Annotated in this window: 43 protein-coding genes (2 of these 43 running past the window's edge); 24 read left to right on the forward strand and 19 right to left on the reverse strand. The window is 71.6% G+C overall.

The features are described from left to right. From ACZ4MH_RS21255 to ACZ4MH_RS21280, 6 genes are all read right to left on the reverse strand, one after another. Positions 1 to 428 carry the beginning of an ABC transporter ATP-binding protein gene (locus ACZ4MH_RS21255; RefSeq protein ID WP_351600004.1) on the reverse strand. Its footprint begins 520 nt before the window's first position, so the window shows 428 of its 948 coding nt (coding positions 1–428); it begins with the start codon at positions 426 to 428; its stop codon lies off the left edge, out of view. Positions 429 to 435: 7 nt separating this feature from the next. Continuing rightward, the gene (locus ACZ4MH_RS21260) at positions 436 to 2,259 is read right to left on the reverse strand and encodes a branched-chain amino acid ABC transporter permease (RefSeq protein ID WP_351600006.1); all 1,824 of its coding nucleotides are present in this window, start codon (positions 2,257 to 2,259) and stop codon (positions 436 to 438) included. A gap of 5 nt (positions 2,260 to 2,264) precedes the next feature. Further along, positions 2,265 to 3,194, reverse strand: a complete 930-nt coding sequence (locus ACZ4MH_RS21265) for a branched-chain amino acid ABC transporter permease (RefSeq protein WP_351600008.1) — start codon at positions 3,192 to 3,194, stop codon at positions 2,265 to 2,267. A 130-nt stretch (positions 3,195 to 3,324) separates the two neighbouring features. Then, the gene (locus ACZ4MH_RS21270; RefSeq protein ID WP_351600010.1) at positions 3,325 to 4,545 is read right to left on the reverse strand and encodes a branched-chain amino acid ABC transporter substrate-binding protein; all 1,221 of its coding nucleotides are present in this window, start codon (positions 4,543 to 4,545) and stop codon (positions 3,325 to 3,327) included. Between the two features lie 659 nt (positions 4,546 to 5,204). Beyond that, positions 5,205 to 5,678 (reverse strand): PaaI family thioesterase, encoded by a 474-nt coding sequence (locus ACZ4MH_RS21275; protein WP_031066587.1) that lies wholly within the window; start codon positions 5,676 to 5,678, stop codon positions 5,205 to 5,207. Between the two features lie 363 nt (positions 5,679 to 6,041). Continuing rightward, positions 6,042 to 8,324, reverse strand: coding sequence for an FdhF/YdeP family oxidoreductase (locus ACZ4MH_RS21280; protein WP_351600808.1), 2,283 nt, complete (start codon positions 8,322 to 8,324; stop codon positions 6,042 to 6,044). 347 nt (positions 8,325 to 8,671) lie between these two features. Here ACZ4MH_RS21280 and polA point away from each other — a divergent pair, with 347 nt between their 5' ends. Continuing rightward, positions 8,672 to 11,329: a DNA polymerase I gene (gene polA, locus ACZ4MH_RS21285; RefSeq protein ID WP_467754641.1), complete on the forward strand. Its 2,658-nt coding sequence runs from the start codon at positions 8,672 to 8,674 to the stop codon at positions 11,327 to 11,329. Positions 11,330 to 11,367: 38 nt separating this feature from the next. Here the strand turns inward: polA and ACZ4MH_RS21290 are convergent, their stop codons facing one another. After that, on the reverse strand, positions 11,368 to 12,219 hold the full coding sequence (locus tag ACZ4MH_RS21290) for a DUF4184 family protein (protein WP_351600803.1): 852 nt from the start codon (positions 12,217 to 12,219) through the stop codon (positions 11,368 to 11,370). Positions 12,220 to 12,426: 207 nt separating this feature from the next. On the opposite strand from ACZ4MH_RS21290, the gene ACZ4MH_RS21295 reads away from it, so the two are divergent. The 3 genes from ACZ4MH_RS21295 (at position 12,427) to pgfA (ending at position 15,586) form a co-directional block, all read left to right on the forward strand. After that, positions 12,427 to 14,280 (forward strand): lytic transglycosylase domain-containing protein, encoded by a 1,854-nt coding sequence (locus ACZ4MH_RS21295; RefSeq protein WP_351600800.1) that lies wholly within the window; start codon positions 12,427 to 12,429, stop codon positions 14,278 to 14,280. A gap of 191 nt (positions 14,281 to 14,471) precedes the next feature. Continuing rightward, positions 14,472 to 14,606 (forward strand): SPW_0924 family protein, encoded by a 135-nt coding sequence (locus tag ACZ4MH_RS21300; protein ID WP_351600797.1) that lies wholly within the window; start codon positions 14,472 to 14,474, stop codon positions 14,604 to 14,606. Between the two features lie 14 nt (positions 14,607 to 14,620). Continuing rightward, positions 14,621 to 15,586, forward strand: coding sequence for a cell envelope lipid trafficking protein PgfA (gene pgfA, locus ACZ4MH_RS21305; protein ID WP_351600794.1), 966 nt, complete (start codon positions 14,621 to 14,623; stop codon positions 15,584 to 15,586). Between the two features lie 50 nt (positions 15,587 to 15,636). Here pgfA and hrpB read toward each other — a convergent pair whose 3' ends face one another. Then, positions 15,637 to 18,228 carry an ATP-dependent helicase HrpB gene (gene hrpB / locus ACZ4MH_RS21310; protein ID WP_467754632.1) on the reverse strand — a complete coding sequence of 864 codons (2,592 nt, stop codon included), beginning with the start codon at positions 18,226 to 18,228 and terminating at the stop codon, positions 15,637 to 15,639. A gap of 175 nt (positions 18,229 to 18,403) precedes the next feature. Beyond that, positions 18,404 to 19,330: a class I SAM-dependent methyltransferase gene (locus ACZ4MH_RS21315; RefSeq protein ID WP_351587510.1), complete on the reverse strand. Its 927-nt coding sequence runs from the start codon at positions 19,328 to 19,330 to the stop codon at positions 18,404 to 18,406. A 420-nt stretch (positions 19,331 to 19,750) separates the two neighbouring features. On the opposite strand from ACZ4MH_RS21315, the gene rpsA reads away from it, so the two are divergent. The 5 genes from rpsA (at position 19,751) to ACZ4MH_RS21340 (ending at position 24,501) form a co-directional block, all read left to right on the forward strand. Next, a complete protein-coding gene (rpsA, locus tag ACZ4MH_RS21320; protein ID WP_351587513.1) occupies positions 19,751 to 21,268 on the forward strand; it encodes a 30S ribosomal protein S1 in 1,518 nt (505 codons plus the stop codon). A 426-nt stretch (positions 21,269 to 21,694) separates the two neighbouring features. Beyond that, positions 21,695 to 22,648, forward strand: coding sequence for a PAC2 family protein (locus ACZ4MH_RS21325; RefSeq protein WP_351587516.1), 954 nt, complete (start codon positions 21,695 to 21,697; stop codon positions 22,646 to 22,648). A gap of 140 nt (positions 22,649 to 22,788) precedes the next feature. Next, positions 22,789 to 23,379, forward strand: a complete 591-nt coding sequence (coaE, locus tag ACZ4MH_RS21330; protein ID WP_351587520.1) for a dephospho-CoA kinase — start codon at positions 22,789 to 22,791, stop codon at positions 23,377 to 23,379. A 22-nt stretch (positions 23,380 to 23,401) separates the two neighbouring features. After that, the gene (locus ACZ4MH_RS21335; protein ID WP_351587523.1) at positions 23,402 to 23,773 is read left to right on the forward strand and encodes a cupin domain-containing protein; all 372 of its coding nucleotides are present in this window, start codon (positions 23,402 to 23,404) and stop codon (positions 23,771 to 23,773) included. 344 nt (positions 23,774 to 24,117) lie between these two features. Then, on the forward strand, positions 24,118 to 24,501 hold the full coding sequence (locus ACZ4MH_RS21340; RefSeq protein WP_351587526.1) for a tetratricopeptide repeat protein: 384 nt from the start codon (positions 24,118 to 24,120) through the stop codon (positions 24,499 to 24,501). 180 nt (positions 24,502 to 24,681) lie between these two features. On the opposite strand, the gene ACZ4MH_RS21345 is transcribed toward ACZ4MH_RS21340, so the two are convergent. Beyond that, complete coding sequence (locus tag ACZ4MH_RS21345; protein ID WP_351587529.1) at positions 24,682 to 25,098, reverse strand: DUF6343 family protein; 417 nt, start codon at positions 25,096 to 25,098, stop codon at positions 24,682 to 24,684. Between the two features lie 359 nt (positions 25,099 to 25,457). Next, positions 25,458 to 27,095: a UvrD-helicase domain-containing protein gene (locus ACZ4MH_RS21350; protein WP_351587532.1), complete on the reverse strand. Its 1,638-nt coding sequence runs from the start codon at positions 27,093 to 27,095 to the stop codon at positions 25,458 to 25,460. Positions 27,096 to 27,431: 336 nt separating this feature from the next. On the opposite strand from ACZ4MH_RS21350, the gene ACZ4MH_RS21355 reads away from it, so the two are divergent. From ACZ4MH_RS21355 to ACZ4MH_RS21375, 5 genes are all read left to right on the forward strand, one after another. Then, positions 27,432 to 30,416, forward strand: coding sequence for a DEAD/DEAH box helicase (locus ACZ4MH_RS21355; RefSeq protein ID WP_351587535.1), 2,985 nt, complete (start codon positions 27,432 to 27,434; stop codon positions 30,414 to 30,416). Positions 30,417 to 31,564: 1,148 nt separating this feature from the next. Next, positions 31,565 to 32,863: an SWIM zinc finger family protein gene (locus ACZ4MH_RS21360; RefSeq protein WP_351587538.1), complete on the forward strand. Its 1,299-nt coding sequence runs from the start codon at positions 31,565 to 31,567 to the stop codon at positions 32,861 to 32,863. A 79-nt stretch (positions 32,864 to 32,942) separates the two neighbouring features. Then, on the forward strand, positions 32,943 to 34,886 hold the full coding sequence (locus ACZ4MH_RS21365; protein ID WP_351587541.1) for a helicase-associated domain-containing protein: 1,944 nt from the start codon (positions 32,943 to 32,945) through the stop codon (positions 34,884 to 34,886). Positions 34,887 to 35,129: 243 nt separating this feature from the next. Then, positions 35,130 to 35,789, forward strand: coding sequence for a nucleoside/nucleotide kinase family protein (locus tag ACZ4MH_RS21370; protein WP_351587544.1), 660 nt, complete (start codon positions 35,130 to 35,132; stop codon positions 35,787 to 35,789). A 142-nt stretch (positions 35,790 to 35,931) separates the two neighbouring features. Then, entirely contained in the window at positions 35,932 to 36,387 is a 456-nt protein-coding gene (locus ACZ4MH_RS21375) for a type II toxin-antitoxin system PemK/MazF family toxin (protein WP_351587547.1), read from the forward strand. 43 nt (positions 36,388 to 36,430) lie between these two features. On the opposite strand, the gene ACZ4MH_RS21380 is transcribed toward ACZ4MH_RS21375, so the two are convergent. The 3 genes from ACZ4MH_RS21380 to ACZ4MH_RS21390 form a co-directional block, all read right to left on the reverse strand. Continuing rightward, entirely contained in the window at positions 36,431 to 36,982 is a 552-nt protein-coding gene (locus ACZ4MH_RS21380; RefSeq protein WP_351587550.1) for a DUF1697 domain-containing protein, read from the reverse strand. A 126-nt stretch (positions 36,983 to 37,108) separates the two neighbouring features. Further along, on the reverse strand, positions 37,109 to 37,615 hold the full coding sequence (locus tag ACZ4MH_RS21385) for a methylated-DNA--[protein]-cysteine S-methyltransferase (RefSeq protein ID WP_351587770.1): 507 nt from the start codon (positions 37,613 to 37,615) through the stop codon (positions 37,109 to 37,111). A gap of 291 nt (positions 37,616 to 37,906) precedes the next feature. Beyond that, positions 37,907 to 38,803 carry a glycerophosphodiester phosphodiesterase gene (locus ACZ4MH_RS21390; protein ID WP_351587553.1) on the reverse strand — a complete coding sequence of 299 codons (897 nt, stop codon included), beginning with the start codon at positions 38,801 to 38,803 and terminating at the stop codon, positions 37,907 to 37,909. A gap of 489 nt (positions 38,804 to 39,292) precedes the next feature. Between ACZ4MH_RS21390 and uvrB the strand changes: the two genes are divergently transcribed. Then, positions 39,293 to 41,449 (forward strand): excinuclease ABC subunit UvrB, encoded by a 2,157-nt coding sequence (gene uvrB / locus ACZ4MH_RS21395; protein ID WP_351587556.1) that lies wholly within the window; start codon positions 39,293 to 39,295, stop codon positions 41,447 to 41,449. Between the two features lie 360 nt (positions 41,450 to 41,809). Then, complete coding sequence (locus ACZ4MH_RS21400; protein WP_351587559.1) at positions 41,810 to 42,811, forward strand: TerC family protein; 1,002 nt, start codon at positions 41,810 to 41,812, stop codon at positions 42,809 to 42,811. 78 nt (positions 42,812 to 42,889) lie between these two features. On the opposite strand, the gene ACZ4MH_RS21405 is transcribed toward ACZ4MH_RS21400, so the two are convergent. Together ACZ4MH_RS21405 and ACZ4MH_RS21410 are read right to left on the reverse strand one after the other, a co-directional pair. Further along, a complete protein-coding gene (locus tag ACZ4MH_RS21405) occupies positions 42,890 to 43,546 on the reverse strand; it encodes an MBL fold metallo-hydrolase (RefSeq protein WP_351587562.1) in 657 nt (218 codons plus the stop codon). A gap of 75 nt (positions 43,547 to 43,621) precedes the next feature. After that, positions 43,622 to 44,350 (reverse strand): maleylpyruvate isomerase family mycothiol-dependent enzyme, encoded by a 729-nt coding sequence (locus ACZ4MH_RS21410; RefSeq protein ID WP_351587565.1) that lies wholly within the window; start codon positions 44,348 to 44,350, stop codon positions 43,622 to 43,624. A gap of 566 nt (positions 44,351 to 44,916) precedes the next feature. Between ACZ4MH_RS21410 and uvrA the strand changes: the two genes are divergently transcribed. Then, the gene (uvrA, locus tag ACZ4MH_RS21415) at positions 44,917 to 47,952 is read left to right on the forward strand and encodes an excinuclease ABC subunit UvrA (protein ID WP_351587568.1); all 3,036 of its coding nucleotides are present in this window, start codon (positions 44,917 to 44,919) and stop codon (positions 47,950 to 47,952) included. Positions 47,953 to 48,276: 324 nt separating this feature from the next. After that, positions 48,277 to 48,618: a metal-sensitive transcriptional regulator gene (locus ACZ4MH_RS21420; RefSeq protein ID WP_351587574.1), complete on the forward strand. Its 342-nt coding sequence runs from the start codon at positions 48,277 to 48,279 to the stop codon at positions 48,616 to 48,618. Between the two features lie 47 nt (positions 48,619 to 48,665). On the opposite strand, the gene ACZ4MH_RS21425 is transcribed toward ACZ4MH_RS21420, so the two are convergent. Together ACZ4MH_RS21425 and ACZ4MH_RS21430 are read right to left on the reverse strand one after the other, a co-directional pair. Next, positions 48,666 to 49,679 (reverse strand): carbohydrate kinase family protein, encoded by a 1,014-nt coding sequence (locus ACZ4MH_RS21425; RefSeq protein ID WP_351587577.1) that lies wholly within the window; start codon positions 49,677 to 49,679, stop codon positions 48,666 to 48,668. Positions 49,680 to 50,007: 328 nt separating this feature from the next. Next, a complete protein-coding gene (locus ACZ4MH_RS21430; RefSeq protein WP_351587580.1) occupies positions 50,008 to 51,012 on the reverse strand; it encodes a LacI family DNA-binding transcriptional regulator in 1,005 nt (334 codons plus the stop codon). A 228-nt stretch (positions 51,013 to 51,240) separates the two neighbouring features. Between ACZ4MH_RS21430 and ACZ4MH_RS21435 the strand changes: the two genes are divergently transcribed. The 3 genes from ACZ4MH_RS21435 to ACZ4MH_RS21445 are packed head-to-tail and all read left to right on the forward strand — an operon-like array spanning position 51,241 to position 54,142. Next, the gene (locus ACZ4MH_RS21435) at positions 51,241 to 52,245 is read left to right on the forward strand and encodes a zinc-dependent alcohol dehydrogenase family protein (RefSeq protein WP_351587583.1); all 1,005 of its coding nucleotides are present in this window, start codon (positions 51,241 to 51,243) and stop codon (positions 52,243 to 52,245) included. Between the two features lie 5 nt (positions 52,246 to 52,250). After that, positions 52,251 to 53,708 carry a sugar porter family MFS transporter gene (locus tag ACZ4MH_RS21440; RefSeq protein WP_351587586.1) on the forward strand — a complete coding sequence of 486 codons (1,458 nt, stop codon included), beginning with the start codon at positions 52,251 to 52,253 and terminating at the stop codon, positions 53,706 to 53,708. Positions 53,709 to 53,725: 17 nt separating this feature from the next. Further along, complete coding sequence (locus ACZ4MH_RS21445; protein WP_351587589.1) at positions 53,726 to 54,142, forward strand: Rieske (2Fe-2S) protein; 417 nt, start codon at positions 53,726 to 53,728, stop codon at positions 54,140 to 54,142. Between the two features lie 49 nt (positions 54,143 to 54,191). On the opposite strand, the gene ACZ4MH_RS21450 is transcribed toward ACZ4MH_RS21445, so the two are convergent. Continuing rightward, the gene (locus ACZ4MH_RS21450) at positions 54,192 to 55,130 is read right to left on the reverse strand and encodes a hypothetical protein (protein WP_351587592.1); all 939 of its coding nucleotides are present in this window, start codon (positions 55,128 to 55,130) and stop codon (positions 54,192 to 54,194) included. A 238-nt stretch (positions 55,131 to 55,368) separates the two neighbouring features. Between ACZ4MH_RS21450 and ACZ4MH_RS21455 the strand changes: the two genes are divergently transcribed. The 3 genes from ACZ4MH_RS21455 to uvrC form a co-directional block, all read left to right on the forward strand. Then, complete coding sequence (locus ACZ4MH_RS21455) at positions 55,369 to 55,986, forward strand: papain-like cysteine protease family protein (RefSeq protein WP_351587595.1); 618 nt, start codon at positions 55,369 to 55,371, stop codon at positions 55,984 to 55,986. Positions 55,987 to 55,990: 4 nt separating this feature from the next. Continuing rightward, the gene (locus ACZ4MH_RS21460; RefSeq protein WP_351587598.1) at positions 55,991 to 56,830 is read left to right on the forward strand and encodes a hypothetical protein; all 840 of its coding nucleotides are present in this window, start codon (positions 55,991 to 55,993) and stop codon (positions 56,828 to 56,830) included. 120 nt (positions 56,831 to 56,950) lie between these two features. Further along, positions 56,951 to 57,671: the beginning of an excinuclease ABC subunit UvrC gene (uvrC, locus tag ACZ4MH_RS21465; RefSeq protein WP_351587601.1), read on the forward strand. It continues 1,349 nt past the right edge of the window; 721 of the gene's 2,070 nt are visible here — the first part of the coding sequence; its start codon is at positions 56,951 to 56,953; the stop codon falls past the right edge of the window.

Below are 57,671 nucleotides of genomic sequence, written 5' to 3' on the forward strand. Positions count from 1 at the left end.
ATGGCGCGGGCCTCGCTGCCGCGTTCGGCTTTTTTGAAGCCGGGGCCGCGGAGGAGGGCGGACCAGAGGCCTTCTTTGGTGCGGGTGTGGCGGCCGACGAGGACGTTTTCCAGGACGGTCATGTTGGCGAAGAGGCGGATGTTCTGGAAGGTGCGGGCGACTCCGGTCTGGGTGACGAGGTGGGGTTTGTGGGAGAGGCGGGTGCCCTTGTAGCTGACGGTGCCTTCGGTGGGGGTGTAGAGGCCGGTGAGGCAGTTGAAGAAGGTGGTTTTGCCGGCGCCGTTGGGGCCGATGAGGCCGACGATCTCGCCGGGGGCGACGGTGAGGTCGACGCCGCGTACGGCGGTGAGTCCGCCGAAGCGCATGGTGACGCCGGCGGCTTCGAGGACGGCGCCGTTGCCGGTGGTGACGGTCGCGGGTGTGGTCATGGTGTCCTCACGCCCCTGCCTTCGTGGCGCCGGTGGTGTCGTCGCTGAGGCGCTGTTCGGGTACGTCCGGTACGTCGAGCTGGCCGGTCTCGTGGAATTCGAGCTGCTTGCGGCGGTCGGGGATGAGTCCTTCGGGGCGGTAGCGCATGAGGAGGACGAGGGCGAGGCCGAAGAGGAAGAGCTGGTAGTCCTGCAGGAAGTCCAGCTTGGCGGGGATGAGGAAGAGGAGTGCCGCGCCGACGAGGGGTCCGCTGAGGGTGCCCATGCCGCCGAGGATGACGGCGGCGAGGAGGAAGGCGGAGTTGGGCGGCTGGGGTCCGGCGAACTGGAACTGCTCGGGTGTGGCGGTCGTTACTACGTGTGCATGGACGGTTCCGGCGAGTCCCGCCAGGGCGGCGCCGAGGGCGAAGGCGAGGAGGCGCAGGCGGAAGGAGTTGATGCCCATGGCGACGGCGGCGGTCTCGTCCTCGCGGATGGCGATCCAGGCGCGGCCGATGCGGGAGGCGGCGGCCCGGCGGAAGACGAGGACGACGAAGGCCGTCACGAGGATCATGAGGAGGTAGTAGTTGCCGTAGGTGGCGATGGGGATGCCGAGGAGGGTGTGGGGTTCGCCGAAGTTGAAGCCGAAGATTTCCAGGTTGGGGATGTTGGGGATGCCCATGGCGCCGTTGGTGACGTCGGGTCCTGTGGTGCCGTTGAGGTTGAGCATGGCGATGCGGAAGATCTCACCGAAGCCGAGGGTGACGATGGCGAGGTAGTCGCCGCGCAGTCGCAGGGTGGGGGCGCCGATGAGGACGCCGAAGACGAGTGAGGCTGCGGCTCCGGTGAGGAGGGCTGCCCAGAAGGGGAGTTGGATGCCGAGGGCGGATTCGGGGGAGCCGGAGACGAGGGCCGCGGCGTAGGCGCCGACGCCGAGGAAGGCGACGTAGCCGAGGTCGAGCAGGCCGGCGAGGCCGACGACGACGTTGAGGCCCAGAGCGACGGTGGCGAAGATCAGGATGTTGGCGCCGATGATCGTGTACTCGTCGGTGTCCTGGGTGAAGGGGAAGGCGGCCGCGGCGAGGAAGGCGGCGACGAGTGCGACGCCGCGGTGCCGGTGGGTGAGTGCGGTGAGGCGGTTGATCAGGCCCGCGCGGTGGACGGCGGCGATGGCGAGTGCGACGAAGAGGAGGTAGCCGACGAAGGGGGGTCCGTCCTCGGCGTCGATGCCGTAGGTGAAGGCGTAGAGGCCGATGCCGAAGGCGACGGCGATGAGGAGGATCTCGGCCCAGGCGGGGAGCTGCTTGGCGGGCCGGGGGGTGGGGACGGCGGCGCAGCTGTTGGTGAAGCGTTGCCATGGGCCGTGCGGGGGTGTGTCGGGGGTGTGGTCGGCGGGGAGGCCGAGGGCGCCGGCGAGGGCGATCAGTGAGGCGATGCCGGCGAGGAAGCCGCCGGGTTCGAGGTTGACCAGGCCGCCGAGTTGTACGGCGATGGCGGCGAGGGTGAACCAGGTCGCGGCGAAGGTGCCGAGGGCGGCGAGGAGAGCGGGTGCGTTGCGGCCGCCGGGGGTGAGGACGGTCAGGCCGCGTACGCCGAGGCCGGCCAGGGTGAAGGCGAGGGTGAGGACGGCTCCGGTGAGGGTGATGAGCTGGAGTCCGGCGGGGGAGCCGTAGTAGGTGAGGTCGCCGGGGAATTCGCTGCTCCAGGTCCAGGACAGGGCGGTGGAGGCGGCGGTGGCCAGGGCGCCGGCGGCGGTGATGACGCGGGCGGCGCGTGCGGGGAGGGGGAGGAGTCCGGGGGTGGTTGCGGGGGTGTCGGCGGCGGCCGGGTTCGTGGTGGGTGCGGTGGTCATCGCTATCACGCCCGATCCGCGACGCGTTCGCCCAGTAGGCCCTGTGGTCGCAGGAGGAGTACGAGGATGAGGAGGACGAAGGCCCAGACGTCTTTCCAGGCTCCGCCGCCGAATTGGGTCATGCCGGGGATGTCTTCGACGTAGGCGGTGGCGAGGGCTTCGGCGATGCCGAGGACGACGCCGCCGAGCATGGCGCCGTAGATGTTGCCGATGCCGCCGAGTACGGCCGCGGTGAAGGCTTTGAGTCCCATGATGAAGCCCATGCGGAACTGGACCTCGCCGGTGCGCAGTCCGTAGGCGACGGCGGCGACGCCGGCGAAGGCGGCGCCGATGGCGAAGGCGAGGACGATGATGCGGTCGGTGTTGATGCCCATGAGCTGGGCGGTGTCGCGGTCCTGGGCGGTGGCCTGCATGGCGCGGCCGCTGCGGGTCTTGGAGACGAAGAAGCCGAGGGCGATCATGCAGACGGGGGCGGCGATGAGGACGAAGAGGTCGCCGCGCTGGACGGTGGCGCCGAGGACGTCGAAGGCGTCGCCCTTGAACTGGGGGAAGACGCGGGCTTTCTTGGCGTCGGGGTACCACTTCCAGACGGCCTGCTGGAGTGCGATGGACAGGCCGATGGCGGTGATGAGGGGGGCGAGGCGGGGTGCGCCGCGCAGGGGGCGGTAGGCGAAGCGTTCGGCGGCCACACCGACGAGCACGGAGACGGCGATGCCGCCGATGAGCATGAGGGGGAGGGCCGCCATGAGGGACATGCCGGGCGGGAGGGCGAGGTAGACGGAGAGCGCGCCGAAGCCGCCGACCATGAAGATCTCGCCGTGGGCGAAGTTGATGAGCTGGACGATGCCGTAGACCATCGTGTAGCCGATCGCGATGAGTCCGTACATCGCGCCGAGGATGAGTCCGTTGGCCAGCTGTTGCGGCAGTTCGTTCACCGCAGGGCCTCCGTGGGGTGTGGAAGGTGCCGGTGTGCCGGGCAGGCGGGGAGTGTGCCGGTGTGCCGCGGGCCGCGCCAGGTGGGGGTGGGGTGCTGGCGCGGCCGGTGTACGGGTGGGTGGTGCCGGGTCAGCTCTTGTCGAACTTCTCGAACTCGGCGCTGAAGCGTGCCTTCCACTGCTTCTTGTCGACCTGGTAGGCCGTGATCATGGTGTTGGTGGTGTCGCCGTATTTGTCGAAGGAGACCTTGCCGGTGACGCCGTCGAAGGAGACCTTGTTCATGGCGTCGACGACCTTCTTGCGGGCGTCGTCGGGGAGCTTGCCGCCGTTGTCGGCGACGACCTGCTTGACGGCCTGGACGAGGGCCCAGGTGGCGTCGTAGGTGGAGCCGCCGTACGCCTCGTAGCGGTCCTTGTAGCCGGCGGCCTTGTAGTCCGCGATGAACTTCTTGGCGGAGGGCAGCTGCTCGACGGGCTTGCCGACGGAGGAGGCGTAGTCGCCCTGTGCCTTCTTGTTCAGTTCGATGTAGTCGGCGCTGTACATGCCGTCGCCGCCCATCAGGGGGACGTTGAGGCCGCCGTCCTTGAGCTGCTGGCTGAGCGGGCCGGAGGCGGGGTATTCGCCGCCGTAGAAGACCAGGTCGGGGTTGGCGCCCTTGGCCTTGGCGGCGACGGCCTTGAAGTCACGGTCGTCGGGGCTGACGTGCTCGGTCCCGACGATCTTGCCGCCGAGCTTGGTGAACTGGTCCTTGAAGGAGGAGGCGAGGCCGACGCCGTAGGTCTTCTGGTCGTCGATGACGTAGGCGGTCTTGGCCTTCATCTTCTCGAAGGCGTACTGGCCGTCGAACGCGCCCTGGACCTCGTCGGTGGTGGCGGTGCGGAAGTAGGTGGTGAACTGCCGCTTGCGGTCGTTCTTCTTCCAGTTCTTGCCCTGGGTGAGGTCGGGCGTGGTGTTGGCCGGGGAGATGAGGGTGACGCCGTTGGACTGCGCGACCTGCTGCATGGACTGGGCGACGCCGGAGTTCAGCGGGCCGACGATGCCGAGTACTTCCTTGTCGCCGGCGAGCTTGGTGGCGTTCTGCTGGCCGGCGTTGGGCAGCGCCTTGTCGTCGAGGGGGCGCAGTTCGAAGGTGACGCCGTCGACCTCGTTCTGTTTGTTGGCGTTCTTCACGGCGAGGTCGGCGGAGTTCTTGATGCCCTGGCCCAGGGCGGAGAGTTCGCCGGTGAGCGGGGCGTCGAGGCCGATGACGACGGTGGCCTTGGAGCCGTCGCCGCTCTTGTCTTCGCCGCGGGAGCCGCACGCGGAGAGCGTGAGGGCGCCGGCGGCTGCCGCGGTGGTGAGAATCAGCAAGGAACGGTGACGCACGATCAGTCCTTTCCCCTGGCGCGGTCACGCAGTGGCGCGACCGTTCGCGCGCCGGGCTGTAAGGGGTGGTACAGGCCGTGCTGGTACAGCGCGCCCGGCGGCGCGGTGACTGGCGGTGATGGTAGAGCGGTCCAGTTCACCGGGGCATCGGCGTCGACGAGGATGTGACGCTCTTGTTATGACCTGCGATGAGCGTTTCGTACTGATGGTCCTTACCGCTGGTGCGTGTGCGCCAGGCGGAGCGCGAACTTGCACTTCTACGAGGGGATTTGCCGCGCGACGCGGTCGGGGCGTCCGGAATGCGGTGCGGGCGGCGGTACGGGAGCGGCGCCGCCGCGGCGCGGGAGGCGTGCGGCAGAGGCGCATTACGTGTGTCACGCAGCGTTAGGGCGGTGGGAGACGGCGGCTCCGGTACGGCCGCGGGCGGGCGGCAGCGAGGGCGGCGGCGTGCCCGGACAGTGCGGGGGAAAAGCGCGCGGCGGGGGAGGCCCCGTGAGCTCTCCCCGCAGGGAGACCCCCACCACCCCCCCGGGGACAAACCCCTCCCCAACCACCCACCACCCCCCCCCCCCCCCCCCCCCCCCCCCCCCCCCCCCCCCCCCCCCCCCCCCCCCCCAAGACCGCCTGGGGGCCGAACTGCCAGGTCAGGAGGGTTGGGCCGGGGATTCGGCGTCGCGCAGCAGGCAGGTCAGACGGGCGCTGCAGACGCGCTTGCCCTGCTCGTCGGTGATGGCGATCTCGTACGTCGCGGTGGAGCGGCCGCGGTGCACGGGGGTGGCGACGCCGGTGACCAGGCCGGTGCGTACGCCGCGGTGGTGGGTGCAGTTCAGGTCGACGCCGACGGCGAGCTTGCCGGGGCCGCCGTGGAGCATGGCGCCGACCGAGCCGAGGGTCTCGGCGAGGACGGCGGAGGCGCCGCCGTGCAGCAGGCCGTAGGGCTGGGTGTTGCCCTCGACGGGCATGGTGCCGACGACCCGCTCCGGGGCGGCCTCCACGACCTGGACGCTCATCCGCGTGCCGAGGTGGCCGGCGGAGAACAGGGCGGGCAGGTCCAGGCCCTGCCCGGCCCACTGGTCGAGGACTTCCTGAGGGAAGGCGGTCGTGGTCTGCTCGCCCATGGCGTACGGCTCCGTTCGCTTGCGCTGCTCGTCGTGGTCGCTGTTCGTCGGGGTGTCCGGGGGAGGTGGCCGTACGCGTACGGGGCCGGCCCGGACCGTGGGACGGTCGAGGCGGGGCGTCGTGCCGCCCTCAGGCTACTGAGCGCGCGCTCAGTTCGGGGGTGCCGGGGCTGTGCGGCTCGTCACGGGGAGGGAGCGGTGCGGGGCACGGTCGGCCGGCCGCGCGCCGCCCGGCGCCGACCCGCGTCGGGCCGCCCCGCCCCGCGTCGGGCCGGGCCGGTGCGGGCCGGTCAGGTGCGGTCCGGTGCGGGTCCGGTCCGGTGCTGGCCCGCACCGGCCCGGCGGCCGTGTATGCGAGGCGGGTCAGAGGCCGGCCGGCTCCAGCCTGACGACCACGGACTTCGAGGCGGGGGTGTTGCTGGTGTCCGCGGTGTGGTCCAGGGGGACCAGGACATTGGTCTCCGGGTAGTACGCGGCGGCGCAGCCGCGCGCCGTCGGGTAGTGCACGACTCGGAAGCCGGGGGCGCGGCGCTCGCTGCCGTCGGTCCACTCGCTGACGAGGTCGGTGTAGGCACCGTCGGCGAGCCCGAGGGCGCGGGCGTCCTCGGGATTGACCAGGACCACCCGGCGGCCGTTCTTGATGCCGCGGTAACGGTCGTCCAGGCCGTAGATCGTGGTGTTGTACTGGTCGTGCGAGCGCAGCGTCTGCAGGAGCAGCCGGCCTTCGGGGGCGGCGGGGAACTCCACCGGCGCCGCGGTGAAGTTGGCCTTGCCAGTGGCGGTGGGGAAGCGGCGGTCATCGCGCGGGGCGTGCGGCAGGGCGAAGCCGTCCGGGCTCGCGACGCGGGCGTTGAAGTCCTCGAAGCCGGGGATGACGCGTGCGATGCGGTCGCGGATCGTGGCGTAGTCCTTCTCGAACTCCTCCCACGGTATGCGGCTGTCCGTGCCGAGGACCCGGCGGGCGAGGCGGCACACGATGGCCGGCTCGGACAGCAGGTGCGGGCTCGCAGGCTCCAGGCGGCCGCGGGAGGCGTGCACCATGCCCATGGAGTCCTCGACGGTGACGAACTGCTCGCCGCCGCCCTGGAGGTCCCTCTCGGTGCGGCCGAGGGTGGGCAGGATCAGCGCGCGGGCGCCGGTGACGGCGTGCGAGCGGTTGAGCTTGGTGGAGACGTGGACGGTGAGGTTCGCCCGGCGCACGGCGGCTTCGGTGACCTCGGTGTCGGGGGTGGCGGAGACGAAGTTGCCGCCCATGGCGAAGAAGACCTTGGCCTGCCCGTCGCGCAGCGCACGAATGGCCCGTACGACGTCGTAACCGTGCTCGCGGGGCGGCGCGAAGCCGAACTCCTTCTCCAAGGCGTCCAGGAAGTCGGGCGCGGGGCGCTCGAAGATGCCCATCGTGCGGTCGCCCTGGACGTTGCTGTGGCCGCGTACGGGGCAGACGCCGGCGCCGGGGCGGCCGATGTTGCCACGCAGCAGCAGGAAGTTGACGACTTCCCGGATGGTGGGGACGGAGTGCTTGTGCTGGGTGAGGCCCATCGCCCAGCACACGATCGTCCGCTTCGAGGCGAGGACCATGCGCAGCGCTTCGTCGATCTCGGCGCGGGTCAGACCCGTGGCCCGCAGGGTCTCGTCCCAGTCCAGGCCGTCGCCCGCGGCGGCGGCGAACTCCTCGAAGCCGTGGGTGTGCTCCCGGATGAAGTCCTCGTCGAGGGCGCCGTCGGTCTGGAGGAGGAGGTGGTTGAGCGCCCGGAAGAGGGCCTGGTCGCCGCCGAGCCGGATCTGCAGGAAGAGGTCGGTGAGGGAGGTGCCGCCGCCGGCCAGGCCGCGCGGGGTCTGGGGGTTCTTGAACCGCTCCAGGCCGGCTTCGGGCAGCGGATTGACCGAAATGATCTTCGCGCCGTTGGCCTTGGCCTTCTCCAGGGCGCTGAGCTGGCGGGGGTGGTTCGTACCCGGGTTCTGACCGGCGACGATGATCAGGTCGGCCTTGTACAGATCCTTCAGGGAGACGCTGCCCTTGCCGATGCCGATGGTCTCGGTGAGGGCCGAGCCGGAGGACTCGTGGCACATGTTCGAGCAGTCGGGGAGGTTGTTCGTGCCGTACTCGCGGGCGAAGAGCTGGTACAGGAACGCGGCCTCGTTGCTCGTGCGCCCGGAGGTGTAGAAGACGGCCTCGTCGGGAGAGGAGAGGCCGGTCAGCTCCTCGGCGATGAGGTCGAAGGCGCGCTCCCACGGCACAGGGGTGTAGTGGGTGGCGCCCTCGGCGAGGTACATGGGCTGGGTGAGGCGGCCCTGCTGGCCGAGCCAGTAGCCGCTGCGGCCCGCGAGGTCGGCGACGGAGTGGGCGGCGAAGAAGTCGGGCGTGACGCGCCGCAGGGTGGCTTCCTCGGCGACGGCCTTGGCGCCGTTCTCGCAGAACTCCGCCGCGTGCCGGTGGTCCGGGTCGGGCCAGGCGCAGCCGGGGCAGTCGAAGCCTTCCTTCTGATTCACCCGCAGCAGCGTCAGCGCCGTGCGCTTCACACCCATCTGCTGTTGGGAGATCCGCAAGGCGTTGGTGATGGCGGGCAGGCCGACGGCCGAGTGCTTCGGGCCGCTGACCTCGGGCGCGTCCTGTACCGGGTCCGACTCGGGTGCTTTGCCTGCCATGGCGGTCTCCCTGGGTGCCGATTCTGCTGAGCTGCCGTGCGCGAGCAGCCGTTCTGTATATCACCATTCAGGCATCAGGATCATGCATGGAACAAGTCATGCACGCTCCTTCCGCCGTGGTCGATCCTGCCACGCGCCACCGACCGTCGGCCGGTCGTCCACAGGGTGTGATGGTGAGGGTGATGCCGTTGTCCACAGGCACGCGCCGGGAGCGGCCGGGGCGGCCGCCGCGGCAGGGATTGTCAGTGGGGCGTGGCAGGATCGGGGGCGTGGCAGCAAAGGCAGCGAAGAAGAGCGAATCGACCGGCAGCGAGACCGCGGGGGGAGGGCGTCCCCGGCTGCTCCTGATGGACGGGCACTCCATGGCGTACCGGGCGTTCTTCGCCCTGCCCGCGGAGAATTTCACCACCGCCACGGGGCAACCGACGAATGCCGTGTACGGCTTCGCCTCGATGCTCGCGAACACCCTGCGCGACGAGGCGCCCACCCACTTCGCGGTGGCCTTCGACGTCTCGCGCAAGACCTGGCGCTCGGAGGAGTTCCCCGACTACAAGGCCAATCGCTCCAAGACCCCCGACGAGTTCAAGGGGCAGGTGGAGCTGATCGGCGAGCTGCTGGACGCCATGCACGTGAAGCGGTTCGCGACGGACGGCTTCGAGGCGGACGACATCATCGCCACGCTCGCCACGCAGGCCACGGAGCAGGGCTTCGAGGTGTCCATCGTCACGGGTGACCGCGATGCCTTCCAGCTGGTCAGCGACGACGTCACGGTGCTCTACCCCACCAAGGGCGTCTCGGAGCTGACCCGCTTCACCCCGGAGAAGGTGTTCGAGAAGTACGGCCTGACCCCCGCCCAGTATCCGGACTACGCCGCGCTGCGCGGCGACCCGTCGGACAACCTGCCGGGCATCCCCGGTGTCGGCGAGAAGACCGCCGCGAAGTGGATCAACCAGTTCGGTTCGTTCCAGGAGCTGTGTGAGCGGGCCGAGGAGGTCAAGGGCAAGGCCGGGCAGAACTTCCGCGACCACCTGGACGCCGTGAAGCTCAACCGCCGGCTGACCGAGATGGTCCGTGACGTGGAGCTGCCCTGCGGCCCCGCCGAGCTGATCCGCGAGGGCTACGACCGGCAGACCCTCACGGTGTTCCTGGAGGCGCTGGAGATCCGTAACCAGGGCCTGCGCGACCGCCTGCTGGCCGTCGACCCCGGAGGGGAGGAGTCGGCCACCGTCGAGCCGCTGCCGGGCGTCGAGATCGACGGCCTCGTCGCGGGCGCCGGGCAGCTCGCCCCCTGGCTCGCCGAGCACGGCAGTGCCCTCCTCGGTGTCGCCACGGTCGACTCCTGGAAGCTGGGCAGCGGCTCGGTCGCCGAGGTCGCCCTGGCCACCGCCGCGGGACCCGCCGTCTGGTTCGACCCGACGCAGCTGGACGAGGCCGACGACCGGGCGTTCGCCGCCTGGATCGCGGACCCCGCGCGCCCGAAGGTGATGCACAACGCCAAGGGCCTGATGCGGATCTTCCCCGAGCACGGCTGGGCGATCGACGGCGTCACCATGGACACCGCCCTCGCCGCCTACCTGGTCAAGCCCGGCCGGCGCTCCTTCGCGCTGGACGCGCTCTCCGTGGAGTACCTCGGCCGCGACCTGGCGCCCGCCGCGGCCGGCGACGGCCAGCTGGCCTTCGGTGCCGACGAGCAGGCCGAGGCCGAGGCCCTGATGGCCAAGGCCCGTACGGTGCTCGACCTCGGGGCCGCCTTCGAGACGCGCCTGGAGGAGGTCGGCGCCGCCGATCTGCTGCGCGACATCGAGCTGCCCACCAGCGCGCTGCTGGCCCGCATGGAGCGCTCCGGCATCGCCGCCGACCGCGGCTGGCTGGAGCGCATCGAGCAGCAGTTCGCCGCCGCCGTCCAGCAGGCCGTCACCGAGGCGCACGCCGCCGCGGGACACGAGTTCAACCTCGGCTCGCCCAAGCAGCTCCAGGAAGTCCTCTTCAACGAACTGGGCCTGCCCAAGACCAAGAAGACCAAGACCGGCTTCACCACCGACGCGGACGCCCTCGCCTGGCTCGCGGCGCAGACCGACAACGAACTGCCCGTGATCATGCTGCGCCACCGTGAGCAGGCCAAGCTGCGCACGACGGTCGAGGGCCTGATCAAGACCATCGCCGCGGACGGCCGCATCCACACCACCTTCAACCAGACGGTGGCCGCGACCGGCCGGCTCTCCTCCACCGACCCCAACCTGCAGAACATCCCCGTCCGCACGGACGAGGGCCGCGCCATCCGCCGCGGCTTCGTGGTCGGCGAGGGCTATCAGACGCTGCTGACCGCGGACTACAGCCAGATCGAGCTGCGCGTGATGGCGCACCTCTCCGAGGACGAGGGCCTCATCGAGGCGTTCACCTCCGGTGAGGACCTGCACACCACGGTGGCCTCGCACGTCTTCTCGGTGCCCAAGACCGAGGTCGACCCCGAGATGCGCCGCAAGATCAAGGCGATGTCGTACGGGCTGGCGTACGGCCTGTCGGCGTTCGGCCTGTCCCAGCAGCTGGGCATCTCCCCGGACGAGGCCCGCAAGCTCATGGACAACTTCTTCGAGCGCTTCGGCGGCGTGCGGGACTACCTGCAGGAGGTCGTCGACCGGGCCCGCGCCACGGGCTACACCGAGACCATGCTCGGCCGCCGCCGCTATCTGCCCGACCTCAACAGCGACAACCGACAGCGCCGCGAGATGGCCGAGCGGATGGCGCTGAACGCCCCGATCCAGGGCACCGCGGCGGACATCGTCAAGATCGCGATGCTGCGCGTCGGCGAGGCACTGACCGCCGCCGGGCTCACCTCCCGGATGCTGCTCCAGGTCCACGACGAAATCGTGGTCGAGGTGGCGCCCGGCGAGCAGAAGCAGGTCGAGGAGCTGGTACGGCGCGAGATGGCCGGTGCGGTCGAGCTGCGCGCCCCGCTGGACGTCTCCGTCGGTTCGGGCGGGGACTGGGAGTCCGCCGCGCACTGACCCGTGACGAGACGGCCGGGGGCTGAGCAGGGACCTGTTCAGCCCCCGGCCGCGGTCTTTTCCGCCGGGGCGGCGACGCCCCGCGTACGGCGCCGGCGGTCGTTCAGCCGGACCGCCGCCGCCCACACCGGGAGCGCCACGCCCAGCCCGGCGCCCGCACCGAAGAGCGCCGTCGGCACGTGGTCGAACCACGTCGCCGCCCCGCCGTACACCGCATGTGCCCGCAGCACCCGGTGCCAGGCCCCCATCAGTACGCACAGCGTCAGCAGCACGCAGCACAGCAGCCGCGCACGATTGCCGAGCGCGGGCAGCCCTTCGGGGGCGGCGCCGTGCGGCGCCCGATGGAGCGCGGACCACACGAACCACCCGAGGGCCACGAGCGCCACCGCCGACGTGCCGTACTGCACGTACGCGTACACCGGCCACCCGGCGACCGGCTCCCGCAGTACGGGCAGCAGCCGCACACCCCAGCGCCCGGGGTGCGTGAACGCGTCCCACACGATGTGTGTGAGCGCGCCGAGCACCGCCGAGTACCAGAAGCGCAGCGCGAACCGCCCACGGGACAGCTCCCGCCGGTCCGGGCCGCGGACCAGCGCCCCCACCCTGCCCCGCCAGGCTGCCGGCAGCAGCGCGAGCAGCGGATCGCGCAGCAGCAGCCAGCACCCGACCAGCAGCGCTGCGCACAGTGTGTCCACGGTGAGAACACCGGCCGGCGCGTGCGTGAATTCTCCGTACGCCATCGCACCCGGCACGGCCGTGTCCGCGAAGTACGTCAGATCCGGCGCGAAGGACCCGGCGACGAGCGCGGACACCAGCAGCGGCCCGCGCGCCGTACCGTTGCGGCGTATGGCAGGCAGCACCGCCGCGGCATGACTGAGTGTGAACGGCATGGTCCCTCTTCCTGACCGGACCCGACCGTTGGACATGATCGAGTGATCGATTCGAGGCAGTATGCCGGATGTGAGCAGACAGTGATGGCGAGCCGGGAACGGTAGCTGCGGGCGGGGAGTTGTCGTAGTGTCGCGTGCGTTGGAGCGCCGAGAGCGCGACACCGTGCACCCAGCGCGGTGGGTCAACGCGGAGGGGGAGTAGGACACATGGCAGCCAAGTTCGGCCGACGGCTCCGCAAAGGAGCGGCCTCCAGTGTGGTGGTGGCGCTGGCCCTCGCCGCGCTGACCGCCTCCCAGGCGCCCGACGCCGCGGACGCCGCCGGAAGTTCCCGCGAAGCCCCTCGGGGCGACGCCCCCATCGACGGCGACTCCTCGTACTTCACCGACCTGCCCCCGCTCGTCAGCCCGCAGCCACCCGGCAAGCAGCAGGGCGGGGACGGACCCATAGCCACCGGCCCCGCGGAGTCCGGCATACCGGCGACCGTGCTCGCCGCGTACAAGGAGGCCGAGGCGTCCCTCGCCCGGACCCACCCCGGCTGCAATCTCCCCTGGCAACTGCTCGCCGCGATCGGCAAGGTCGAATCCGGACAGGCCCGCGGCGGCGCGGTGGACGAGAACGGCACGACGCTGCGGCCCATCCTCGGCCCCCAGCTCAACGGCAACGGCTTCGCCCGGATCACCGACACCGACCGCGGCCGCTTCGACAACGACACCACGCACGACCGCGCGGTCGGCCCCATGCAGTTCATCCCGTCCACCTGGGCGAGGTGGGGCACGGACGCCAACGGCGACGGCGCGAGCGATCCCAACAACGTCTACGACGCGGCCCTGTCGGCCGGCCGCTACCTGTGCGCGGCCGACCGCGACCTGTCGGTCCAGGCGGACATGAACCGCGCGATCCTCGGCTACAACCACTCCGAGGAGTACCTGCGCACGGTGCTGTCCTGGTACGAGTACTACCGCAAGGGCACGCACGAGGTGCCCGACGGCACCGGCGTCCTGCCGACCGGGCCGCGCGCCGGCGGTTCCGGCGCGGGGACCGGAGGCAGCGGCTCGGACAAGGCCGGTTCCGGGGACGCGTCGAAGGGCTCCGAGGACCGGGACGGCTCCCGGAAGGACACCGAGGCCGGAAAGGGCACCGACGGCACTTCGGGCAAGGGCGGCGGCACCTCGGGCAAGGGCGGCGACGGGACCGAGTCCGGTGGCGGCACGGGTACGGACGGCGGGACGAAGCCCGAGCCGAGCCCCGCGCCCGGTGACAACGGCGGCTCCGGAGACGGTTCGGACTCCGAGGACGGCTCGTCCCCCGGCACGACCCCGGGCGGCACCAACGAGTCGCCCACGCCGACGCCCTCGCCCACCCAGCCCGCGCCCCTCGCCTCCCTCCAGCGCGTGGGGGAGAAGGACGTGAGCGCCACCGCAGGCGACACGTTCGCCGACCGGCTCCAGGTGCGCGCGAAGAACACCGAGGACCGCACGGTCTCCGGCGTGAAGGTCCAGTACGAGATACGCGGAGACGGCGACACCCGCTTCGAGGGCGGCGCCGCCAAGGTCACCGTGGCCACGGACAAGGACGGCATCGCCACCGCACCGGCCCTGGTCGCGGGCGAGAAGGCCGGGACGTACACCGTCCGCGCGACGGCGGTGGGGCGTGCCGTGCCGGCCACCGACTTCACCGCGACCGTCAAGGCCAGGCCGCAGGCCGACGCCCTCGCCCGCACCTCCGACCAGAAGATGCAGGCCGCGGAGGGCGCCTCCTACACCGACGCCATCGAGGTGAAGGCGACCTACCAGGGCAAGGCCGCCGCCGGCGTAGCCGTCACGGCCACGATGATCGCCGGGGACGCCACTGACCCCGCGAAGGCCGAGCAGAACACCGAAGGCCCGTACTTCAAGGACGCCAAGGGCGCGCCCGTACGCACCCTCGCCGGCCTGAAGACCGACGCCGACGGCCTGCTGAAGCTGCCGGAGATCTTCACCGACAACCACCCCGGCACGTACAAGCTCCGGCTCACCACGGCCGGCGGAGCGGTGCTCCTGGTGGACCTCAAGGTCGGCTGACACCCGCACTGATACGCAGTGAAGGGGCGTGACGCGCAGGCGTCGCGCCCCTTCTGTATGCCGGCCCGTGCTTCCTCGTCGGTGCAACGTGTTCTCATCTCCGCCGCCCGTTGCTACGGTGCCCCAGCCCTGACCACCTGAAAGCACGTCAGGTGCGGCGGGGAGTTCCCCAGTCGAACGGGAGGCCCAGCATGCGTGCCCTCACAGCAGCCGCGATCGGGCTGGCCGCCGCCCTCGCCCTGATCTTCACCGTCACGGCCGTCGGCGCCCCCGAAGGGCGGACGTCCCCCGAGCCGCTGCGGACCACCGTCCCCGAGCACCCCTGAGGGAGGCCGCCGTCATGCGCCGTAAGGCCAGCCTCGTCCTGCTCGCTCTCGCCGTCTTCTGCGCGGCCCTGGCCCCGCTGATGCGGTGGTACGCCTTCCCCCGGCTCGCCAAGATCCCGCCGAGCCAGTACCAGGAGATGGTCCTGGAGGCCAAGCCCGCCACCCTCATCGACTACGGCACCATGAAGGCCAAGAAGGTCCCGAAGATCAGCATCGTGCAGACCCTGAAGGGCAACGTCGAGGCCTCCGAAAAGGTCGAACGCACGGCCGGCCGCGACGTCGTCGTCTGGGACGCGCTGTCCTACGTGGCCGGCCCCGACGGCAAGATGGTCTCCGAGATCCCCGAGCGCTACATCTTCGACGCGCACACCCAGGAACCGGTGCACGCGAAGGGCGAGGCGGTCGACGGCGAGCCGGTGCGCCGCGACGGCATCGAGTACAAGTGGCCCTTCCTCACCGAGAAGCGCGACTACAGCTACTTCGACGCCCAGACCCGCACGTCTGCGCCCATCCACTACAAGGGCACCCGCCGCTTCCACGGCCTGGACGTCTACTACTTCGAACAGACCATCCCCTGGACCAAGGTCCCGCTCCCCAAGAAGATGCCGGTCAAAGGCGTCACCCCGGAAGCCGTCGAGAAGATGGGCACCACGCGCTGGTACACCACCAAGCGGATGTTCTGGGTGGAGCCGGTCACCGGAGCGCCCGTCAACGGCGAGGAGATCCACAAGGAGGAACTGCGCGGCGGCGACCTGCTGCCCGGCGGCGGCAAGGTCACCGCGTTCGCCGGACACGTGAAGATGCGTCCCGACTACCTGGACGCCACCGTCGACCTGGTCTCCTCCCAGCGCACGCTCGTCCTGCTGCTCACCAGTTACCTGCCGTGGGACCTCCTGGCCGCGGGCGCCGCGCTCCTGGCCGTGAGCCTGTACTTGGAGGCGCGCGGACGGCGCCCGGGAGGGCGCGCCATGGCCGCCTGAGCGCCCCCAGCGCCTGCCGTCAGCCCTGCCGTCAGCCTTGTCGCGCGCCGTCAGCCCCGTTGCATCCGGGCCTTCGTATGGCGTGTCGGCTCGGCCGTCGCCGGGTCCTCGGGCCACGGGTGCTTCGGGTAGCGGCCGCGCAGCTCCGCCCGCACGGAGCGGTAGCCGTCGCGCCAGAAGGAGGCGAGGTCGGCGGTGACGGCCGCCGGGCGCCCCGCGGGCGACAGCAGATGGACCAGTACGGGCACCCGGCCGCCCGCCACCCGCGGCGACTCCCGCAGCCCGAACATCTCCTGCAGCTTCACCGCCAGCACCGGCTGATCGCCGCCGTACTCCACCCTGATCCGCGAACCACTGGGCACCTCGATGCGCTCCGGAGCCAGCTCGTCGAAGCGCGCGGACTCGCCGCTCGCCCACGGCAGCAGCCGCGACAGCGCCTGGCCCGCGTCGATCCGCGCCAGGTCGGCGCGCCGCCGCGCCCGGCCCAGCTCCGGCTCCAGCCACTCGTCCCGGCGCGCCAGCAGCGCCTCGTCCGCGACGTCCGCCCACGGCGCGCCCAGCTCCCGGTGCAGGAACGCCATGCGCTCCCGGAGCGAGCGCGCACCGTCCGACCAGCGCAGCAACCCGAGCCCTTCCCTGCGCAGCCCGTCCACCAGCGCCTCCCGTACGAGCGCCGGGTCCGCGTCCCGCAGCGGCCGGGACACCAGCTCGATCGCGCCGAGCCGCGCCACGCTCCGCGCGACCACGTCACCGTCCGCCCAGCCGACCTCCTCGGCCGAGGCGAACAACGCCCCCGCCGCCGCCCGCGCGGTCTCCTCGTCGATCACGGCCGCGAGCCGCACCCGCGCGGACGCCGCCGTCACGGGCCGGTCCGCGACCGCCACCGCCAGCCACTCGGCGCTCCGCAGCCGCGACCCGTTCCCGGTCTCGGCCCCCGTCCCCGAAGCCATCACGAAGGAGCCCTCGCCGCGCCGACGGGCCACCCGCTCGGGGAAGGCCAGCGCCGCCACGACCCCGGCCACGGCGTCGTCGCCCTCGCCGCGGGTCGCTGCAGGGGCCTCGCCGGGTGCGTGCGCACGGCTGTCGGGGGCGGTCGCGCTGCCGTCCTGAGCGCCCTTACCTGTCGCGCCGGACAGCGCCGAGGCCAGCCGCCGGGACTCCTGCCGCCACCGGCCGGCGTACGCGTCCCGCCCGCGGCGGGCCGTGCGCCAGGCGTCGGCGAGATCGTCGCCGTACTCGCGCGGCGGCTCCTCACTCAGCAGCGCGACGACCTCGGCGGCCCGCCGCGCGCCGACCTGCGCCGCGCCGTCCAGCAGGGCCCGCGCCAGCCGCGGATGCAGGCCGAGCCGGGCCATCCGTACGCCGCGCTCCGTCGCCCGCCCGGCCGCGTCCACCGCGCCCACCGCGGTCAGCACGTCCCGCGCCGCCGCCATCGCTCCGGCCGGCGGCGCGTCCAGCAGCGCAAGTCCCGCGGCACCCGGATCGCCCCAGCACGCGGCCTGCAACGCGAACGCCGTCAGGTCCGCGACCTTGATCTCCGGGGACGGGAAGCGCGGCAGCCGCCCGTCCTCACCCTCCGACCAGCAGCGGTAGACCACACCGGGCGCCTCGCGTCCCGCGCGGCCGGCCCGCTGCCGCGCCGCCGCCTGCGACGCCCGTACGGTCGTCAGTGCGCTCAGCCCCCGCGCGTGATCCATCCGCGGCTCGCGCGCCAGCCCGCAGTCGACCACCACGCGCACCCCGGGCACGGTCAGGCTCGACTCCGCCACCGACGTCGCCAAGACGATCCGCCGCCGGTCACCCGCACCGGCGAGCACCGCGTCCTGCACGGCGGCCGGCGCCCGGCCGTGCACCTGCAGCACCTCGACCCCGGCAGCGCCCTGATCCGCCAGCTGCCCCGCCACCCGCGCGATCTCGCCCACGCCCGGCAGGAAACACAGCACGTCCCCCTCTCGCTCGCGCACCGCCCGCCGCACCACGGACGCCACATGGGTCAGCAGCGCCGGGTCCACCCGCATCCCGTGCGCCGGACGCACCGGCCGCTCCGGCGGCGCCCACACCGTCTCCACCGGATGCGACACCCCCTGCGCCGCCACCACCGGCGCGTCCCCCATCAGCCGCGACCAGCCCTCCGCGTCCGTCGTCGCCGACGCCGCCACCACCCGCAGCTCCGGCCGCAACGCCTCCCGCACGTCCAGCAGGAACGCCGCCGCCGTGTCCGCGTCGAGATGCCGCTCATGGCACTCGTCCAGTACAACGATCTCCACGCCCGGGAGTTCCTGATCACGCTGGAGCCGCTGGAGCAGGACGCCCGTCGTCACCACCTCCACGACAGTGCGCGCTCCCACCGCACGCTCCCCGCGCACGGTGAACCCCACGCGCTCGCCCACGCGCTCCCCGAGCAGCCACGCCATCCGCCGCGCCGCGGCACGCGCCGCGATCCGCCGCGGCTCCGCGACGATCACCTTGCGTACGGGCGCGCCGTCCTCCGTCAGGCCCGCCAGCACCAGGGGTACGAGGGTCGTCTTGCCGGTCCCCGGAGGCGCGCACAGGACGGCGGTCCCGGCACCCTCCAGCGCCTCCTGGAGTGCGGGCAGCGCGGACCGTACGGGCAGAGCATCGAGTTCATCGCGGCGGATCACCCGCCCAGTCTCTCGCGGGGCCGACGGCGTACCGGAGGCGCTGTGCCGCGGCGCATCAGGGGCTGAGCTTCGGCGTGCCCTGCAAGAGCGGCACGGAACCGCGTACCGGAGGGCCGGCTCCGGTAAGACAGCCCGCCTACGGGTCCCGCCTACGGGTCCCGTCTACCGGTCCCGTCTACCGGTCCCGTCGGCACACGAAGATGGCCGTACCCGGGATCAGCCCGCCCCGAAGGGGCGACCAGCCGCCCCACTCCTGGGTGTTCCACGCCGGCCACTCCGGCTCGACCAGGTCCTCCAGGCGGAAGCCCGCGGCCACCACGTCACGCACCCGGTCGCCCAGGGTGCGGTGGTGCTCCACGTACACCGCGTTGCCCTGCTCGTCCTGCTCCACGTAGGGCACGCGGTCGAAGTAGGACGCCGCGACGGACAGCCCCTCGGGGCCGGGCTCGTCGGGGAAGGCCCAGCGGATCGGGTGCGTCACCGAGAAGACCCACCGGCCACCCGGCCGCAGCACCCGGTGCACCTCACGGAAGACCCGTACCGGATCAGCCACGAACGGCACCGCCCCGTACGCCGAGCACGCGAGATCGAAACTGCCGTCCGCGAACGGGAGCACCCCGGCGTCGGCCTGCACGAGAGCCACACCCGGCGCCTCCGTACCGCGCGCCGGGAGATCCCCGCCGATCCGGAGGGCGTGCTGCAATTGCCGGTGCGAGAGGTCCAGCGCCACCGGGTGCGCCCCCTGTGCCGCCAGCCAGCGCGAACACTGTGCCGCGCCCGCACCGATCTCCAGGACGCGCCGGCCCTTGAGCTCGGCGGCCGGGCCCAGGAGACCGGCCTCGGCCTCGTCCAGCCCCTCCGGCCCCCATACGAAGCGGTCGTCCCCCAGGAACGCGCCGTGCTCGCTCTGGTACTCATCGGCGTTGCGGTCCCACCAGCCGCGGCTGGCCCGGCTGCTCTCCGCCTCCCCGGTGGTGCGCCGTACGGCCTCGGCGTCGTCCCAGGCCTCGAGGTCGGGCCCGGTTTCCGCGCCGCTGGGGACCGTGGAGCCGGTCGCCGTGGCCGCACAACCGGTGACTGCGGAGTCGTCGTGTTGGTTCATCGCGCCCGTCGTCGTATTCTTCGTTAAAGCTTGTAGTTTCTGAGGTTCACGGGGCCGGCTGGTCGCAGTCCTGTGAGGACCTTCGTCAGGCCCCTGTGGCCTGCGACGGCAAGGCCGAGCGGCTCTTCTCGCGTCCGGCGTGTGCCGGTTATGCGGCGATCCGCCCGCGGTGTGGGCCTTCGCGCATTGACCGTGTCCGGCTGCCCCCGTATGCTACAAGTTGCGCTGCGGGCCTGCGCACCTCAGACGGAGCAGGTCGCGCTTGCATCTGTTGTATGTCCTCTTGGTTTCGAGGCGCTGACCGGATTCTCAGGAATCTCGGGAGCGCGCCTCATTGCTGTCGACTTCTGCAGAGGCGATAAAGGCTCACGGCGTAGCAGTACCTACGACTTCAATGTCCGTACCGGAGCCCTTTCCCACATGACGAGCAGCACCGAGACCACCGCCACCACCCCGCAGGTTGCGGTCAACGACATCGGTAACGAGGAAGCCTTCCTCGCCGCGATCGACGAGACGATCAAGTACTTCAACGACGGCGACATCGTCGACGGCGTCATCGTGAAGGTCGACCGGGACGAGGTCCTGCTCGACATCGGTTACAAGACCGAAGGCGTCATCCCCAGCCGCGAGCTCTCCATCAAGCACGACGTCGACCCGAATGAGGTCGTCGCCGTCGGTGACGAGATCGAGGCCCTGGTTCTCCAGAAGGAGGACAAGGAAGGTCGCCTGATCCTCTCGAAGAAGCGTGCCCAGTACGAGCGCGCCTGGGGCACCATCGAGAAGATCAAGGAAGAGGACGGGATCGTCACCGGTACCGTCATCGAGGTCGTCAAGGGTGGTCTCATCCTCGACATCGGCCTCCGCGGCTTCCTTCCCGCCTCCCTGGTCGAGATGCGCCGCGTCCGCGACCTTCAGCCCTACGTGGGCAAGGAGCTCGAGGCCAAGATCATCGAGCTGGACAAGAACCGCAACAACGTGGTCCTGTCCCGCCGTGCCTGGCTCGAGCAGACCCAGAGCGAGGTCCGCCAGACCTTCCTCACCACCCTCCAGAAGGGTCAGGTGCGCTCCGGCGTCGTCTCCTCGATCGTCAACTTCGGTGCCTTCGTGGACCTGGGTGGCGTCGACGGTCTGGTCCACGTTTCCGAGCTGTCCTGGAAGCACATCGACCACCCCTCCGAGGTCGTCGAGGTCGGCCAGGAGGTCACGGTCGAGGTCCTGGACGTCGACATGGACCGCGAGCGCGTGTCCCTGTCGCTCAAGGCGACCCAGGAAGACCCGTGGCAGCAGTTCGCCCGGACCCACCAGATCGGTCAGGTCGTCCCGGGTAAGGTCACCAAGCTCGTTCCGTTCGGTGCGTTCGTCCGCGTCGACGAGGGCATCGAGGGCCTGGTCCACATCTCCGAGCTGGCCGAGCGCCACGTGGAGATCCCGGAGCAGGTCGTCCAGGTCAACGACGAGATCTTCGTCAAGGTCATCGACATCGACCTCGAGCGCCGCCGCATCAGCCTCTCGCTGAAGCAGGCCAACGAGTCCTTCGGTGCCGACCCGTCGGCGGTCGAGTTCGACCCGACCCTGTACGGCATGGCCGCGTCCTACGACGACCAGGGCAACTACATCTACCCCGAGGGCTTCGACCCCGAGACCAACGACTGGCTCGAGGGCTACGAGGCGCAGCGCGAGGCGTGGGAGAACCAGTACGCCGAGGCGCAGCAGCGCTTCGAGCAGCACCAGGCCCAGGTCATCAAGTCGCGCGAGGCCGACGAGCAGGCTGCGGCCGAGGGCGCTGCGGCGCCGGCGGCCGGTGGCAGCCAGGGCGGCGGTGGCGGCAACGTCTCCGGCGGCTCGTACTCCTCGGAGTCGGCGGACAACTCCGGCGCCCTGGCGTCGGACGAGGCCCTGGCCGCGCTCCGCGAGAAGCTGGCCGGCGGCCAGAGCTGAGCACGCTCACCGCTAGGCGCTAGCCGATAGCGTCACGAAGGCCCGCTCCCTTTGGGGGGCGGGCCTTCGTGCTGTCGTGGTGTCTGGCTCAGCTGCCTGGGTGCCTGGGTGCCTGGGTGCCTGGGTGCCTGGGTGCGTGGCTGTCTGGGTGTCTGCTGGCCGGTGGCGCGGCCGTATCAGGAGGCTACTGCCGCGAACTGATAGCTCCCCTCGAGCTGTTCGCGCACACGAACGCCAACGCCTGTATCCACAACGAGTCCAGCGGCATGAAGGGGCCGTCCGCGCCAACGCCTGGCAGCACGGCACGTTCTCCTCGGCGCGAAATGTGGTGACAGCGCTGCACGAGCGGGTGATGACGTAAGGGCGGGGAATGCGCGCGCCCCGTACCGCGTTGTGCCGGGCGGACATCGAGGAGGAGCGGTCACTGTGTTGGATCCCCAGGATTTGTACGAATGGGAGCCGAGTGGGCTCGCGGCGGTCGACGCGATCGCCTCCCGCGACTCCGCCGGGCTGGTGCTCCTGTACCACTTCGACGGCTACATCGACGCCGGCGAAGCCGGTGACCAGATTGTCGAGTCCCTCCTGGAGGGGCTGCCACACCAGGTCGTCGCCCGCTTCGACCACGACCGGCTGGTGGACTACCGGGCCCGCCGCCCGATGCTCACCTTCGACCACGGCCAGTGGTCCTCGTACGAGACGCCCAGCATCGAGCTGCGCCTCGTCCACGACGCCACGGGCGCGCCCTTCCTGCTGCTCTCCGGTCCCGAGCCGGACGTGGAATGGGAACGCTTCACGGCGGCCGTACGAGAGACCGTCGAGCGGCTGAACGTACGCCTGTCCGTCAGCTTCCACGGCATCCCGATGGGCGTTCCGCACACCCGGCCCGTCGGGATCACCCCGCACGGCAACCGCACCGACCTGACCCCGGGCCACCGCGACCTCTTCGAACAGGCGCAGGTCCCCGGCAGCGTCGAGGCGCTGATCGAGTACCGCCTCGCGGAGGCCGGACACGACGTGCTGGGTGTCGCCGCCCACGTACCGCACTATGTCGCGCGCTCCGCCTACCCGGACGCCGCGCTCACCGCGCTGGAAACGGTCACCGCCGCGACGGGCCTGGTCCTGCCAAGCGCCGCGCACACCCTGCGTACGGAAGCGCTGCGCACTCAAGAGGAGATCGAGCGGCAGCTCTCCGAGGGCGACGAGGAACTGGTCGCACTGGTCAGCGGTCTCGAGCACCAGTACGACGCGGCGGCCGGCGCCGAAACCCGCGGCAACCTCGTCGCCGAGCCCGCTGAACTCCCGTCCGCCGACGAAATCGGCCGCGAACTCGAAGCCTTCCTGGCCGACCGGGAACGGGACATGGGGGACGGGGGCAATTGAGGGAACGCTGGAAGGTGACGGGGCGTTGAAAAGGCGGGGGCTTGAGAGGGGGAGCTGTCCGGCGCAGACCGGGCTCGGGGCGGGTCCGGGGGCGGGGTCGGCTCTGGGCGGAAGCTGGAGCGCCGTATAGCGTGGGGCCCATGGTGAAGGTGGGGCTTACAGGCGGCATCGGCGCAGGCAAGAGCGAGGTGTCGCGGCTGCTCGCGTCGTACGGCGCGGTGATCGTGGACGCGGACAAGATCGCGCGAGAGGTCGTCGAACCGGGTACGCCCGGTCTCGCCGCCGTCGTCGAGGCGTTCGGTACGGACGTACTGACGCCGGACGGCACCCTGGACCGGCCCAAGCTGGGCGCCCTCGTCTTCGCCGACCCCGACAGGCTCAAGGCGCTCAACGCCATCGTGCACCCCCTCGTCGGCGCCCGCTCCGCCGAACTGGAGGCCGCGGCCGGCCAGGACGCGGTGGTCATCCACGATGTACCCCTGCTGACCGAGAACGGTCTCGCCCCCCTGTACGACACGGTCGTCGTGGTCGACGCCGCCCCCGAGACCCAGCTGCGGCGGCTGGTCGCGCTGCGCGGCATGACCGAGGACGAGGCGAAGACCCGCATGAGCGCCCAGGCCACCCGGGAACAGCGCCTCGCGATCGCGGACCTCGTCATCGACAACGACGGCCCGCTGGAAGCCCTGGAGCCCCAAGTACGTGAGATCTGGGAGCGGCTGCGGGCCCGCTGAGACGGAGCGGTAGCCTCACGCCATGACTGCTTCCGATCTTGTCCCCGCATCGTTCGTCGTCAACGTCCCCGGCATCCCGGACGCCGAACTGGAGCCCGAAGCGCTCGACCCGGACCAGGTCGTCTCCGGCGATCCGGTCGTCACCGGAAAGGTGCTCTGGGAGTCCCCGGACGGCAAGCAGGTCCGCGGCATCTGGCAGATCACGCCGGGCGTCGTGACCGACATCGAGGCCAACGAACTGTTCGTGGTGGTCTCCGGCCGCGCCACCATCGAGGTCGAGGGCGGCTCGGTCCTCGACGTGGGCCCCGGCGACGCGTGCTTCCTGCGCGAGGGCGACCGGACTCGGTGGACGGTGCACGAGACGCTGCGGAAGGCGTATCACATCAGTTTGTAGGGGCTTGGGTTTGGGCCGCCCGGAGCTTGGCCTTGGATTTGCGCTGCGGGCTGCGGGCTGCGGGCTGCGGGCTGCGGGCTGCGGGCTGGGCCTGGATTGGGCCTCCGAGTGTTGCGCAGGTAGGGCGAACTGGCGCGCGCAGCCGATGCTGTGACGGGTGCTGTGGCGGGCGTCGGGAATGCGGTGGCGGCCGGGTTTGTTGTGCCCACGTAGCGACCGGGCGGTCGGCGATACGGGCTGCCCGTCGGCAATGAGCCACCTGTTCGTGGCAAGTCGCCGGTACGCAAGCCGCCGTTACCCCAACGGTATGCGGTGAGTCCGTACGTGTCGGAGAGGAGACGGCCGTGACCGAGCGCACCCCCGAGACACACGTCATCGACTTCCGGGCAGCCGAACAACTGCTGTCCGCGCGCGATCCGCGGGGCGCGGTACAACTCCTGGACCCGGTCATCGCCGCTCATCCGGAGAACACCGCCGCCCGACTGCTGCGAGCCCGCGCCTTCTTCCTGGCCGCTCAACTGCGCCCCGCCGAGCTGGAGTTCCAGGTCGTCCTGGAGCGGGAGCCCGACAACGCGTTCGCCCACTTCGCCCTGGGCCGCACCCTGCAGCGCGCCAACCGCCCGGACGAGGCGCTGCGCCACTTCCGACTCGCCGCCGCGCTCGACCCCCGCCCGGACTTCATCGAAGCAGCACAATTCCCGCTGCCGGGGGATGACGCGGGGGAGTGAGGGAGGGGGCTGGGGGTGGGTCTTACTTTCGGTTGTTGCCTTTGGCTTCCTTCGAGATTGGGGGCCGCGCTCACCTCTGGGGGTTCGCTCCGGGGGCCCGCTCTTAGGACCGCTCCGGGGGCCCTCCCCCCCCGCCCCCACCCCACCTCCCCCCCCCGATTTTTAGTCTTCGTTTGTCCCTCACCAAGGTCCTTTGCGTCCCCCGCGCCCCCGGCGTTCCCCGCGCCCCTCTGGACCCCAGGCAGGCCCCTCGCCAGGCCCTACGCCAGGCTCGCCAGGGCCCTCTCCAGGTCCCACGTCAGGCCCCGCTCCATCGCCTCGCCAGCCCGTGAGGTCGTTGCGACCGCCGTCCGGCTCGTACGGTGGTACGTCCTTGCCGGGCTGGTAGTGCGGCCCCTGACGTATGTGGCGGCATACGATCGCAAGGTCTGTCGCAGCCAGCGCCGCCACGACCGCGCAGGCGGCTGCCCAACCGGGGCGACCGACCACCATGAAGATGGCCACGCCGGCCGCCGCCCATATCAGCCCCCACAGGGCCAGAGCTCGCCGCGTTTTCAGCAGACTCCGCGCCTCCAAGGGCTCATTGCCCGTACGCATCACCGCTCACCACGATCCCCGCCTTGGTCGCTTCATCGGAAGTCCGGAAGTCTGGTGCTCGCTGCTCGTCGTCACCGACGCGCCCGTTACTCTCTGTCTCTCGCCTCTGGCCGCTTCGTGTCCGTCTCGTCTTCGCCTCCGGTCACTTTGACGTTGCTGGGGTGCGGGGCTCGGCGCAGGTGCCGGCCGGACCACCGCACGCATCACACCATTAAGCGCTGACCTGGGTTTCTTACCGACCCGACCGGCTTTCTCTTCCTCAAGGATCCTCCGGTTCGGTCCGCCCGTCACGTCCCCTGTCCGGCCTGTGGATAACTTTGGACGGCTCGCGGAGGCGCGATACCCGGGCGGCCGTGTCGCTACCGTCCGTGGTGCGTGAGCGCATCCCCGGCCGGGTGGCTGTTGATCCACGACAGGCCGCCCAGATCGAGCCGCTTCCTTGCCCTGGTGACCGCTACGTACGCCAGCCGGGCCTCGTCGAGGTCGACCGGGCCCGGCAGCGGTTCTCCGTCCTCGCCGGTCTCCTCCAGCTCCTCCGGCTCCGTGAAGTCGGCTGCGATGCGCACGCTCGACCACTCGCGGCCCTTCGCCCGATGGGCGGTGGACACCGTGATCTCGGCCCTGTCCTCGCTCGCAAGGCATCCCAGCGCGCGGAGCACACTCTCCGCGCTGTGTTCGTCGAGGAGTTCGACGAGTGGCAGGAGATCCCGGCCGGACGGGTCGGCGGTGGCGTACTCCCGCAGCTCTTCCCAGGATTCGAAGAGAGTCAGTTCGGGGTGGGCGGTCCGGCTGCCGCGCTGGAGCTCGTACGCGGCCCGGGCCAGGGCTGTCAGCGAGTCGCCGCCACCTGCCAGGGCGACCCTGCGGCCGTCCGACAGCAGCCTTATGACTTCCGCCATCGCGCCCGCATTGGACCGGCAGAGGACGGCGTCGGGACGGGGAACGGGCCCCAGCTCGGTGTCGAGCAGTGGCGAGCCGATGAGCCGGACAGGGGCGTCGACGATCGCCAGCCATCGATTCGCCGCTGCCGCGAGCGCTGGCCCGAACCGGAACGACTGGGAGAGCGTGAGCTGCCTGCCGCGGAAGCCGGTCATCACGTCGCGTGCGCCCCGCCAGCCGTAGATCGCCTGCGCCGAGTCACCGACGAGCACCAGTTGAGCGTGCGCACGCTGGGCGCTGAAGACCTGCTCGACCACGGGGTTGGTGTCCTGGGCTTCGTCGAGGAGCAGGAAATCGGTCCGGATGACCGGTGCGCTCAGCGCCCACATCTTGAGGTAGTGATCGTGCTCGAAGCGGACGGCGCCGCGGTCGGGATCCTGAAGGTCGGCCCAGGCCTTGCGGGCGTACGGCAGCACGGCGTGCGCCAGCTGTCCGTGCAACGCGTCCGATTCGGCGCCACGAAGGCGAGGCACATGGGCAGCGGTCAGTACGGGGTCGGCGGAGCGGCAGAACTCGGTGACGGTGCGCAGGACTGTGTACGAAAGGGCCTTGCTGCTCACCGTTCGCGTACCGATACGGAGCCGGAAGTCGGTGTCGATGCCCAGGGCCGAGCCGGTCCGCCAGCCTGCCTGACGGGGGGCATTCATCCGCCGCTGGAACCGGTGGCCCACGGCCGCGTACGCCAGGGAATGGGCCGTACTGCACGTCACGTGTGCGGGGAAGCGCCGGGCGGCGTCCTGCGCGATGGCCTTGTTGAACGCGAGGTAGCGGCCGGGCCGGCGCGTGCTGCGGGCCAGTATCGCCAGGGTCGTCGTCTTGCCTGTGCCCGCTCCGGCCTGGAGTACGAGGTGGTCGCCCGCGTGAAAGGCGTCGGCGGCGGCCAGTTGCTCAGAGGTGGGGGAGTGCGGAGTAGGAGGCGTGGGCCCGCCCGGGCCGTCACGGTGGTGCGTGTCGGGTGGGCGGCTTCGGGTGCGTGGTGTGTGGGCAGCGCGTCCGTGCGCGGCGTGGGACGTGGAGGTGGCTGGTGAGGTGGTGAATGCCTGGGGCTGGTCGGTCATGGGGGTCTCCGGCGGAATGTCTTGGGGAGAGGGGATTCGTTTGAGGCCGGTGACGGCTCGGAGGCTTGCTCGGCACGCATCGACAGTCACGTAGAGTCACTGACGGTTGAAAGGTAGCGGATCGCTGGGCTCGGCGGGCAAGAAATTTTTGACCAGCGGCTTTGCCTGTGGATAACCGGCTTGGTGATCGTTCCGGCGGGATTGTCAGTGCCGTCTGCTTCCATGGTTTTCACGCAGGGTCGCGGCTTGCAGCGGCGGCCGCATCGCGGACGGGAGGGGGAGCTGATGGAGGCGACCGTAGACTCACGAGTCGGAGTACGACACGAACGGAACGGCATGGCGAGACGGCGGGAGACGAGCGCGCGGGGCGAGGCCGGGCAGGCCTGGTCGACCGGCGCCGCGCCGTCCGGGCCGTTCCCCGACGGTCGTGCGGGTCCGGCCGCGGCGTCGCACGGTGTGACCCGGCATGCAGCGGTGTTTCTGCCGGCCGAGCTGCCGCGCGCCGGAAAGATCGCCTTCTGGAGTCCGGAGGGCGAGCCGCTGCCCGAGCCGCCGGGAGCGGCGAAGGCCACGGAGCTGAAGGTCGTGCGACGGCACGGCAATTCTGTCCGCAGTCGTACGGTTCCCGCGCTCGAACTGACCGTCGCTGAGGCCGTGCCCCTGCTCGTCCGCGCCCGCCATGACCCGACGGCGCACCCAGCCACCGCGTGCTGGGGTGCGGCCGCCTGTCAGGCGCTCCATCTGGTGGCGCGCGGCCGCATCCTCCCGGGCCTCACCGCCGACGACGCGGACGCATGGCGTGCCGGGCCGCTGGACGCCGAGGACGCCGCGCAGCTCCGGGCGATCGCCGCCGCCATGCCTGCCGAGGCCCATGCCGTCCCCGTGCCCGGCAGCAAGCCCCTCCAGCTGCATGCGCCGAATGCCCTGGTCCGCGCCTTCATCGACGCGGTCGTCGATGTCCTGCCACGCACGCCGGCCGCGGTGCATGTGGCGGGCGCCCCGTTCGCCGCGGCCGGTCCGCAGCGGTTGCCCGGCGCGCGGGACTGGGCGGCGGAAGTCGCGGCCGGCGTGGACAGCGGCGTACGGATCTCGCTGCGGCTGGACCTGTCGGCACACGAGCTGTTCGACATGTCGGCGGAGGAGGACACGGAGAGGGAGACAGAGAGGGAGAGAGAGGGAGAAGAAGAGGCGGCGCCCGGTGGTGCGGACGAGTACGGGACGAGCGGCAGGGCCGGGGCCGCGGCAGCGGTTCTCCAGGTCAGCCATCTCACCGATCCGACGCTGGTCGCGGACGCGCGGCAGTTGTGGGACGGGGAGGCGCCCGACGGCTTCGGGCCGCGCGCGCAGGTGGACACGCTGCTCGCGTTGCGCCGGGCGGCCCGGGTCTGGCCGCCGCTCGGCCGGCTGCTGGACCACCCCGTCCCCGATGTGCTGCCGCTCGACGAAGAAGAGCTGTATGAGCTGCTGGGCGATGCCGCGCCGCGCCTGAAGGCGGCGGGAGTCGCCGTCCACTGGCCCAAGGAGCTGGCCCGGGGGCTGACCAGCACCGCTGTCGTGCGGCCCGCGCCCGGTTCCGCGGCGGACGGATTCGGCTTCTTCGATGCCGAGCGACTGCTGCGCTTCGAATGGCAGATGGCACTCGGCGGGTCCCCGTTGAGCGACGCGGAGATGAACGTACTGGCAGAGGCGCACCGCCCCCTCGTGCGGCTGCGCGACCAGTGGGTGCTCGTGGACCCCGCCCTCGTACGCAAAGCCCGCAAGAGAGAGCTGGGATACCTCGATCCCACAGAGGCGCTCGCCGTGACGCTCGCCGGTGAGACCGAGGTCGAGGGAGAGCGCGTCGAAGTCGTACCGCTCGGGGTGCTCGCCCACCTCCGTACACGCCTCACCGCCGACGCCGCGCCCCTGGAGAAGCCCGCCGGGCTGCACGCCACCCTCCGGGACTACCAGCTCCGCGGCCTGGCCTGGCTGGACAGGATGACCGCGCTCGGGCTCGGCGGCTGCCTCGCCGATGACATGGGCCTGGGCAAGACCGTCACCACCATCGCGCTGCACCTCCACCGCGACCACCCCGACCCCACCCTCGTGGTGTGCCCGGCCTCGCTGCTCGGGAACTGGCAGCGGGAGATCGAGCGGTTCGCCCCCGGCGTCCCCGTGCGGCGCTTCCACGGCACCGGCCGCAGCCTGGAGGACCTGAAAGGCGGCTTCGTCCTCACCACGTACGGGACGATGCGCAGCAGCGCCAAGAGGCTGGCCGAGTGTTCCTGGGGGCTGGTCGTCGCCGATGAGGCGCAGCATGTGAAGAACCCGCAGTCCACCACGGCCAAGGCGCTGCGCACGATCAAGGCGCCCGCGCGGGTCGCCCTCACCGGCACCCCCGTGGAGAACAACCTCTCCGAGCTCTGGGCCCTGCTCGACTGGACGACGCCCGGACTGCTCGGGCCGCTCAAGACCTTCCGGGCCCTGCACGCCCGGGACATCGAAGGCGGTGAGGTGCCGGGCGCCGCGGAACGCCTCGCCCGGCTCGTACGGCCCTTCATCCTGCGGCGGAAGAAGTCCGACCCCGGTATCGCCCCCGAGCTGCCGCCGAAGACGGAGACCGACCATCCGGTGCCGCTGGGCCGCGAGCAGGTGGCGCTGTACGAAGCGGCCGTCCGCGAGACGCTCGCCCGTATCGAGGCGGCTGACGGCATGGCGCGGCGCGGCCTCGTGATGAGGCTGCTCACGGTGCTCAAACAGATCTGCAACCACCCGGCGCAGTACCTGAAGGAGGCCGCGCCCGGCCTCACCGCGCGCTCCGGGAAGCTCGAACTGCTCGACGAACTGCTGGACACGATCCTCGCGGAGGACGGCGCGACGCTCGTCTTCACGCAGTACGTGGAGATGGCGCGCCTTCTCGAGGAGCACCTCAGGGCCCGTGGCGTACCCACTCAGCTGCTGCACGGCGGGACACCGGTCGCGCAGCGGGAGGCGATGGTCGACCGCTTCCAGGCGGGCGAAGTTCCCGTGTTCCTGCTGTCGTTGAAGGCGGCGGGTACGGGACTGAACCTCACCCGTGCCGGCCATGTGATCCATTACGACCGCTGGTGGAATCCGGCCGTGGAGGAGCAGGCCACCGACCGGGCCTACCGGATCGGGCAGACGCAGCCCGTCCAGGTGCACCGACTGGTCACGGAAGGGACGGTGGAGGACCGGATCGCCGAACTGCTCGCCGCCAAGCGCTCCTTGGCCGATGCCGTGCTCACCGGTGGCGAGGCGGCCCTGACCGAACTCACGGACGCGGAACTCTCCGATCTCGTCACGCTGAGGAGGTCGGCATGAGCGGCCACGACCAGCACGAGGGGCACAGCCCGAAGGGGCAGGACGGCGACCAGCACGGCCGGGGTAACGAGGAGCAGGGGGCGGCGGCCACGGGCGAGGGACTGGAGCGGGTCCGCCGGGAGTTGGAGCGCGGCCGGGCCATCGCACGGGCGCGTGAGGCCGCCGCGGAGGCGAGCCGTGACCGGGAGGCCGAGGACGTGCCGGGAGACGCGGCGCGTGCGGGGGAAGGGGCTGGACGCGGTGCGGACGCGGAAGCGCGTGACGGCGTGCGGCCTGCCGACGAAGCCGAGGAGCCCGGGGCCGGGGCCCGGCGGAGGAGTGAGGCGGCCGAACGTGCGCGGCAGGCTGTGCGGCGTACGGGACAGGAGCCCGGGCGTCCCATGCGTGAGGCAGATGGGCCCCGGCAGTCGGCCCCGCAGTCGGCTGACGCGGCACCGGACAACGGCTCGTCGGCAGGCGCGGCCGGTGACGGCGAGGAAGGCCGGAGCCAGGGGGCGGAGCGGGCCCGGCAGGCGTTGAAGCGGGCGGCCGGAGAAGCGAGGCGCGCCCGGGTGCGGGCATCCCAGAAGCAGCCGGTCCACAAGCGGGCGTCTCAGGGGCAGGCGTCCCCGGCGCAGGTATCCCCGGCGCAGCCGTTCCGGGCACAGTCGGCCCAGCCGCAGGAGTCCCCGGTGACGGACGAGGGCGCGGGGGCGGCCAACGAGGGCGCGGAGCAGGGGGCCGTGCGCCGGAGTGCGGCTGCGGAGCGGGCTCGCCAAGCGCTGTCACGCGCGGAGCACGAGAAGGCGCGTGCCGATGAGGCGGGGGGAGGCGAGAAGCCCGCTGAGACCACTGAAATCAAGCAAGTTGGCGATGCGGCTGCGGCTGCGGCTGCGGCGTCGGATGTGGCTACGGCGTCGGATGTGGTTACCACTGCGTCCGGAGGCGCGGCTTCGGAGGGCGGAGCGGGGCGGCTGGCGCGTGCCGGCAGTGGCCTGGAAGCCGTTGAGCGGCGCACCCCGCCGGAGCGGTCGGGGCCGGGGCTTCGGAGCCTGGGGGACGCGCTGAAGGGAGCGCACGGTGGTCCCGGCGCGGGGAGCACCGGGAACGCGGGGAGCGTACAGGGCGGCGGCGCCGAGGCGGCGAGTCGTGCGGCAGGACGGGCCCGGGTGTTCCCCGCGGTGGCGGCCGGTGGCGGGGACGGTGAGGAGTTCGCCGAGACCTGGTGGGGACGGGCATGGCTCGACGCGCTGGAGAGCACGGCGCTCGACACGGCGCGGCTCGCGCGCGGCCGGGACTACGCGAGCGGCGGGCACGTCGGCCGGATCACCGTGGCCCCGGGCCGCATCTCCGCGCCGGTGACGGGCAGCCGACCGTATCCGTACCGGGCTGAACTCCGGTTGCGTCCCTTCACGGACGCGGCGTGGGAGGCATTCCTCGACGGCGTCGCCGCCCGGCCCGCCCACCTGGCGGCCCTGCTGGGCAGGACGGTGCCGCGGGCCCTGGCCGAGCGACAGGACGAGGTGGGCGTGCGGCTGCTGCCCGGCCCCGGGGATCTCGTACCACGCTGTTCCTGTCCCGACCGCGGGCATCCCTGCAAGCACGCCGCGGCGCTGTGTTTCCAGGCCGCCCGCCTACTGGACGCCGACCCGTTCGTACTGCTCCTCATGCGCGGACGCGGCGAGCGGGAGCTGCTCGACGACCTCTCGCGGCGCAACGCCACGCACAGCGCCCACTCCGAACGGGCGGCCCGCGCGGCGCTCCCGGGAATACCGGCCCGCGCAGCCCTGCAGGTACGGGACCTGCCGCCGCTGCCGCCCCCGCTGCCCGTGCCGGCCCACCCGGAGCGGCCCCTGGTGCTGCCGACGGCCGACGACCCGGCCATCGACCCGGCCGCCATCGAACTGCTGGCCGCCGATGCCGCCGCCCGGGCCCGCACGTGCCTGGCCGACGCCCGGGCAGCCACCGCGCCCACCGGGCGGCCCGCCCCATCCAGGGCAGCGCCCGCCGAGGCCGCGGCATCGCCGTTCCCCGCCCGCACCCTCTGGGAGGACGCGATCCGGCTGGTTGCCGGGGCGCACCCCACCTCGGGGCTGACCGCCAGCACGAGGGAGATCTACCGCAGCGTCGCCGAGGCCACCGACCGCCCGGTGAACGACGTCGCGCGTGCCGTGGCCGCCTGGCGGCAGGGCGGACCGGAAGGGCTCCGCCTTCTGGAGACGACGTGGGACCCGCCGGCCGGTGATTTCGACCGCGCCCGCAGTGCCCTGTCGGCCGCCGACCTCCCCTCGCTGCGGCCTCGGCACAACCACCTCACGGACGCCGACCGCGGCATACAGCTGCGCTTCGGCCACGACGGCCGCTGGTATCCGTACGAATCCGATCCCGGGGTGGAGGACTGGTGGCCCACAGGGCGCGCCGACGCCGACCCCGTGGGCGCTCTCACTCCGCTGCTCGCAACGGAGTAGACGACTGAGCGGCTGAAGAGAGACAGCTGAAGAGCCAGCTGAAGAGACGACTCAAGAGACGACCGAAGAGAGTCACCCCGTGGAAGGTCTCGACACACTCACCAACGCCCTGGCGCGGCGCACGCCCGAGCAGCTCGCCGCGCTCCTCGCCCGGCACGCCGAGCCGCTCTCGCGCCGCCCCGCGCCGGCCCGGCTCCGTGAACTGGCCGCCTCCCTGTGGTCGTACGAAACGCTCCACCAAGTAGTGCTGGGGCTCGACCGGCCGTGCCTCCATGTGCTGGCCGCGACCGCCCGGATCAGCCAGGCCCGTGCCCGGGAGGCCGCGCACGGGCCGGCCGCCCCCGATCCGGGCGCCGGCTACCAGTCCCTCATGGCCCACAGCCTGGCCTTTCCGGATCTGGCGACGGAGCCGGTGCCGGTGGCGGACGTGTACGCGGCCTTCGGTGCGGACCGGGAGGCCGTCGGGACGGCGTTGGAGGCGCTGTACGAGGCGGGGCTCGCCGCGCCGATGGAGGACGGCCGGGTCGTCGTACCGCCTCGTACGGCGCAGCTGATCGGCGCTCACGACCTCGGCGCCTTCGAGCCCGCCCCCTCGCCCGCGTCCCTGGCGACCACGCCCGCGACCGTTACGACTACGTCTACGGGTACGGATACCCGTATGGGTACAGGTACAGGTACAGGCACGGGACCGGTCGACGAACGGGCCCTGACCGCCGAGTCGCAGGCGGCGGCCGCCGCGCTCGTCGGGGCGCTGGAGCGGCTGCTCGCCGCGCTGGCGGTGCAGCCCGCGGCGCTGCGCAAGTCGGGCGGGCCCGCCGTACGGGAGATCCGGCGGCTGGCGAAGGCGGCCGGCACCTCCGAGCCACGTACCAGACTCCTGCTCGACCTCGCGCTCGCGGCCGATCTGATCGCCCTGAGCCGTACGCCCGCCGGCACCGTCGCGCTGCCCACCAGCGGGTACGACGACTGGCTCGCGCTGCCGCCCGGCGAGCGACTGCTGCCGGTCCTCACCGCGTGGGCCCGGCACTGGGCGATCGCGACGTGGACGCCGTTCGGGGAGACCCCGACGGCCCTGGAGCGCGGGGACGACCGCCGCGCGCCCGCCCTGCGCCACGGCCTGCTCGCCGCCCTCGCCACAAGTACCAATACCAGTACAGGCGCCGGTGGCTGTGCCGCGCCCGGCCCCGGGGTTTCGATCCCATCCCCGGACGCGTCGTCGCTGGAAGTGCTGCGGCCGCTGGTGGCGGTCGCCGGCTGGCACCGGCCGCTGGCCGTCGCCGACGAGCCGATGATTCTGGAACGCGCTGCCCACACGCTCGACGAGGCCGCCTTCCTGGGCCTTGTCGCGTACGGGACGCTCACGTCCGTCGGTCGGGCCCTCCTCCGTGCGGAGACGGCAGCCGATCCGGCCCCGTTGCGCGCGGCGCTTCGTACGCTGCTTCCTCCACCGCTCGAACAAGCCCTGTTTCAGGGCGATCTGACGGCCGTCGTGCCGGGGCCACCGTCCGCCGAGCTGTCCGCGCTGCTCGCGCTCGCCGCCGACCGCGAGTCCGACGACAGCGCCACCGCGTGGCGGTTCAGCGGTGCCTCCATCCGCCGGGCGCTGGACGCGGGCCGCACCGCTGACGCGCTGATCGACGACCTCACCGCGGCGTCCGCGACGGGACCGCTGCCGCCCCCGCTGACGTACTTGATCAAGGACACGGCGCGCACGCACGGGCGCATACGGGTCGTGCGCGCCGGCTGCTGCATCCGTTCCGATGACGCCGCGCTCGTCCATGAGCTGACCGCCCACCGGGAGCTGCGCGGACTCGGGCTGCGGGCGATCGCGCCGACCGTGCTCGTCAGCGCGCAGGAGCCGGGGCCCACCCTGGATGCCCTGCGTGCGGCCGGTTACGCCCCGGCGCTCGAAGCTGAGACCGGTACGACCGTCGTCGAACGCACGCCCGCGCACCGCAGTCAGGCCCCGCTCCGGAAGCCCACCGATCATCTCGCCCTGGCGCGGCGCCTCTTGGACGGCTGAGGGGAGGAAGCCCGCCGGCCGGCTGTCCGTGCGGCCGGAGAGCCTCCCGCTTCATGATCAACTACACGGCGCCGGAGGTCAACGACGCGCAGGGACGGGCGGGCCCTCTCGGCCCATGTACGGAGCCGAGCGGGCAATGTCGCACGATCACGCAGGTCAGTGACGTACGGATCACGCAGGTCAGTGACGTACGGATCACGCAGGTCAGTGACGTACGAGGCGCCGCGGCGGCAGAATGACGGTGTGCGGCTCGAAGCGATCACCTGGGAACGGCTGACCGACGCGCTCGCCGAAGAGGTGGCGGGCATGACGGCACAGGACGGCAGTCCCTGGCTGCGCGTGGGCATCGACGCGGCTCCCGCCGCCCGCCCCGGGGAGCCGGCCGGGCTGCTCGCCGAGGCGCTGCGGCTGCGCGGCCGTTTCGTGCAGAAGAGCGGCGCATACGGGTTCCTGCGGCCGGCGTCGCTGCGTCTGGAGTACGGGCGGCACGATCCGGACGCGTACTACGACGAGTGGTTCGACCGGCAGGCGCTGTGGCGGGAGGTGTTCAACCCGCTGGAGGCCGGGGGCAGCGGCCGGGTGCTCCCGGACCTGTGGGACCCGGAACGGGACCGGGCGACGCGCAGCCCGTACGTCCGGCTGCCGCCCGGCGGCGTGCTGATCCTGCACGGGCCGTTGCTGCTCGGGCAGTGGTTCCCGTTCGATCTGACCGTGCACCTCGGGCTGTCGCCGGGCGCGCTGGAGCGGCGTACGGAGGCGGGCGAGCGGTGGACGTTGCCGGCGTTCGCGCGGTACGAGGCGGAAGTGGGGCCCAGGGAGGCCGCCGACGTCGTCGTACGGGCCGACGATCCGTGCCGCCCGGCGTGGAGCGGTATCGGCCTCGGCCGACGGGACGGTATCTGAGCGATCGGCAGACGCGGCGCGTGGAGGCACCTCGCCGACCCGCGGACGGCCCCTCATCAGCTGCCGGCGAACCGCGCTCCCGCCATCAGCCCGCGAAAGGACCCTCATCAACCCATGATCCACTGCCCGTTACGGTGAGGCCATGGCAATCGACGAAGTGGGCGAACGGGTGGCGGCGCTGCCGGGCAGCACCGGAGCGACGGCGACGATGGAGGCGCGGCCGCAGACGGTCGGCGCGGTCCGGACGGTGTACGCGCCGGACCCCGACGGCGACCCGGACCCCGGCGAGATCGTGTGGACCTGGGTGCCGTACGAGGAGAACGACGGGCGCGGCAAGGACCGGCCCGTGCTGGTCGTCGCCCGCGAGCGGACGGGCACGCTGCTCGCCGTGCAGCTGTCCAGTAAGCGGCACGACGACCGGGAGTGGGTGGCGATCGGCTCCGGTCCCTGGGACCGCGCCGGGCGCCCCTCGTGGATCGCCCTCGACCGGGTGCTGAGGGTGCATCCGGACGGGATGCGGCGGGAAGCCTGTGCGTTGGACCGGGGCCGCTTCAACCTGGTCGTGAACAGGCTGCGGGAGCGCTACGGCTGGCGCTGACGGGCCGGCACGCGCCACGACGGCGTCACGGGCCACGACGGTGTCACCCGCCGTCGGCCACGGCCAGGATCTTGTTGACGGTGTTCCAGTTGCGGGCGGTGGCCGTGACGCCCAGCTTGAGGCTCGCCGCGGTGACGGCCGCGGCGAGCCGCGAACGCCCGACGCCCTCCGGGCACCAGAGGTACAGGTCGCGGCCGAGCAGCCGGAAGGTGTCGGGCGCGTACCCGGCCGGGTCCAGGGCGTCCAGCGGGGCCGTGTCGGCGGGCGACTCCGACAGGAACGTGACGTGCAGCGTCTTGGGCTCCGCCACCGCCTCGGGGAACGGGTTGGCCGCGACGGCGGCGGCGATGTCGTCGCGAGTACGGACCATGACCGGTACGGAGAAGCCCAGCGCCGCCGCGAAACCGGCCTCCAGGGCGCGCGCGGTCTCCTCCGGAGCGACGCCGGGGTCGGCGAAGACGATGTTGCCGGTCTGGAGGAGGACGGTGACGTCCTCGAAGCCCAGCTCCGCCATCAGCGCGCGCTGCTGCGCCACCGGGAACTTGTGGTGCCCTCCGACGTTGATGCCGCGGAGCAGGGCGACCTGACGGGACATGAGCGGGACCTTTCGCAGGGGCAGGCGTAGCGGAGAAGGCGTAGCGGAGAAGGCGTGGCACGGGAGACAGCGTGAGGCGTCGGCTGCCTGTCCCGGCCAGTCAGCGGAGCAGCCCCTCCCCGTCGCTCAGAACAGCGGCTGCGGCAGCACTCCCTCCAGCGCCAGGAGCTGCCGCTTGGTCTCCAGTCCGCCGCCGAAGCCGCCGAGTCCGCCGCCGCTCTCGACGACGCGGTGGCACGGCACGACGACCGGCAGTGGATTGGAGCCCATGGCGGCGCCGACCGCGCGGGCGCCGCCGGGCTCGCCGACCCGGTCGGCCAGGTCCTGGTAGCCGACGACCGTGCCGTACGGCACGTGGGCGGCCAGCTCGCGCAGCACCCGCTCGTTGAAGCCCGAGGACAGCGACCAGTCCAGCGGAACCGTGAAGTCCCGCAGCTCACCGGAGAAGTACGCGACGAGCTCCGCGGCGGCCGTGTCCACCGCCGGTATCGCGGCGACCGGCTCGGCGCCGAACGCGCCGCGCAGCCGGGCGAGCGACCTGGTCCGGGCCCTGTCGTCGGCGTGGAAGACGACCAGGGCCAGACCGGCGTCGGTGCCGGCGAGCAGGAGCGGGCCGATGGGGGTGTCCAGCATGCGCCACGCCCAGTCGCGCGATGTCCGGGCCGGGGTGGGCGGGCCGTCGCCCACGGCCCCCGGAGACGCCCCGGGCCCCTCGGCGGCGGACGCCTCGGGCGCCCCGGCCGCCGAGATCTCGTGTTCCTCGGAAATCGTCACGGCTTCAGCCTAGGACCCCCCACTGACAATCGCCGTGGAAAGAAGCCGGGGGAGCGGGGATCACCGGCAACCGCCGTGGGGAGCGGGACGGCAGCACTGCTCCCACTCCCACTCCCGACGGCTGGGGCTCGTGCCCCGAGACGCGGCGGATTACGCGGCCGGGACCAGGAACCCGGAGTCCTTCAGGGCGTTCCTCACGACGTCCGGATTGTTGGTGATGATGCCGTCGACGCCCCAGCCGGCGACCTGCTTGGCCGTGGGCGCGTCGTTGACGGTCCAGGTGTAGACCTCCAGCGGGCGTCCGTGCGCGCCCTGGAACGCGTGCACGGCCGAGACGTACGCCATGTTGATCGTCTTGTAGCTGGGATTGATCTGGTCCGTGAACTGCGCGTACTTGGGCAGGTCGGCGATGGCCGGAGTGCCCAGGAAGCCCGTCTTGATGTCCGGGCGCAGCTCGTGCACCTTCTTGATCGAGTCGCCGTTGAAGCTCTGGACGACCAGCCGGTGCTTCACGTGCTGCCGGTCCAGCCAGCCCTCCTTCCGCAGCTGCCGCAGGACCTGCGCCTCGATACCGGGGTAGAGCTCGGGCGACTTCAGCTCCATCAGCAGCTTCTGGTGGTTGTGGCCGACCTCGTCCATGTAGCGCTCGAGCGTGGGGACCCGCTCGCCCTTGAACTTCGCGTCGAACCAGCTGCCCGCGTCCAGCTTCTCGATCTCGCCGAGGGTGAAGTCGGAGATCTTCCACGGCGCCCGGCCGGGGTACAGCTCCTCGACGTTGGTCGTGCGGTTGAGCGTCGTGTCGTGCATGACGATCAACTTGCCGTCCTTGGTGCGCTGGACGTCGTTCTCCACCCAGGCCACGCCCATGTCGTGCGCGGCGTCGATGGAGGCGATGGTGTTCTCGGGGGCGTAGGCCGAGGCTCCTCTGTGCGCGACGGTGATCGGTCTGTGCGGGTGGTCCGCGGCCTGGGCGGCGGCAGCGGGGAGGCAGAGCGCCGTCAGCCCCACGAGCGCGCCGGCAGTGGCGGCGGCAGGCCGAATGTGCATACGGACTCCTCGGATTCGACGTCTGTGGGGGGCGGTCTGCGGCAGGTTCCCAACGGCGGTGTACTGGAAGATAGGTCAGGGATGGACATAAATTGAACGAGAAGTGTCGTGTGTCCCGGGTTTGGGACCGTACGGGGATGATTTGGACGGCGTGATCGCGCAACGGAGGTCCTGGCCGAGGCCGCGGAAACCGGCGCTTGACCGCTGTTCAAGGGCGCCTGGTGGCAGATCGTCGCCTTTTGGGCGACGGGCGCTTTTGGCCGGTTCACCTCTTGCGTGCGATCGCGCCGCCCCGCGTGAGCGCCGGAAGGCCGACCAGGGGGAGCCAGGGGGAGCCCCGGGGAGCCGGTGACAGTCGGGGCCGCACGGGCGAGAAGGGCCTTGTGAAGCAGGAAATGCCTCGTGACGGCGCGTGTCCGGACGCTTCCGCGGCGTCGGCGCCGGCGTTATGGACGCCGGTTGTCAGTGGTGGGTCGTACGGTGGGTTCCATGCGGCCCGTTTCCCAGATCGAACGCACGGTGGCGCCTTTCGAGGTCGTCAGCCCGTATCAGCCCAGTGGCGACCAGCCGGCGGCCATCGCCGAGCTGGAGCAGCGCATCCGCGGCGGTGAGAAGGACGTCGTCCTGCTGGGCGCCACCGGCACCGGCAAGTCGGCGACGACCGCGTGGATGATCGAGAAGCTGCAGCGCCCGACCCTCGTCATGGCGCCCAACAAGACCCTCGCGGCCCAGCTCGCCAACGAATTCCGCGAGCTGCTGCCGAACAACGCGGTCGAGTACTTCGTCTCGTACTACGACTACTACCAGCCCGAGGCGTACGTCCCGCAGTCCGACACGTACATCGAGAAGGACTCCTCGATCAACGAGGAGGTCGAGCGGCTGCGCCACTCGGCGACCAATTCGCTGCTCACCCGGCGGGACGTGATCGTGGTCTCCTCCGTGTCCTGCATCTACGGCCTGGGCACGCCCCAGGAGTACGTCGACCGGATGGTGCCCCTGAAGGTTGGCGAGGAGATCGACCGCGACCAGCTGCTGCGCCGCTTCGTGGAGATCCAGTACACCCGCAACGACGTGGCGTTCACCCGCGGCACCTTCCGGGTGCGCGGCGACACCATCGAGATCTTCCCGGTCTACGAAGAGCTGGCCGTCCGCATCGAGATGTTCGGCGACGAGATCGAGGCGCTGTCGACCCTCCACCCGCTGACCGGCGAGGTCATCAGCGACGACCAGCAGCTGTACGTCTTCCCCGCGAGCCACTATGTGGCGGGCCCCGAGCGCATGGAGAAGGCGATCGCCGGCATCGAGGCCGAGCTCGCCGAGCAGCTCGCCACGATGGAGAAGCAGGGCAAGCTGCTGGAGGCCCAGCGGCTGCGGATGCGGACGACGTACGACATCGAGATGATGCGCCAGATCGGCACGTGCTCCGGCATCGAGAACTACTCGCTGCACATCGACGGCCGCGAGCGGGGCACCGCGCCGAACACCCTCCTCGACTACTTCCCGGAGGACTTCCTCCTGGTCATCGACGAGTCGCACGTCACGGTGCCGCAGATCGGCGCGATGTACGAGGGCGACGCCTCCCGGAAGCGGACGCTGGTCGACCACGGCTTCCGGCTGCCGTCCGCGCTGGACAACCGGCCGCTGAAGTGGGAGGAGTTCCAGGGGCGCATCGGGCAGGCCGTCTACCTCTCCGCGACCCCGGGGCCGTACGAGCTCTCGCGCGGCGACGGCCACGTGGAGCAGATCATCCGCCCGACCGGCCTCGTCGACCCGGAGGTCGTCGTCAAGCCCACCGAGGGGCAGATCGACGACCTGGTCCACGAGATCCGCACGCGCACCGAGAAAGACGAGCGCGTCCTGGTCACGACCCTCACCAAGAAGATGTCCGAGGACCTCACGGACTACTTCCTGGAGCTGGGCATCCAGGTGCGCTATCTGCACAGCGACGTGGACACGCTGCGCCGGGTGGAGCTGCTCCGTGAGCTGCGGGCCGGCGAGTACGACGTGCTGGTCGGCATCAACCTCCTCCGGGAGGGCCTGGACCTGCCGGAGGTCTCCCTGGTGGCGATCCTCGACGCCGACAAGGAGGGCTTCCTCCGGTCGGGCACGTCCTTGATCCAGACGATCGGCCGCGCGGCGCGCAACGTCTCGGGCCAGGTGCACATGTACGCGGACAAGGTCACCCCCGCGATGGCGAAGGCCATCGACGAGACCAACCGGCGGCGCGAGAAGCAGCTCGCGTACAACAAGGAGCGCGGCATCGACCCGCAGCCGCTCCGCAAGAAGATCAACGACATCGTCGCGACGATCGCGCGCGAGGACGTCGACACGCAGGAGCTGCTGGGCTCGGGGTACCGCAAGGCGGCCGACGGCAAGGACGCCAAGGGCAAGGCGCCGGTGCCGGCGCTGGGCGGCGCCGCGGAGAAGGCCGGCAAGGGCGCCAAGAGGGGCGCGAAGGGCAAGGCCGCGGAGGGTGTGCCGACGGACCGGCCCGCCGCCGAGCTGGCCGAGATGATCGAGGAGATGACGGACCGCATGCGGGCGGCCGCCGCGGAGCTCCAGTTCGAGGTCGCCGCCCGGCTGCGCGACGAGGTGAGCGAGCTGAAGAAGGAGCTGCGCCAGATGCGGGAGGCCGGACTGAAGTAACCGGGCTGAAGTCACCGGACCGGGGGAACGGGGCGGCGGGGAATCGGTGGGCGTACGGGCTGAGCCCGTACGCCCACCGGCGCGTCTGCGGAGAGGTCGGGACCCTCTGCTGTACCGTCTATCGCACCGCCTCTGACCTGGCATTTTATCTAACTCTTTACTTATCCATGGCATTACTTTACGCTTGTTTGTGCGGAGGGGAGTATTCCCGCCTGCGGCGTACCCGTCATCACGGATCGGTTGGAGATCCCGGGGCGTCGGCCCACTCAGGGTCGCGGAGCACGGCGCGCGATCTCGGGGCGGAAGAGACCTCCGGCAGCGACGACGCTGTTTGTGTTGTTACGACCTGCCGGAGGAGCAGTGGACGTTTCCCTGACCCTGTGGGTGCTGACCATTCTTGGTCTGTGCGCCCTCATCGCCGCCGATTTCTTCATCGGCGGCCGCAAGCCGCACGACGTGAGCATCAAGGAAGCCGGTGTCTGGACCGGTGTCTGGATCGCGCTCGCCGCCCTCTTCGGGCTCGGGCTCTTCCTGTTCGGCGGCGGGCAGCCGGCCGGTGAGTTCTTCGCCGGCTTCATCACCGAGAAGTCGCTGAGCGTCGACAATCTCTTCGTCTTCGTCCTGATCATGGCGAAGTTCGCGGTGCCGTCGATATACCAGCAGCGGGTGCTGATGGTCGGCGTGCTGATCGCGCTGGTGCTGCGGGCCGTCTTCATCGGCGCCGGCGCGGCGATCATCGCCAACTTCTCCTGGGTCTTCTACCTCTTCGGCGCCTTCCTCATCTGGACGGCCTGGAAGCTCATCCAGGAGGCGCGCGCCGACGAGGAGGACGAGGAGTTCGAGGAGAACCGCTTCCTGAAGATGGTCGAGCGGCGCTTCCCGTCGACCGACAAGTACCACGGCACCAAGCTGTTCATCGTGGAGAACGGCAAGCGCCTGATGACGCCGATGCTGATCGTCATGCTGGCGATCGGCACCACCGACGTCCTCTTCGCGCTGGACTCGATCCCCGCGATCTTCGGCCTCACCCAGGACCCGTACATCGTCTTCACGGCCAACGCCTTCGCCCTGATGGGTCTGCGGCAGCTGTACTTCCTCATCGGCGGACTGCTGCGCAAGCTGGTCCACCTCTCGTACGGCCTGTCGGTCATCCTCGGGTTCATCGGCGTGAAGCTGGTGCTGCACGCGCTGCACGAGTCGGGGGTGCACGTCCCGGAGATCAGCATCCCGGTCTCGCTGGGCGTCATCTGCGCCGTGCTGGTCATCACGACGATCACCAGCCTGCGCGCGTCGAAGAAGCAGGCACAGGCCGAGGCGGCCGGCGACGCGGACGGCAAGGACAAGGACTCGATAGGCGCCTGAGGCGCCGGCGCGGCACAACAAGGCGCGGTGTGCGGGCCTCTCGCCCGTACACCGCGCCGTCTCGCTTCCCGGTGGCTCCTACCAGCCGCGCTCGCGCCACTCCGCGAGATGCGGGCGCTCGGCGCCCAGCGTGGTGTCCGCGCCGTGGCCCGGGTAGACCCAGGTCTCGTCGGGCAGCCGCGCGAAGAGCTTGTTCTCGACATCGTCGATCAGGCTGGCGAAGTTCTTCGCCTCGCCCCAGGTGTTGCCGACCCCGCCGGGGAAGAGGCAGTCGCCCGTGAAGACGTGCGGGTGGCCGTGCGGGTCGTCGTAGACCAGGGCGATGCTGCCGGGGGTGTGGCCGACCAGGTGGCGGGCGGTGAGCGTGACCCGCCCGACGCTGATGGTGTCGCCGTCCTCGACCAGGACGTCCGTCGGGACGGGAATGCCCTCGGCGTCGTAGCGGCCCGCGAAGGTCCGGGCGCCGGTCGCGTCGACGACCTCGCGCAGCGCGCCCCAGTGGTCACCGTGCTGGTGTGTGGTGACGACCGAGGTGATGCCGCTCTCGCCGATCAGCCCGAGGAGCGTCGAAGGCTCCGCGGCGGCGTCGATCAGTACCTGCGCGCCGGTCGCGCGGCAGCGCAGCAGGTAGGCGTTGTTGTTCGTCGGACCGACCGCGACCTTGGAGATCATCAGATCGGTCAGCTCGTGTACGTCGGCCGGTCCGCCGACCTTGACTGCTCCGGTGTACGCCATGCCCGCAGCCTACTGGCCGGGGCCCTGGAAGCATCGCGTCCGGGGGGTGTACCGCGGCACCGGCCGACGCCCCGGTCAGCGATCCGGCAGCTCCGGCAGGCCGGCGCCGTCGGGGGTGGTGAGGCCGGCGCCCTTCGAGCGGCCGGTGAGCCAGCCGACCAGTGCCGCCGGGGAACCGCTGACGGTGAGCGGGGCGCCGTCGGGGCGGCCCGTCCGCCAGCTCCGCCCGTCATCGGTGCACAGCTCCAGCGCGGCGACGTCCCGGTCTCCCTTCAGCCGCTGCTCCGCGAGGAAGGCCAGCTCGGCGTCCACGTACTCCGTCGCCAGATGGTCGACCGTGTAGCCGACGCCGAGGTCCACGTGGTGCAGCTCGACCTCGGCGAGCCGGCGGAAGGGCAGCCGCCCGGCCCGCTCGACGACGCCGTTGCGCATCTCCACCTCGTACGACAGGCGCTCGGGGCCCAGCGCCGAGCAGGCCGTCTCCCAGCGCTCGGCGCTGGACCGCAGGTCTTCAAGGTGGGCGGCCAGCGGCCGGTCGGCGTCCCGCTCGATGTCGGCGTCGCGGGCGGCGGGCGTGGCGTACATGGGCGTGCGGATGCCCGTACGCGCCCACGCGAAGAGGTTGGCGAGCCCGTCGGCGTTCCGGGCGAGGTGGGCGAGCACATGGCCGCGGGTCCAGCCGGGCAGCAGGGAGGGCTCCCCGACGGCCTCGTCGTCGAGCTTGGCCACGGAGACTAGGAGGCGGTCGGTGGCGGCGTGGACGGCTGCCGCGTCATAGGCGAATTCCTGTGCGGTGTCGGTCATGGTCCGAAGCTAGCGCCACCGCCGTCGGGGCGGGAGTCGGCGCACGTCGCCAGCCGGGAGCGCACGACGGTGCGGGCACGCGGCAGGGGGAAGGGACGGGACGGTTCCGGTGTTGTACGAGGAGTGCGCCGGGCCGGGCCGACGAGGCGTCCGGGCCTGCGCGCTCGTCGGTTCTCGGGCGCATCCGTGCAGGTCAGCGGTGCTGTGCCCGGTTCGGGAAGGGGCGTTGTCAGACCCCGGCGCTACGGTGAAGGGCGTGGTGGGATCCGGCGTCCGGCGCCGCCGTGAGCAGGCGTTCGGCGCGGCGTGACCAGGCGTCCGGTTCCACCGTGCAGCAGGCCGCTGCGCTGTCGTGCGCCGGGTCACCGGTGCCCTCGCGTCAGCGGAGCGCCGTCCGGCAACACCTTCGGGTGAAGACGGACGACGGAGACCAGAAATCGAATGCACGTGCTATAGGCTCGTGTGTGGCATCGAAACGACATCGACAGACATTGCCGCGGCGGCCCCCATACCCTGGGGCGGGGGTGCGCGGCACCCCGCCCCTCTCACGAAAGGTGCCGACCGGCGTGACAGACCGTCTCATCGTCCGTGGCGCTCGCGAGCACAATCTCCGCAACGTCTCGCTCGATCTCCCCCGCGACTCCCTCATCGTGTTCACGGGTCTTTCCGGATCGGGCAAGTCCTCGCTCGCGTTCGACACGATCTTCGCCGAGGGCCAGCGGCGCTACGTCGAGTCGCTGTCCTCGTACGCCCGGCAGTTCCTCGGGCAGATGGACAAGCCCGACGTGGACTTCATCGAGGGCCTGTCCCCGGCGGTCTCGATCGACCAGAAGTCGACCTCGCGCAACCCGCGCTCCACGGTCGGCACGATCACCGAGGTCTACGACTACCTCCGCCTGCTCTTCGCCCGCATCGGCAAGCCGCACTGCCCCGAGTGCCGCCGGCCGATCGCCCGCCAGTCGCCGCAGGCCATCGTGGACAAGGTGCTGGAGCTGCCCGAGGGCAGTCGGTTCCAGGTGCTCTCGCCGCTCGTCCGCGAGCGCAAGGGCGAGTTCGTCGACCTCTTCTCCGATCTGCAGACCAAGGGATACAGCCGGGCCCGGGTCGACGGCGAGACGATCCAGCTCTCCGAGCCGCCGAAGCTGAAGAAGCAGGAGAAGCACACGATCGAGGTGGTCGTGGACCGCCTCACGGTCAAGGAGACCGCCAAGCGCCGGCTGACCGACTCCGTCGAGACCGCGCTCGGCCTCTCCGGCGGCATGGTCATCCTCGACTTCGTCGACCTCGACGCCGACGATCCGCAGCGCGAGCGGATGTACTCGGAGCACCTCTACTGCCCGTACGACGACCTGTCGTTCGAGGAGCTGGAGCCGCGCTCCTTCTCCTTCAACTCGCCCTTCGGTGCCTGCCCGGAGTGCACGGGCATCGGTACGCGCATGGAGGTCGACCCCGAGCTGATCGTCCCGGACGAGGAGAAGTCGCTCGACGAGGGCGCCATCCACCCCTGGTCGCACGGCCACAACCGGGAGTACTTCGGCCGGCTGATCGGCGCGCTCGCCGACGCGCTCGGCTTCCGTACCGACATCCCCTGGGCCGGTCTGCCGCAGCGCGCCAAGAAGGCCCTGCTCAACGGCCACCGCACGCAGATCGAGGTGCGCTACCGGAACCGCTACGGCCGCGAGCGGCGGTACACCACCCCGTTCGAGGGCGCCCTGCCGTTCGTCCGGCGGCGGCACTCCGAGGCGGAGAGCGACTCCAGCCGCGAGCGCTTCGAGGGCTACATGCGCGAGGTGCCCTGCCCGGCCTGTGAGGGCACGCGCCTGAAGCCGATCGTGCTGGCCGTCACGGTGCAGGACAAGTCCATCGCCGACGTCGCCGCCATGTCGATCAGCGACTGCGCCGACTTCCTGCGCGACATGAAGCTGGACGCCCGCCAGAAGAAGATCGCCGAGCGGGTGCTGAAGGAGGTCAACGAGCGGCTGCGGTTCCTGGTCGACGTCGGCCTGGACTACCTCTCGCTGAACCGCGCGGCGGGCACCCTCTCCGGCGGTGAGGCGCAGCGCATCCGGCTCGCCACCCAGATCGGCTCCGGGCTGGTCGGCGTGCTGTACGTGCTCGACGAGCCGTCGATCGGCCTGCACCAGCGGGACAACCACCGCCTGATCGAGACGCTGGTCCGGCTGCGCGACCTCGGCAACACCCTGATCGTCGTCGAGCACGACGAGGACACCATCAAGGCCTCGGACTGGGTGGTGGACATCGGCCCCGGCGCCGGTGAGCACGGCGGCAAGGTCGTGCACAGCGGTCCCTTGAAGGAGCTGCTGGCCAACGAGGAGTCGGCGACCGGGCAGTACCTGTCCGGGACGAAGGTCATCCCGACGCCGGGCGTGCGCCGGCCCGTGGACCACGACCGCCGCCTCACGGTGCACGGCGCGAAGGAGAACAACCTCCGCGACATCGACGTGTCCTTCCCGCTGGGCGTGCTGACCGCCGTCACGGGCGTCTCCGGATCGGGCAAGTCGACGCTGGTCAACGACATCCTCTACACCCACCTGGCGCGGGAGCTGAACGGCGCCAAGTCGGTGCCGGGACGGCACACCCGGGTCGCGGGCGACGACCTGGTCGACAAGGTCGTGCACGTGGACCAGTCGCCCATCGGCCGCACGCCGCGGTCGAACCCGGCGACGTACACCGGCGTCTTCGACCACGTCCGCAAGCTGTTCGCGGAGACGATGGAGGCGAAGGTCCGCGGCTATCTGCCGGGCCGCTTCTCCTTCAACGTCAAGGGCGGCCGCTGCGAGAACTGCTCCGGCGACGGCACCATCAAGATCGAGATGAACTTCCTGCCGGACGTGTACGTGCCGTGCGAGGTGTGCCACGGGGCGCGGTACAACCGCGAGACGCTGGAGGTGCACTACAAGGGCAAGTCCATCGCCGAGGTGCTGGACATGCCGATCGAGGAGGCGCTGGACTTCTTCGAGGCGGTGCCGACGATCTCGCGGCACCTGAAGACGCTCAACGAGGTCGGCCTCGGGTACGTCCGGCTCGGGCAGTCCGCGCCGACGCTCTCCGGCGGTGAGGCGCAGCGCGTGAAGCTGGCGTCGGAGCTGCAGAAGCGGTCCACGGGCCGCACGGTCTACGTCCTGGACGAGCCGACGACCGGCCTGCACTTCGAGGACATCAACAAGCTGATCCGCGTGCTGTCCGGGCTGGTCGACAAGGGCAACTCCGTGATCGTCATCGAGCACAACCTCGATGTGATCAAGACGGCGGACTGGGTCGTGGACATGGGCCCGGAGGGCGGCAACGGCGGCGGCCTCGTCGTCGCCGAGGGCACGCCCGAGCAGGTCGCGGGGGTCCCGGCCAGCCACACCGGCAAGTTCCTGCGGGACATCCTCGGCGACCGGGTCAGCGACGCGACCCCGTCGAAGGGGGCACCGGCGAAGCGCTCGGCGGCGAAGAAGACGACGTCGGCCGCCAGTAAGACGGCGGCCAAGAAGACGGCGACGAAGCGGACCGCGGCCAAGAAGACCGTGGCCGCGGAGACGCCGGCGAAGAAGAAGACCGTGACGAAGGCGGTGAAGTCGAAGGGGAAGTCCTGAGGGACGGGCGGGGGCGGACAGGCGCTGGGCGGCCGCGGGCCCGGGGGCGGCAAGGGCGCAGACCCTGAGCCGTCCGGGCCGGCCGTACCGCCTCAGCGGGCGGCCCGGTCGCCGCGCGGAGGGTGCCCCTCCATCGCCGCGGCGGTGCGCCGGACTGCTGGTGTCCGAGCCCGTACGCTCCTCCGGGCAGCAGGGCCGTTACGGCGCGGTCGAGCTGGTCGACGAGCACGTTGAGGGCGCCGGGGAGGTGTCCGGGGGCGTACTTCCGGAGGCGTACTCCCCGGGGGCGCGACGTCGATGAGGGGCCTCTCGGGCGCACCGGGAATGCGGGTGCAAGGGCCGGCGCTACCATACCCACCGGGGTATTCGTGGAAAGGGAAGGCCGTGGAGCTGCCAGCAGAGGAACTGAAGGGCGCCGTCAACCGGCTGCGCCGGGCCCAGGGGCAGATCTCCGGGGTCATAGGGATGATCGAGCAGGGCCGGTCCTGCGAAGAGGTCGTCACGCAGCTGGCCGCCGCTTCCCGCGCGCTGGACCGGGCCGGTTTCGCGATCATCGCCACGGGCCTGGAGCACTGCCTGACGGCCGAGGCCGAGGGCGGGGCGCCGGAGATGGAGCGCGCCGAGATGCGCGCCAAGCTGGAGAAGCTCTTCCTGTCGCTGGCGTGATCCGCCCGCCCGGCTGATCAGCCGGTCCGCCGCCCCCGGAGGAAACCTCAGGCCAGGTCCGAGGCGTACGGCGGTTCCGCGCCCGCGCGGGAGCAGGTGAGGGCCGCGGCGCGGGCGGCGAAGCCGAGGATGTCCCGCCAGGCGTCCGCGTCCAGCCGGGCCACCGCGGCGGGGGAGAGCGCGTGGTGCGCGTCCAGGCGGTGCAGCAGCGCGGCGTTGACCGTGTCGCCTGCGCCGATCGTGTCCACGACCTCGACGCGTACGCCCGGTACGGACACCTCGCCGGCCGGGGTCGCGGCGGTCAGGCCGTCGCCGCCCCGGGTGAGCACCACCGCCGCCGGGCCCGCGGCCAGCCACTCCTTCACCGCCCCGGCCACCGCGTCGGCGGCGGCCGCCGCCGGCAGGCCGTCCGCGCCGGCCAGCCACCGCGCGTCCTCCTCCGAGAGCTTCAGCAGGGCGATGTGCGGCAGCCAGGAGCGGAAGCGGGCGCGGTAGGCGTCCGGGTCGGGGATCAGGCCGGCGCGGATGTTCGGGTCCAGGGCGGTGAACACGCCGCGCGCCGCCTCGCGCCGCATCAGCGCTTCGTACGCGCTCGCGCCCGGTTCCAGTACCAGCGAGCAGGTGCCCAGGGAGAGGGCGCGCACGTCGTCGGGGAGGGCGGGCGGCAGGGTGAAGAGGCGGTCGGCGGTGCCCTCGACGTAGAAGCCGTAGCCGGCCGAGCCGTCCGGGCTGATGTCGGCGAGCGCCAGTGTCGTGGGCTCGGCGCCGCGCTGGACCAGCGAGATGTCCACGCCGGCCGCCCGCAGGCCGTCCAGCAGCGAACCGCCGAAGGCGTCCGTCGAGACCCGTGAGCAGAAGGCGGCGGGCGAGCCGAGCCGGCCCAGCGCGACCGCGGTGTTGTACGGGCCCCCGCCCCGTTGCGGCGACAGCGCGGGCAGTGCGGGCAACGCGGGCAGCGCGGCGCCGTCCGCGGGCGCGCGCCCGCCGTCCGCTGTGTTCGCGGGGGCGGGGGCGTTCGCGGGGACGAGGTCGATGAGGGCTTCGCCGGCGACGACGATCACGAGGGGGTCCTTTCCGGGGCCGGTCCGGGGCAGTACGGGTGTGTCATGCGGCGCCACCGCACGACGGGCGGAGCGCACGACGGGCGAGGCGCATGACAGGCGGGGCGGACGACGGGCGGGGCGGGTCGGGCGACAGGGCGGGCCGCACACGGCCGGTCGACGAGCACGCCGGCGGGCCCGGCCGCGGCCCGCAGCCGATACGCGGCGCAGTCGCCACGTGGCCCGCAGCCGACTCGCGGCGTGCAACCGACCCGCGGCCCGCAGTCGCCACGTGCCCCCCACCCGTCACCCGGTCGCACCCCACAGCCACGGCCCGACGCATGGAGCATCAGGACCCACCCCCGCACCCGCACGACGTCCGATGGACGAACGTGCACGGAAGGCGGATGGTGCGCGGTGGCCGGGTCGGGTTCTCCAGGCGGTCCAGGAGGAGTTGGACCGCTGCCGCGCCGATCTCCCGGCTGGGCTGGGAGATCGCGGTGAGGCGGGGGGAGAAGAGGTCCGCCCAGGAGAAGTCGTCGAAGCAGGCGAGCGCGATGTCGCGCGGTACCCGCAGGCCCATCTCGCCCAGGGCCTTCAGGGCGCCGATGGTCATGGCGTTGTTGGCGGTGATCACGGCGGTGGGCGGTTCGGGCGCGGCGAGCAGGTGGCGGGTGGCGTCCTCGGCGCCCTCCGCCTCGGAGTTGCCGCCCGCCAGCAGCTCCGGCGCGAACGGCAGCCCGCGGGACCGCAGTCCTTCGCGGTAGCCGGCGACGCGCTCGGTGGTCGTGCTCAGCCCCGGCAGGCCCGCGATCAGGCCGATCCGGGTGTGCCCGAGGTCGGCCAGGTGCTCGACCAGCTGCCGTATCGGCGCGGTGCTCTCGGCGCAGACCTGGTCGTGCGTGTCGCCGACGAGGCGGTCGAGGTAGACGGTGGGGACCGCGCGCTTGGTGACGTACTCGACGAGGGCCGCGGGTTCGGCGGACGGCGCGACGATCATGCCGTCCACGCGGCGCTCGTGCAGCAGCTGGACGACCTTGCGCTCGTGCACCGGGTCGTCGTGCGGATCGGCGATCAGCAGGCTGTACCCGGCCTCCAGCGCGCCCGCCTCGACGCCCTGCAGGATCTCGGTGAAGTACGGATTGCTGATCGCGGAGACCGCGAGGCCGATGGAGCGGGTGCGCGAGGTCACCAGGGAGCGGGCGAGCGTGTTGTGCGTGTAACCCAGCTCGTCGATCGCGTCCAGGACGGACTTGCGGGTGTCGGGGCGCACGGGGCGGGTCTCGTTCAGGACGTGCGAGACCGTCGCCACGGAAACCCCCGCGCGACGTGCGACATCCACCATCGTCGCCATCCGGTGCCGTCCTCCCCGACGTGGCCGACGTCTCCGACGGCGTGCGTGATTGTGGGGAAACCGTAACGCATGAGAAGCATCGCGTAAACGCTTGCGTAAGCGTTTACGCCGGGGCTAGCCTCCCCGGGACCGAGCCGCTGCGGGACGCAGGACCGGCGATGCGGCACCGAGCCGCAGCACCCCCAACAGACCAGCAACAGACCAGCACAACGAAGTGGAGGCGCGAGTATGCGCGCTGTCGTGGTCACCGAGCCGGGCCGAGCCGCCCCGGCCGACGTGCCGGACCCCAGGCCCGAACCCGGCGAGGTCGTCGTCCGCGTCTCCTCGTGCGGCCTGTGCGGGACGGACATGCACATCCTCGGCGGCGAGCTGCCGCCCGTGACGTACCCGGTGATCCCCGGGCACGAGCTGACCGGCGAGGTGATCGCGGTGGGCGAGGGCGTCGCCGTCCCGGCCGTCGGCGACCGGGTCGCCGTGGACCCCAACATGCCCTGCGGCGCCTGTCATTACTGCCGGATCGGCCGCGGCAACCTCTGCGAGGACTACCGCGCGATCGGCGTCACGCAGGCCGGCGGCTTCGCCGAGCGGGTCGCCGTGCCGGCCCGCTGCGCCTACGTGATCCCCGACTCGTTCTCCGAGGCCGCGGCCGGGCTGATCGAGCCGCTGTCCTGCGCGGTGCACGGCCTGAACCGGCTGCCGCGCCGCCCCGGCGAGCACTACCTGATCTACGGCGCGGGCACGATGGGCCTGATGATGGCCGCGCTCGTACGGACGGCAGGCGCCGCCTCCGTATCGGTGGTGGACCTGAACGAGGAGCGGCTGGCGTTCGCCGAGTCGTTCGGCCTGGACGCGGCCGTGACCAGCGCGGACAAGCTCGCGCGGGGCAAGGGGCCGGGCTTCGAGGTGGTCGTGGACGCGACCGGCGCCGTGCCCGCCATCGAGGACGGGCTGGGGCGCGTCCGCAAGGGCGGCACGTTCCTGCAGTTCGGCGTGACGGACCCGTCCCGTAAGGCCGCGTTCTCGCCGTACCTCGTCTACAACAGCGAGATCGACATCATCGGGTCGATGGCCGTGCACAACAGCTTCCAGCCCGCCATCGACGTGCTGGCCTCCGGGCTCGACCTGGACCCGCTGGTCAGCGACGTCTTCGGCCTGGAGGACTTCGACGAAGCCGTGGCCCGCTTCAAGGCCGGCACGGGCCGCAAGATCCATCTCGCGCCGGCCAAGGGGTGACGGGCATGGCACCTCGTACCGCAGCCCCTCGTACGGCTGCGCCCCGTACCGCGGCACCTCGCCTCAAGAACGCGCTGATCTGGGTCTTCGGCGCCCTCGGCGGCATCCTGTGGGGCTACGACACCGGCGTGATCTCCGGCGCGCTGCTCTACATCAAGCGGGACCTCCCCATGAGCCCGCTGCTGGAGGGCATGGTCGTCTCCGGGCTGCTGGTCGGCGCGATGCTCGGCGCCGGCCTGTCCGGGCGGCTCTCGGACTCCTGGGGCCGCCGCCGGCTGATCCTCGCCGCCTCCGGGGTCTTCATCCTCGGCACGCTCGGCGCGTCGTTCGCGACGCACGTCTGGGTGCTGATCGTCTTCCGCTTCGTCCTCGGCATCGGCGTCGGCATCGCGTCCGTCGTCGTCCCGCTGTACCTGACCGAGCTGGCGCCCAAGCACGTGCGCGGCGGGCTGGCCTCGCTGATGCAGCTGCTGGTCACGGTCGGCATCTTCCTCGCGTACGTCACCGACTACGCCTTCCACGACTCCGGCGCCTGGCGCTGGATGATCGGGCTCGGCGTGGTCCCGGCCGCCGTCCTGGCGATCGGCATCGTCACGCAGCCGGAGAGCCCGCGCTGGCTGGTCGGCAAGGGGCGCGGCGACGAGGCGCGGCGGGTCCTCCTGCAGCTGCGCGGGGACGGTGAGTCGGCCCGCGCCGAGCTGGCGGAGATCGAGGAGACCGTACGGACCGAGCGCGCGCAGACCGAGAGCCTGACCTTCCGGCACCTGCTGTCGCCGAAGCTGCGGCCGGTCTTCGTGGTCGGGATGCTGCTGGTGTTCTTCCAGAACTTCGTCGGCATCAACACGATCATCTACTACGCGCCCCGGCTGCTGACCAACGTCGGCTTCGGGGACAGCGGCGCGATCATCGCCACCATGGGCGTCGGCGCGCTGAACATGCTGATGACGCTGCCCGCCATGCGGCTGATCGACCGCAAGGGGCGCAAGCCGCTGCTGCTGTGGGGCGCGCTGGGCATGTGCGTGGCGATGGTGGTGCTGGCCGTCACCAACCTCTCGGGGCTGGGATACGGCGCGCTGCTGTCCACCCTCACGCTCCTGGGGATCGCGCTGTACATCGCGTCGTTCGCCGTCTCCTGGGGCCCGGTGCAGTGGGTGATGCTGCCGGAGCTGTTCCCGATGCGGCTGCGGGCCGCGGCGGTCGGCCTGTGCGTGATCTTCAACTGGCTGTTCAACATGGCGGTCGCGCTGGTGTTCCCCTCGCTCCTGGACACCTTCGGGGCGGGCGCCAACTTCCTCTTCTTCGCGGTGATGACCTTCCTCGCCTTCGTGTTCGTACGGAAGCTGCTCCCGGAGACCAAGGGGCGCAGCCTGGAGGAGATCGAACAGGACCTGCTCCGGGGTACCGCGGGCCCGGTCGGGGCCGCGGATTCCGCCCCGGTATCGTCGGGCAGCGCCACCCCCTGAGAGCAGGAGTCATGACCATGAGCGAGCCCCTCCACCGCCGTACTGTGCTGCGAGGGGCCGCGCTCGCGGGCATCGCCTGCGTCGGCGCCGCCGCGTGCTCCGCGGGCGGCTCGAAGTCGGGCTCGGTCCCGAAGGCGCCCACCCAGGAGACCGAGCTGGGCGCGGCCGACGCGATACCGGTCGGCGGCGCCAGGCTCTACCCCGAGGAGAAGCTGGTCGTCTCGCAGCCGGCCAAGGGCGAGTTCAAGTGCTTCAGCTCGGTGTGCACGCACGCGGGCGCGATCCTGAACAAGCTCGACAAGGAAGTGGCGACCTGCCCGCTGCACGGCAGCCAGTTCGACGTGGCGACCGGCAAGCCCGTGCACGGCCCGGCGACCTCGCCACTGGAGGAGATCCCGGTCAAGGTCAAGGGCGGCAAGCTGATCGCGGGCTGACCCGCCCCTGGGCGCCCTGAAGGGGCGAGGCCCGCGCACCCCGAAGGGCTCACCCCCAGTCCCACTCGATCCCGAGCAGTCCGGGCCGTACCGACTGGTCCACCAGGTGGACGGCGCGGTGCTGCCCGCTCAGCGTCAGTTCCTGGCGGGCGGTGCGCGGCGCGGTCGTCGTCGCCTGCGCGAAGCGGCCGCAGCGCACCGGGAGCGCTGCCTCGTCGAAGCGCACCTGAAGGACGTACTGCCCGCCGGGGAAGGGGAAGCCGCGGAAGTACTCGGTGCTCTCGCCCGCGGTGCCGTCGCGGAACCCGTAGGAGAAGACGTACGTGTCGCCGGCCCGCAGCCGGGTGTCGAAGAGCAGTTCGGCGACCACGAGCGGCGCTTCGGGGACGTGCCGCACCCGGCCCAGCCGGCAGTTCTCCGTCGCCCGCACGGTCATCCGTGCCGGGTCGGCGCCCTCGTCGCCGCAGTGGATGGCGACATAGCGGTCCACGCCGTCCCGGTGCGCGCGCACCACCTGCTGCGACTCGCGGTCCAGCAGCTCGCGGCGGGCCCCTATGAGGACCCGCTCGGACTGCCCCACGGTGTGCAGCCCGCCGTCCGTGGGGGCGCCCAGGTCGGCGAGGAGCTTCCGTACGACGTCGGAGTCCTCGGTCAGGGTGCGGTACGACCGGCCCGTGGGGCGCTCGACGTCCGGGTACACCGGGGTCTGCGACTCCAGCAGCCTGATGAGCGCGCCGGCGGGCAGCTCCAGTACCTCTTCCAGCGCCGTCACCGCGCGCAGCGACTCGGGGCGCTGCGGGCGGCGGGCGCCCTGCTGCCAGTAACTGAGGCTGGTGACGCCGACCTTGATGCCGCGCTGCGCGAGCTTGTACTGCACGCGGTGCAGGGCGAGGCCGCGTTCGGCCAGCGCGGCGCGCAGCGCCAGGTGGAACGGGCCGGTGCGCAGCGCCTGTGCGAGCTCGGCCGATGCGGCGGTGTCCTGTGCCATTGCCAACCCTCCGGTGCGCGGGGTGAACGTTCACAACCGGAGTTCACACATCCCGCCGACCCTGTCCGTTCCTCGCAGATCGCCGGGCAGGGGACGTTCACATCGGGGCTCGTCCGTCCACACCGCCGCGTCACCTCGCATTGAAGCGTGTTGACCAGCCCCGGACAACACTTGATGCTCCTCAGCAGCATCCGGATGCGTTCCTCTCCCTCTTCCCACCCCCCTCGGGAGGACCGCCATGCACCGCCCGTCCCGCCGCACACGCTCGTCCCGTCCCCGCTCCACGCGCCGCAGATGGCTCCTGACCGCGGCCGTCGCCGCCGTCCTCACCGGCTTCCCCGCCGCGACGGCGACGGCCGCCCCCGACACCGCGCTCGCCAGTAACAGGCTGAACATCACCATGCAGGCCCAGCAGAACAGCAACTGGTGCTGGGCGGCCTCCGGAAACACCATCGCCACCTGGTTCGGCCGCAACTACAGCCAGAACCAGTTCTGCAACGCCGCCTTCGGGCGCCAGCAGGGCACCACCTGCCCCAACAGCCAGGCCACGCTCGGTGACGTGCAGAACGGCCTGGAATGGGCCGGCATCAGCTCCGGCAACTACGTCAGCGGCTACCTCAACTACAGCACCGTGCAGAGCGAGATCAACGCCAAGCGGCCCGTGGAGACCCGCATCCAGTGGTCCTCAGGGGGCGGCCACATGCACGTCCTGTACGGCTTCGACACCGCGAACAACTGGGTGTACTGGGGCGACCCCTGGCCGGACAACAACCGCTACAACTGGGGCGATTACCGCTACTACGTCGATGGCAGCGAGTTCTCCTGGACGCACTCCCTCTACCGGATCGGAGCCTGAGGCGATGACGCACCGGAACCCGACGCGCGCCGCCGTCACCGCGGCGCTGGCCACCGCTCTCGCCGGGCTCGCCCCGCAGGCGGCCCTGGCCGCGGACACCCCCGCACCGCCCAAGGCCCCGGCCGCGGCGAGCGTGGCCGCCGCCCACGACGCGGCGACCGCCCCTGGGACGCTGCACACGCTCGCCCGCTTCTTCGCCCGCGACGGCAAGGTGAGCGCCAAGGCCGCCGAGCCGCGCATCGAGGGCGCGACCGTGCCCGTCTACGTGCTCTCGCCGGACTTCGTCCGCGGCCGCTCCGGCGCCCCGGTCGCCCGGCTGGACTTCCTCGCCAGCAAGGCGGTCTCCGCCGACGGCCAGGAGGCGTCGGTGTGGACCGTGCGGCCGAAGGGCGCGGACAGCTGGCGGGTGGTGAACATCGCCACCGGGGCCGACGAGACGGAGTACGCGGCGAAGGCGAAGGGCGGCACGCTCTTCCACGAGCCGCAGATCGACGCCTGGTACGTCCAGCGCGGCGACCGCGTCCAGCCGCTGGACGCGGACGCGAAGCGGGCGGTCGGGGCGGCCGGGACCACGGTCGCCGCGTACCAGAAGCGCGTGCACGCGGCGTACGGGGACAAGCTGCCCGGCTCGGCGTACGACCGGCGCGGGGAGGCCGGCGGCTACGGGGAGGCCGCCGGCTCCGGTACCGCGGTGGCCGGCTCCGGTACCGCGGTGGCCGCCACCGGTGCGGCGGCGGCCACCACCGGAAGCAGCGGCCCGCTCGTCGCCGTGCTGACCGCCCTGGGCACACTGGTGGTGCTGGCGATCGGCGGGGCGCTCGTCTCCCGGAGGCTGCGCCGCTGACCGCGCTCCGTAGCCGGTCCGTGGGGCCTGCGTGAGCGGCGCCACGTTCCCCCGGACCGGCCCCGGCCGGCTTCCTCACCTGTGCCCGGGTTGTCAGTGGTCACCAGTAGGGTGGCGGACATGGCGGACCCCAGCAGCTATCGACCCAAGCCGGGACAGATCCCCGACTCGCCGGGGGTCTACAAATTCCGGGACGAGCACCGACGGGTGATCTACGTAGGCAAGGCCAAGAGCCTGCGCCAACGCCTGTCGAACTACTTCCAGGACCTGGCGAATCTCCACCCGCGGACGCGCACGATGGTCACCACCGCCGCGTCCGTGGAGTGGACCGTCGTCTCCACCGAGGTCGAGGCGCTCCAGCTGGAGTACACCTGGATCAAGGAGTTCGACCCGCGGTTCAACGTCAAGTACCGCGACGACAAGAGCTATCCGTACCTCGCCGTCACGCTCAACGAAGAGTTCCCGCGGGTCCAGGTGATGCGCGGCGCCAAGAAGAAGGGCGTGCGGTACTTCGGCCCGTACGGCCATGCCTGGGCGATCCGCGAGACCGTCGACCTGATGCTGCGGGTCTTCCCTGTGCGGACGTGCTCGGCGGGCGTCTTCAAGCGCTCGGCCCAGATCGGCCGCCCCTGCCTCCTCGGATACATCGGCAAGTGCTCGGCCCCCTGCGTCGAGCGGGTCTCGGCCGAGGAGCACCGCGAACTGGCCGAGGAGTTCTGCGACTTCATGGCAGGCCGCACGGGCGCGTACATCCGCCGCCTGGAGCGGCTGATGGCGGAGGCCGCCGAGGAGATGGAGTACGAGCGGGCCGCCCGGCTGCGCGACGACATAGAGGCGCTGA

The organism is Streptomyces sp. NPDC026301 (assembly GCF_055567935.1).

Coding starts and splice junctions, on each gene's coding strand:
- coaE (WP_351587520.1), top strand. CDS start 22,789: ATGGTGAAGGTGGGGCTTACAGGCGGCATCGGCGCAGGCAAGAGCGAG.
- ACZ4MH_RS21460 (WP_351587598.1), top strand. CDS start 55,991: ATGACGCACCGGAACCCGACGCGCGCCGCCGTCACCGCGGCGCTGGCC.
- polA (WP_467754641.1), top strand. CDS start 8,672: ATGGACGGGCACTCCATGGCGTACCGGGCGTTCTTCGCCCTGCCCGCG.
- ACZ4MH_RS21440 (WP_351587586.1), top strand. CDS start 52,251: ATGGCACCTCGTACCGCAGCCCCTCGTACGGCTGCGCCCCGTACCGCG.
- ACZ4MH_RS21300 (WP_351600797.1), top strand. CDS start 14,472: ATGCGTGCCCTCACAGCAGCCGCGATCGGGCTGGCCGCCGCCCTCGCC.
- ACZ4MH_RS21345 (WP_351587529.1), bottom strand. CDS start 25,098: ATGCGTACGGGCAATGAGCCCTTGGAGGCGCGGAGTCTGCTGAAAACG.
- ACZ4MH_RS21420 (WP_351587574.1), top strand. CDS start 48,277: ATGCGGGTGCAAGGGCCGGCGCTACCATACCCACCGGGGTATTCGTGG.
- ACZ4MH_RS21290 (WP_351600803.1), bottom strand. CDS start 12,219: ATGCCGTTCACACTCAGTCATGCCGCGGCGGTGCTGCCTGCCATACGC.
- ACZ4MH_RS21260 (WP_351600006.1), bottom strand. CDS start 2,259: ATGACCACCGCACCCACCACGAACCCGGCCGCCGCCGACACCCCCGCA.
- ACZ4MH_RS21445 (WP_351587589.1), top strand. CDS start 53,726: ATGAGCGAGCCCCTCCACCGCCGTACTGTGCTGCGAGGGGCCGCGCTC.
- ACZ4MH_RS21275 (WP_031066587.1), bottom strand. CDS start 5,678: ATGGGCGAGCAGACCACGACCGCCTTCCCTCAGGAAGTCCTCGACCAG.
- ACZ4MH_RS21380 (WP_351587550.1), bottom strand. CDS start 36,982: ATGTCCCGTCAGGTCGCCCTGCTCCGCGGCATCAACGTCGGAGGGCAC.
- ACZ4MH_RS21405 (WP_351587562.1), bottom strand. CDS start 43,546: ATGGCGTACACCGGAGCAGTCAAGGTCGGCGGACCGGCCGACGTACAC.
- ACZ4MH_RS21450 (WP_351587592.1), bottom strand. CDS start 55,130: ATGGCACAGGACACCGCCGCATCGGCCGAGCTCGCACAGGCGCTGCGC.
- uvrB (WP_351587556.1), top strand. CDS start 39,293: ATGCGGCCCGTTTCCCAGATCGAACGCACGGTGGCGCCTTTCGAGGTC.
- ACZ4MH_RS21390 (WP_351587553.1), bottom strand. CDS start 38,803: ATGCACATTCGGCCTGCCGCCGCCACTGCCGGCGCGCTCGTGGGGCTG.
- pgfA (WP_351600794.1), top strand. CDS start 14,621: ATGCGCCGTAAGGCCAGCCTCGTCCTGCTCGCTCTCGCCGTCTTCTGC.
- ACZ4MH_RS21410 (WP_351587565.1), bottom strand. CDS start 44,350: ATGACCGACACCGCACAGGAATTCGCCTATGACGCGGCAGCCGTCCAC.
- ACZ4MH_RS21385 (WP_351587770.1), bottom strand. CDS start 37,615: ATGCTGGACACCCCCATCGGCCCGCTCCTGCTCGCCGGCACCGACGCC.
- ACZ4MH_RS21315 (WP_351587510.1), bottom strand. CDS start 19,330: ATGAACCAACACGACGACTCCGCAGTCACCGGTTGTGCGGCCACGGCG.
- ACZ4MH_RS21430 (WP_351587580.1), bottom strand. CDS start 51,012: ATGGCGACGATGGTGGATGTCGCACGTCGCGCGGGGGTTTCCGTGGCG.
- ACZ4MH_RS21455 (WP_351587595.1), top strand. CDS start 55,369: ATGCACCGCCCGTCCCGCCGCACACGCTCGTCCCGTCCCCGCTCCACG.
- ACZ4MH_RS21295 (WP_351600800.1), top strand. CDS start 12,427: ATGGCAGCCAAGTTCGGCCGACGGCTCCGCAAAGGAGCGGCCTCCAGT.
- rpsA (WP_351587513.1), top strand. CDS start 19,751: ATGACGAGCAGCACCGAGACCACCGCCACCACCCCGCAGGTTGCGGTC.
- ACZ4MH_RS21335 (WP_351587523.1), top strand. CDS start 23,402: ATGACTGCTTCCGATCTTGTCCCCGCATCGTTCGTCGTCAACGTCCCC.
- ACZ4MH_RS21355 (WP_351587535.1), top strand. CDS start 27,432: ATGGCGAGACGGCGGGAGACGAGCGCGCGGGGCGAGGCCGGGCAGGCC.
- ACZ4MH_RS21350 (WP_351587532.1), bottom strand. CDS start 27,095: ATGACCGACCAGCCCCAGGCATTCACCACCTCACCAGCCACCTCCACG.
- ACZ4MH_RS21375 (WP_351587547.1), top strand. CDS start 35,932: ATGGCAATCGACGAAGTGGGCGAACGGGTGGCGGCGCTGCCGGGCAGC.
- ACZ4MH_RS21280 (WP_351600808.1), bottom strand. CDS start 8,324: ATGGCAGGCAAAGCACCCGAGTCGGACCCGGTACAGGACGCGCCCGAG.
- ACZ4MH_RS21435 (WP_351587583.1), top strand. CDS start 51,241: ATGCGCGCTGTCGTGGTCACCGAGCCGGGCCGAGCCGCCCCGGCCGAC.